The organism is Nocardioides sp. GCM10023255 (assembly GCF_042653125.1).
Taxonomy (GTDB): domain Bacteria; phylum Actinomycetota; class Actinomycetes; order Propionibacteriales; family Nocardioidaceae; genus Nocardioides.
This window is the reverse complement of the sequence record NZ_JBHSHU010000010.1, coordinates 55,549-111,717: the sequence shown is the minus strand read 5'-3', so window position 1 is coordinate 111,717 and position 56,169 is coordinate 55,549. Positions and strand designations below refer to the sequence as shown.

At 71.8% G+C, this 56,169-nt stretch carries 55 protein-coding genes (2 of these 55 cut by a window edge); 50 read left to right on the top strand and 5 right to left on the bottom strand.

Features of this window, described 5'->3' with window-relative positions; translation table 11 throughout:
* The 14 genes from ACFO9I_RS17130 to ACFO9I_RS17065 form a co-directional block, all read left to right on the top strand.
* Nucleotides 1-526 carry the 3' portion of a hypothetical protein gene (locus ACFO9I_RS17130; RefSeq protein ID WP_379183020.1) on the top strand. 89 nt of this gene lie to the left of the window's left edge, so 526 of the gene's 615 nt are visible here — the last part of the coding sequence; the start codon falls outside the window, past its left edge; it ends in the stop codon at nt 524-526.
* Nucleotides 527-543: 17 nt separating this feature from the next.
* Nucleotides 544-1,164 (top strand): hypothetical protein, encoded by a 621-nt coding sequence (locus tag ACFO9I_RS17125; RefSeq protein WP_379183018.1) that lies wholly within the window; start codon nt 544-546, stop codon nt 1,162-1,164.
* A 56-nt stretch (nt 1,165-1,220) separates the two neighbouring features.
* Nucleotides 1,221-1,859 carry a phosphatidylinositol phosphate synthase gene (gene pgsA, locus ACFO9I_RS17120; protein WP_379183016.1) on the top strand — a complete coding sequence of 213 codons (639 nt, stop codon included), beginning with the start codon at nt 1,221-1,223 and terminating at the stop codon, nt 1,857-1,859.
* 47 nt (nt 1,860-1,906) lie between these two features.
* Nucleotides 1,907-2,827, top strand: coding sequence for a pyridoxal 5'-phosphate synthase lyase subunit PdxS (pdxS, locus tag ACFO9I_RS17115; protein ID WP_379183014.1), 921 nt, complete (start codon nt 1,907-1,909; stop codon nt 2,825-2,827).
* Nucleotides 2,824-3,435, top strand: a complete 612-nt coding sequence (gene pdxT / locus ACFO9I_RS17110) for a pyridoxal 5'-phosphate synthase glutaminase subunit PdxT (RefSeq protein ID WP_379183012.1) — start codon at nt 2,824-2,826, stop codon at nt 3,433-3,435. Before pdxS ends, pdxT begins: the two co-directional genes overlap by 4 nt.
* A 52-nt stretch (nt 3,436-3,487) precedes the next feature.
* Complete coding sequence (locus ACFO9I_RS17105) at nt 3,488-4,267, top strand: YebC/PmpR family DNA-binding transcriptional regulator (RefSeq protein WP_379183010.1); 780 nt, start codon at nt 3,488-3,490, stop codon at nt 4,265-4,267.
* Nucleotides 4,268-4,343: 76 nt separating this feature from the next.
* A complete protein-coding gene (gene ruvC / locus ACFO9I_RS17100) occupies nt 4,344-4,865 on the top strand; it encodes a crossover junction endodeoxyribonuclease RuvC (protein ID WP_379183008.1) in 522 nt (173 codons plus the stop codon).
* The gene (ruvA, locus tag ACFO9I_RS17095; protein ID WP_379183006.1) at nt 4,862-5,461 is read left to right on the top strand and encodes a Holliday junction branch migration protein RuvA; all 600 of its coding nucleotides are present in this window, start codon (nt 4,862-4,864) and stop codon (nt 5,459-5,461) included. Before ruvC ends, ruvA begins: the two co-directional genes overlap by 4 nt.
* Nucleotides 5,462-5,505: 44 nt before the next feature.
* Entirely contained in the window at nt 5,506-6,549 is a 1,044-nt protein-coding gene (gene ruvB / locus ACFO9I_RS17090; RefSeq protein ID WP_379183655.1) for a Holliday junction branch migration DNA helicase RuvB, read from the top strand.
* Nucleotides 6,550-6,701: 152 nt separating this feature from the next.
* A complete protein-coding gene (yajC, locus tag ACFO9I_RS17085) occupies nt 6,702-6,992 on the top strand; it encodes a preprotein translocase subunit YajC (protein WP_379183004.1) in 291 nt (96 codons plus the stop codon).
* A gap of 1 nt (nt 6,993) precedes the next feature.
* Complete coding sequence (gene secD, locus ACFO9I_RS17080; protein ID WP_379183002.1) at nt 6,994-8,715, top strand: protein translocase subunit SecD; 1,722 nt, start codon at nt 6,994-6,996, stop codon at nt 8,713-8,715.
* Nucleotides 8,715-9,959, top strand: coding sequence for a protein translocase subunit SecF (gene secF / locus ACFO9I_RS17075; protein WP_379183000.1), 1,245 nt, complete (start codon nt 8,715-8,717; stop codon nt 9,957-9,959). Before secD ends, secF begins: the two co-directional genes overlap by 1 nt.
* Entirely contained in the window at nt 9,956-10,507 is a 552-nt protein-coding gene (locus ACFO9I_RS17070; RefSeq protein ID WP_379182998.1) for an adenine phosphoribosyltransferase, read from the top strand. Before secF ends, ACFO9I_RS17070 begins: the two co-directional genes overlap by 4 nt.
* A 100-nt stretch (nt 10,508-10,607) precedes the next feature.
* A complete protein-coding gene (locus tag ACFO9I_RS17065) occupies nt 10,608-12,839 on the top strand; it encodes a RelA/SpoT family protein (RefSeq protein WP_379183653.1) in 2,232 nt (743 codons plus the stop codon).
* Nucleotides 12,840-13,047: 208 nt separating this feature from the next.
* On the opposite strand, the gene ACFO9I_RS17060 is transcribed toward ACFO9I_RS17065, so the two are convergent.
* A complete protein-coding gene (locus ACFO9I_RS17060; protein ID WP_379182996.1) occupies nt 13,048-14,277 on the bottom strand; it encodes a DUF349 domain-containing protein in 1,230 nt (409 codons plus the stop codon).
* Between the two features lie 137 nt (nt 14,278-14,414).
* Here ACFO9I_RS17060 and ACFO9I_RS17055 point away from each other — a divergent pair, with 137 nt between their 5' ends.
* From ACFO9I_RS17055 to ACFO9I_RS16920, 28 genes are all read left to right on the top strand, one after another.
* On the top strand, nt 14,415-15,125 hold the full coding sequence (locus ACFO9I_RS17055) for an MBL fold metallo-hydrolase (RefSeq protein ID WP_379182994.1): 711 nt from the start codon (nt 14,415-14,417) through the stop codon (nt 15,123-15,125).
* Nucleotides 15,126-15,130: 5 nt separating this feature from the next.
* Nucleotides 15,131-16,528 (top strand): histidine--tRNA ligase, encoded by a 1,398-nt coding sequence (hisS, locus tag ACFO9I_RS17050; RefSeq protein WP_379182992.1) that lies wholly within the window; start codon nt 15,131-15,133, stop codon nt 16,526-16,528.
* Complete coding sequence (gene aspS, locus ACFO9I_RS17045) at nt 16,525-18,297, top strand: aspartate--tRNA ligase (protein WP_379182990.1); 1,773 nt, start codon at nt 16,525-16,527, stop codon at nt 18,295-18,297. The genes hisS and aspS overlap by 4 nt, the downstream gene beginning before the upstream one ends.
* Nucleotides 18,298-18,471: 174 nt before the next feature.
* Nucleotides 18,472-19,488: an ABC transporter permease gene (locus tag ACFO9I_RS17040; RefSeq protein ID WP_379182988.1), complete on the top strand. Its 1,017-nt coding sequence runs from the start codon at nt 18,472-18,474 to the stop codon at nt 19,486-19,488.
* A 126-nt stretch (nt 19,489-19,614) separates the two neighbouring features.
* Nucleotides 19,615-21,303, top strand: coding sequence for an ABC transporter substrate-binding protein (locus ACFO9I_RS17035; protein WP_379182986.1), 1,689 nt, complete (start codon nt 19,615-19,617; stop codon nt 21,301-21,303).
* Between the two features lie 173 nt (nt 21,304-21,476).
* The gene (locus tag ACFO9I_RS17030) at nt 21,477-22,493 is read left to right on the top strand and encodes an ABC transporter permease (RefSeq protein WP_379182984.1); all 1,017 of its coding nucleotides are present in this window, start codon (nt 21,477-21,479) and stop codon (nt 22,491-22,493) included.
* Between the two features lie 10 nt (nt 22,494-22,503).
* A complete protein-coding gene (locus tag ACFO9I_RS17025; protein WP_379182982.1) occupies nt 22,504-23,547 on the top strand; it encodes an ABC transporter ATP-binding protein in 1,044 nt (347 codons plus the stop codon).
* Nucleotides 23,547-24,788, top strand: a complete 1,242-nt coding sequence (locus ACFO9I_RS17020; RefSeq protein ID WP_379182980.1) for an ABC transporter ATP-binding protein — start codon at nt 23,547-23,549, stop codon at nt 24,786-24,788. The genes ACFO9I_RS17025 and ACFO9I_RS17020 overlap by 1 nt, the downstream gene beginning before the upstream one ends.
* A 9-nt stretch (nt 24,789-24,797) precedes the next feature.
* Nucleotides 24,798-26,168: a replication-associated recombination protein A gene (locus tag ACFO9I_RS17015; protein WP_379182978.1), complete on the top strand. Its 1,371-nt coding sequence runs from the start codon at nt 24,798-24,800 to the stop codon at nt 26,166-26,168.
* Nucleotides 26,169-26,182: 14 nt separating this feature from the next.
* Nucleotides 26,183-26,689, top strand: coding sequence for a hypothetical protein (locus ACFO9I_RS17010; protein WP_379182976.1), 507 nt, complete (start codon nt 26,183-26,185; stop codon nt 26,687-26,689).
* Nucleotides 26,686-26,994 (top strand): DUF6167 family protein, encoded by a 309-nt coding sequence (locus tag ACFO9I_RS17005; protein ID WP_379182974.1) that lies wholly within the window; start codon nt 26,686-26,688, stop codon nt 26,992-26,994. The genes ACFO9I_RS17010 and ACFO9I_RS17005 overlap by 4 nt, the downstream gene beginning before the upstream one ends.
* Nucleotides 26,994-29,678, top strand: coding sequence for an alanine--tRNA ligase (gene alaS / locus ACFO9I_RS17000; protein WP_379182972.1), 2,685 nt, complete (start codon nt 26,994-26,996; stop codon nt 29,676-29,678). Before ACFO9I_RS17005 ends, alaS begins: the two co-directional genes overlap by 1 nt.
* Complete coding sequence (gene ruvX, locus ACFO9I_RS16995) at nt 29,675-30,136, top strand: Holliday junction resolvase RuvX (protein ID WP_379182970.1); 462 nt, start codon at nt 29,675-29,677, stop codon at nt 30,134-30,136. The genes alaS and ruvX overlap by 4 nt, the downstream gene beginning before the upstream one ends.
* Nucleotides 30,133-31,299, top strand: coding sequence for an endolytic transglycosylase MltG (gene mltG, locus ACFO9I_RS16990; protein ID WP_379182968.1), 1,167 nt, complete (start codon nt 30,133-30,135; stop codon nt 31,297-31,299). The genes ruvX and mltG overlap by 4 nt, the downstream gene beginning before the upstream one ends.
* Nucleotides 31,300-31,309: 10 nt before the next feature.
* The gene (locus ACFO9I_RS16985) at nt 31,310-32,125 is read left to right on the top strand and encodes a shikimate dehydrogenase (protein WP_379182966.1); all 816 of its coding nucleotides are present in this window, start codon (nt 31,310-31,312) and stop codon (nt 32,123-32,125) included.
* Nucleotides 32,122-32,844: a prepilin peptidase gene (locus ACFO9I_RS16980; protein WP_379182964.1), complete on the top strand. Its 723-nt coding sequence runs from the start codon at nt 32,122-32,124 to the stop codon at nt 32,842-32,844. The genes ACFO9I_RS16985 and ACFO9I_RS16980 overlap by 4 nt, the downstream gene beginning before the upstream one ends.
* Nucleotides 32,845-32,878: 34 nt before the next feature.
* The gene (gene aroC, locus ACFO9I_RS16975) at nt 32,879-34,057 is read left to right on the top strand and encodes a chorismate synthase (RefSeq protein ID WP_379182963.1); all 1,179 of its coding nucleotides are present in this window, start codon (nt 32,879-32,881) and stop codon (nt 34,055-34,057) included.
* Nucleotides 34,054-34,581, top strand: a complete 528-nt coding sequence (locus ACFO9I_RS16970) for a shikimate kinase (RefSeq protein ID WP_379182961.1) — start codon at nt 34,054-34,056, stop codon at nt 34,579-34,581. The genes aroC and ACFO9I_RS16970 overlap by 4 nt, the downstream gene beginning before the upstream one ends.
* Nucleotides 34,578-35,693, top strand: coding sequence for a 3-dehydroquinate synthase (gene aroB, locus ACFO9I_RS16965; protein ID WP_379182959.1), 1,116 nt, complete (start codon nt 34,578-34,580; stop codon nt 35,691-35,693). Before ACFO9I_RS16970 ends, aroB begins: the two co-directional genes overlap by 4 nt.
* Nucleotides 35,690-36,127, top strand: a complete 438-nt coding sequence (locus ACFO9I_RS16960; RefSeq protein ID WP_379182957.1) for a type II 3-dehydroquinate dehydratase — start codon at nt 35,690-35,692, stop codon at nt 36,125-36,127. Before aroB ends, ACFO9I_RS16960 begins: the two co-directional genes overlap by 4 nt.
* Before the next feature lie 87 nt (nt 36,128-36,214).
* Entirely contained in the window at nt 36,215-37,009 is a 795-nt protein-coding gene (locus ACFO9I_RS16955; RefSeq protein ID WP_379182955.1) for an SIMPL domain-containing protein, read from the top strand.
* 110 nt (nt 37,010-37,119) lie between these two features.
* Nucleotides 37,120-37,683, top strand: a complete 564-nt coding sequence (gene efp, locus ACFO9I_RS16950) for an elongation factor P (RefSeq protein WP_379182953.1) — start codon at nt 37,120-37,122, stop codon at nt 37,681-37,683.
* Complete coding sequence (gene nusB, locus ACFO9I_RS16945) at nt 37,683-38,090, top strand: transcription antitermination factor NusB (protein WP_379182951.1); 408 nt, start codon at nt 37,683-37,685, stop codon at nt 38,088-38,090. The genes efp and nusB overlap by 1 nt, the downstream gene beginning before the upstream one ends.
* A 35-nt stretch (nt 38,091-38,125) precedes the next feature.
* On the top strand, nt 38,126-39,508 hold the full coding sequence (locus tag ACFO9I_RS16940) for a dihydrolipoyl dehydrogenase family protein (RefSeq protein WP_379182949.1): 1,383 nt from the start codon (nt 38,126-38,128) through the stop codon (nt 39,506-39,508).
* A 33-nt stretch (nt 39,509-39,541) separates the two neighbouring features.
* Entirely contained in the window at nt 39,542-40,369 is an 828-nt protein-coding gene (locus ACFO9I_RS16935; protein WP_379182947.1) for a DUF1206 domain-containing protein, read from the top strand.
* A gap of 42 nt (nt 40,370-40,411) precedes the next feature.
* Complete coding sequence (locus ACFO9I_RS16930) at nt 40,412-41,779, top strand: dihydrolipoyl dehydrogenase family protein (protein ID WP_379182945.1); 1,368 nt, start codon at nt 40,412-40,414, stop codon at nt 41,777-41,779.
* Between the two features lie 43 nt (nt 41,780-41,822).
* A complete protein-coding gene (locus ACFO9I_RS16925) occupies nt 41,823-42,560 on the top strand; it encodes a hypothetical protein (protein WP_379182943.1) in 738 nt (245 codons plus the stop codon).
* 72 nt (nt 42,561-42,632) lie between these two features.
* Nucleotides 42,633-44,057: a hypothetical protein gene (locus ACFO9I_RS16920; RefSeq protein ID WP_379182941.1), complete on the top strand. Its 1,425-nt coding sequence runs from the start codon at nt 42,633-42,635 to the stop codon at nt 44,055-44,057.
* Between the two features lie 31 nt (nt 44,058-44,088).
* Here ACFO9I_RS16920 and ACFO9I_RS16915 read toward each other — a convergent pair whose 3' ends face one another.
* Nucleotides 44,089-44,496 (bottom strand): PPOX class F420-dependent oxidoreductase, encoded by a 408-nt coding sequence (locus ACFO9I_RS16915; protein WP_379182939.1) that lies wholly within the window; start codon nt 44,494-44,496, stop codon nt 44,089-44,091.
* 60 nt (nt 44,497-44,556) lie between these two features.
* Between ACFO9I_RS16915 and ACFO9I_RS16910 the strand changes: the two genes are divergently transcribed.
* Nucleotides 44,557-45,567 carry an NADPH:quinone reductase gene (locus tag ACFO9I_RS16910; protein WP_379182937.1) on the top strand — a complete coding sequence of 337 codons (1,011 nt, stop codon included), beginning with the start codon at nt 44,557-44,559 and terminating at the stop codon, nt 45,565-45,567.
* Between the two features lie 27 nt (nt 45,568-45,594).
* Here the strand turns inward: ACFO9I_RS16910 and ACFO9I_RS16905 are convergent, their stop codons facing one another.
* A complete protein-coding gene (locus tag ACFO9I_RS16905) occupies nt 45,595-46,191 on the bottom strand; it encodes a methyltransferase domain-containing protein (RefSeq protein WP_379182935.1) in 597 nt (198 codons plus the stop codon).
* A 170-nt stretch (nt 46,192-46,361) separates the two neighbouring features.
* Here ACFO9I_RS16905 and pyrR point away from each other — a divergent pair, with 170 nt between their 5' ends.
* The 4 genes from pyrR (at nt 46,362) to ACFO9I_RS16885 (ending at nt 49,867) form a co-directional block, all read left to right on the top strand.
* Nucleotides 46,362-46,955, top strand: coding sequence for a bifunctional pyr operon transcriptional regulator/uracil phosphoribosyltransferase PyrR (gene pyrR, locus ACFO9I_RS16900; protein ID WP_379182933.1), 594 nt, complete (start codon nt 46,362-46,364; stop codon nt 46,953-46,955).
* Entirely contained in the window at nt 46,952-47,893 is a 942-nt protein-coding gene (locus ACFO9I_RS16895) for an aspartate carbamoyltransferase catalytic subunit (RefSeq protein ID WP_379182931.1), read from the top strand. Before pyrR ends, ACFO9I_RS16895 begins: the two co-directional genes overlap by 4 nt.
* Nucleotides 47,894-47,969: 76 nt before the next feature.
* Complete coding sequence (locus ACFO9I_RS16890) at nt 47,970-49,256, top strand: dihydroorotase (RefSeq protein ID WP_379182929.1); 1,287 nt, start codon at nt 47,970-47,972, stop codon at nt 49,254-49,256.
* An 80-nt stretch (nt 49,257-49,336) separates the two neighbouring features.
* Nucleotides 49,337-49,867 (top strand): hypothetical protein, encoded by a 531-nt coding sequence (locus ACFO9I_RS16885; RefSeq protein WP_379182927.1) that lies wholly within the window; start codon nt 49,337-49,339, stop codon nt 49,865-49,867.
* Nucleotides 49,868-49,924: 57 nt separating this feature from the next.
* Here the strand turns inward: ACFO9I_RS16885 and ACFO9I_RS16880 are convergent, their stop codons facing one another.
* A complete protein-coding gene (locus ACFO9I_RS16880) occupies nt 49,925-50,770 on the bottom strand; it encodes a class I SAM-dependent methyltransferase (RefSeq protein ID WP_379182925.1) in 846 nt (281 codons plus the stop codon).
* 191 nt (nt 50,771-50,961) lie between these two features.
* Between ACFO9I_RS16880 and ACFO9I_RS16875 the strand changes: the two genes are divergently transcribed.
* A complete protein-coding gene (locus tag ACFO9I_RS16875) occupies nt 50,962-51,357 on the top strand; it encodes a VOC family protein (RefSeq protein ID WP_379182923.1) in 396 nt (131 codons plus the stop codon).
* 411 nt (nt 51,358-51,768) lie between these two features.
* The gene (locus ACFO9I_RS16870; RefSeq protein ID WP_379182921.1) at nt 51,769-52,623 is read left to right on the top strand and encodes a phosphotransferase family protein; all 855 of its coding nucleotides are present in this window, start codon (nt 51,769-51,771) and stop codon (nt 52,621-52,623) included.
* Between the two features lie 12 nt (nt 52,624-52,635).
* On the opposite strand, the gene ACFO9I_RS16865 is transcribed toward ACFO9I_RS16870, so the two are convergent.
* On the bottom strand, nt 52,636-55,218 hold the full coding sequence (locus ACFO9I_RS16865; RefSeq protein ID WP_379182919.1) for an ATP-binding protein: 2,583 nt from the start codon (nt 55,216-55,218) through the stop codon (nt 52,636-52,638).
* A gap of 92 nt (nt 55,219-55,310) precedes the next feature.
* Between ACFO9I_RS16865 and carA the strand changes: the two genes are divergently transcribed.
* Nucleotides 55,311-56,169, top strand: the 5' portion of a protein-coding gene (gene carA / locus ACFO9I_RS16860; protein WP_379182917.1) for a glutamine-hydrolyzing carbamoyl-phosphate synthase small subunit. 305 nt of this gene lie beyond the right edge of the window; 859 of the gene's 1,164 nt are visible here — the first part of the coding sequence; the start codon lies at nt 55,311-55,313; its stop codon lies off the right edge, out of view.

Below are 56,169 nucleotides of genomic sequence, written 5' to 3'. Positions count from 1 at the left end.
GACCGCCCTCGACGGCTGCCTGGGACTGTCCCTCGTCGTCGACCGCGAGACGGGGCTGTGCATCGCCACCACCTCCTGGGAGACCGAGGAGGCCATGGTCGCCAGCCGGGCCGGCATCGCGCCGATGCGTGAGCGCGGTGGCGAGGTGCTGGGTGGCAGCCCCCAGGTCGAGGAGTGGGAGGTCGGCGCCATGCACCGCGACCACACCAGCCACGACGGCTGCTGCTGCCGCATCACCTGGACCCACGCGAACGACCCGGAGACGGTCACCGACTCGTGGCGCGCGAACGTGCTGCCGCGGGTCGAGGCCATGGACGGCTTCTGCAGCGCCAGCTTCCTCCTCGACCGGGTGACCGGGCGCACCTGTGGCACGGTCACGTTCGACTCGCGGGCAGCGCTGGAGGCGAGCCGCGAGGCCGCAGCGGCGATCCGTGAGCGTGCCGTCCGCGAGATGGGCGTCGAGATCCTCGACGTGGCCGAGCTCGACCTGGAGATCGCGCACCTCCGTCTGCCCGAGCTGGTCTGAGCGGAGGAGGCCCTGCCATGCACGCACGCTCCAGCACGATCACGGGCGACCTCGAGCGCCTCGACGAGGGCATCGCCTACGTGCGCGACGTGGTGATGCCGACGGTGACCGGGCTCGAGGGCTGCGTCGGCCTCTCGATGCTCGTCGACCGGGAGACCGGCCAGTGCATCGTCACCAGCTCGTGGACCTCCGAGGACGAGATGCGGGCCAGCAACCTGCACCTGGCGCCGCTGCGGCAGCGCAGCGGGGAGATCATCGGCGGCCCGCCCGAGGTCGCGGAGTGGGAGGTCGCGGTGATGCACCGCGACCACCTGGCGCCGCCCGGGTCGTGCTGCCGGGTCACGTGGCTGCGGTTGAGCCACGGTGAGATCGAGCGCGGGATCGAGATCTACCGCCAGGCCCTGCTGCCCGAGATGACGGGGCTGACGGGCTTCTGCAGCGCCAGCCTGCTGGTCGACCGGGTGCGGGGGCGCGCCTGCAGCACCACGACGTACGACTCCCGCGAGGCCATGGACGCGAGCCGGGACCGGGCCTGGGCGATCCGGGACGCCGGCGCCCGTGATGCCGGGGTCGACGTCCTCGACGTGGCCGAGTGCGACCTCGTCCTCGCGCACCTGCGGGTGCCCGAGCTCGTCTGACCGCCGCGGGGCGGCGCCGCAGGCACCGGTCCCGGGACCGGTAGCCTGCGGCCACCATGCTGGATCGTTTCCGCGCCTTCTGGACGAAGGTCATCTCCCCGGTCGCCCACCTCCTCATCAGGCTCGGCGTCAGCGCCGACGTCGTGACGCTCGTCGGCACCCTCGGCGTGTGCGCCGGCGCGCTCGTGTTCTTCCCGCAGGGCAAGCTGCTCACCGGCGTGCTCGTGATCACCGCGTTCGTCTTCAGCGACCTGCTCGACGGCCACATGGCGCGCCTGACCGGGAAGTCGAGCCCGTTCGGCGCCTTCCTCGACTCCACGCTGGACCGGATCGGCGACGGTGCGATCTTCGCCGGCCTCGCGCTGTACTTCGCCGGCGACGGGGACAGTCGGCTCTATCTCGCGCTGAGCCTGGTCTGCCTGGTGATGGGCGGGGTGACCTCCTACGCCCGCGCCCGCGCCGAGGGACTCGGGTTCCAGGCCAAGGTCGGCATCGCCGAGCGCGCGGACCGCCTGGTGGCGATCCTGGTGATGACCGGCCTCGGCGCGATCTTCGACCTCCCGGTGCTGATGTACGTCGCCCTCTGGGCCCTGGCCGTCGCCAGCACCGTCACGGTCGTGCAGCGGGTGTGGGTGGTCCGGCAGCAGGCGCTCGCTCCCTCGCCGACGGAGCCACCGGTCGAGCCCGGCCACTGACCGGTCCCGGATGCGGGTTCCCGGGCGTGTCGCCGTACGATTGGGGCATGGTCGAGACCCCCGAGAACACCCCCTCCGCCCCCGTTGACGGCACCGGCACCTCGCGCGTGAAGCGTGGCATGGCCGAGATGCTCAAGGGCGGCGTGATCATGGACGTCGTCACTGCTGAGCAGGCGAAGATCGCCGAGGACGCCGGCGCGGTGGCCGTGATGGCGCTGGAGCGGGTGCCCGCCGACATCCGCGCCCAGGGTGGCGTGTCGCGGATGTCCGACCCGGACATGATCGACGGCATCATCGAGGCGGTCTCGATCCCGGTGATGGCCAAGGCCCGGATCGGTCACTTCGCCGAGGCCCAGGTGCTGCAGTCCCTCGGGGTGGACTACATCGACGAGTCCGAGGTGCTGACCCCGGCCGACTACGCCAACCACATCGACAAGTGGCAGTTCACCGTCCCCTTCGTGTGCGGTGCCACCAACCTCGGTGAGGCGCTGCGCCGGATCACCGAGGGTGCGGCGATGATCCGCTCCAAGGGCGAGGCCGGCACCGGTGACGTGTCGAACGCGGTGACCCACATGCGCACCATCCGCGCCGAGATCCGCCGCCTGGGGGCGATGGAGGCCGACGAGCTGTACGTCGCGGCCAAGGAGCTGCAGGCGCCCTACGAGCTGGTCAAGGAGGTCGCCGAGAAGGGCAAGCTCCCGGTGGTGCTGTTCACCGCGGGCGGGATCGCGACCCCGGCGGACGCGGCGATGATGATGCAGCTCGGCGCCGAGGGCGTCTTCGTGGGCTCGGGCATCTTCAAGTCCGGCAACCCCGCCCAGCGGGCCGAGGCGATCGTCAAGGCCACCACGTTCTTCGACGACCCCGACGTGGTCGCCAAGGTCTCCCGCGGCCTGGGCGAGGCGATGGTCGGGATCAACGTCGACGAGATCCCGCAGCCGCACCGGCTCGCCGAGCGCGGCTGGTGACCGGGGCGCACCCCCGCGTCGGAGTCTTCGCGCTCCAGGGCGACGTCCGCGAGCACCTGCGGATGCTCGGCGAGCTCGGCGTCGCGCCCCTCGCCGTACGCCGTCCGGCCGAGCTCGGGGCCTGCGACGGCCTCGTGATCCCGGGCGGTGAGTCGACGACGATGGCCAAGCTGGCCCGGACGTTCGAGCTCCTCGAGCCGCTGCGTGACCGGATCAAGCAGGGCATGCCGACCTTCGGCACGTGCGCGGGCATGATCATGCTCGCGGACCGGATCGAGGACGGCGCACCGGGCCAGGAGACCCTCGGCGGGCTGGACATCACGGTGCGGCGCAACGCGTTCGGGCGCCAGGTCGACTCCTTCGAGGGCGACCTCGCCTTCGCGGGGCTGGCAGGTCCGGTGCACGCGATCTTCATCCGCGCGCCCTGGGTCGAGTCCATCGGCGACGACGTCGAGGCCCTCGCCCGCGTCGAGCACGGCCCGGCCGCGGGTAGGATCGTGGCGGTCCGACAGGGCCCGCTGATGGCGACGTCGTTCCACCCCGAGGTGGGGGGCGACTCCCGCATCCACGAGCTGTTCGTGGACCTGGTGCGAGGCGCCGGGGCGTGACGGCACGACGTGGTCTCGACAGGCTCGACCACCGAACGACGAAGAGGGACTGATGTCTGGGCACTCCAAGTGGGCGACGACCAAGCACAAGAAGGCCGTCATCGACGCCAAGCGCGGCAAGCTGTTCGCCAAGCTGATCAAGAACATCGAGATCGCGGCGAAGATGGGTGGCCCCGACCCCGCCGGCAACCCGACGCTGTACGACGCCATCCAGAAGGCGAAGAAGCAGTCGGTCCCCAACAAGAACATCGACTCGGCGGTCAAGCGCGGTGGCGGCCTCGACGGCGGTGGCGTCGACTACGAGACGATCATGTACGAGGTGTACGGCCCCCAGGGCGTGGCGCTGCTGGTCGAGTGCCTCACCGACAACCGCAACCGCGCGGCGATGGAGGTCCGCACCGCGGTCACCCGCAACGGCGGCACCATGGCTGACCCCGGCTCGGTCTCGCGCCTCTTCACCCGCAAGGGCGTCGTGGTGGTCGGCAAGAGCCAGGAGCGTGGCGGCAAGCCGTGGGACCTCACCGAGGACGACATCCTCGAGGCCACCCTGGACGCCGGGGCCGAGGACGTCATCGACCTCGGGGACACCTTCGAGATCCAGTCCGACGCCTCCGACGTGGTCGCGGTGCGTACGGCGCTGCAGGCCGCCGGCATCGACTACGAGTCCGCCGAGGTGCAGTTCGTCGCGACGATGGACATCCCGGTCGGCGAGGCCGACGTGGCCGGCAAGGTGTTCCGCCTCGTCGACGCCGTCGACGACCTCGACGACGTGCAGAACGTCTTCAGCAACGCCGACATCTCCGACGAGGCGCTCGAGGCCATCGACGCCTGACCGCGTGTCGCCCCGGCGTACGTCGGGACGCCCGGTTAGCGTTGCTCCGAACAGGTGTTCGGACGAAAGGCTGCTCATGCGCGTGCTCGGGATCGACCCCGGCCTGACCCGGTGCGGCATGGGCGTGGTCGAGGGCCAGGTCGGCCGGCCGCTGAGCCTCGTGGACGTCAACGTCCTGCGGACCTCCTCGGACCTGCCGGTCGCGCAGCGGCTGGTGACCATCGAGAAGGGCATCGACGCCTGGCTCGACGAGTACGCCCCCGACGCGGTCGCGGTCGAGCGGGTGTTCGCCCGCTCGGACGTGTCCACGGTGATGGGGACCGCCCAGGCCAGCGGCATCGCCCTGGTCTGCGCCGCCCGTCGCGGCCTGCCGGTCGCGATGCACACGCCCAGCGAGGTCAAGGCCGCCGTGTCCGGGAGCGGGCGCGCCGCCAAGGCCCAGGTGGGTGCCATGGTGACCCGGATCCTCAGGCTCGACGCGCCCCCCAAGCCGGCCGACGCCGCCGACGCCCTGGCGCTGGCCATCACCCACATCTGGCGCGGCGGCGCCCAGGCCCGGATCGACGCGGCGCTGGCCGCGGCAAGGAGCAGAGCATGATCGCGTTCGTGCGCGGCCAGGTGGCCGCCGTGACCCTGTCCAGCGCGGTGCTGGAGGTCGGGGGAGTCGGGCTCGAGCTCATGTGCACCCCCGGAACCCTGTCCACGCTGCGCACCGGTCAGCAGGCGACGCTGCCCACCAGCATGGTGGTGCGCGAGGACTCCCTGACCCTCTTCGGCTTCCTCGACGAGGACGAGAAGGCGGTCTTCGAGCTCGTGCAGACCGCGTCCGGCGTCGGGCCGAAGCTCGCCCAGGCGATGATCGCGGTGCTCTCGCCCGACGACCTGCGTCGCGCCGTGGCCGCTGACGACGTCAAGACCCTCACCCGGGTGCCCGGCATCGGCCAGAAGGGCGCGCAGCGGATCATCCTCGAGCTCAAGGACCGGTTGGGTGCCCCGGTGGGCGGCCGGGTGGCGACCCCCGGCACGGCCGCGGCCGCACCGTGGCGCGACCAGGTGCACCAGGGGCTGGTGGGGCTCGGCTGGCCGGCCCGTGACGCCGAGAAGGCGGTCGAGGCGGTGGCCCCGGAGGCGGGGGACGCGCCTGACGTCGCCTCCCTGCTGCGCTCCGCCCTCCGCACGCTGAGCAAGGCCTGATCGGCGTGCACGAGCACCACCTGGAGGCCGCGGAGGAGCAGCACCTGCGCTCCCTGACCGCCGCCGAGGCCGAGGGCGACGAGCGCGCCGTCGAGGCGGCGCTGCGTCCCCGCACCCTCGACGAGGTCGTCGGCCAGTCCCGCGTACGCGACCAGCTCGGGCTCGTGCTCGAGGCGGCCCGCCGCCGGGGCCGCGCGCCCGACCACGTGCTGCTCTCCGGCCCGCCAGGTCTCGGCAAGACCACGCTCGCGATGATCATCGCCGCCGAGATGACGGCCCCGCTGCGCCTGACCAGCGGTCCGGCCATCACCCACGCCGGCGACCTCGCGGCCATCCTGTCCGGCATGAACGAGGGCGACGTCCTCTTCGTCGACGAGATCCACCGGATGTCCCGCCCCGCCGAGGAGATGCTCTACATGGCGATGGAGGACTTCCGGGTCGACGTCGTCATCGGCAAGGGCCCCGGGGCGACCGCGATCCCGCTGGAGATCCCGCCCTTCACCCTGGTGGGGGCCACGACCCGCGCCGGCCTGCTGCCCGGGCCGCTGCGCGACCGGTTCGGCTTCACCGCCCACCTGGAGTTCTACGAGCCCCACGAGCTGGACAGGATCGTGCACCGCTCGGCCGGGCTGCTGGGCGTCGAGCTGACCGGGGAGGGCGCGGCCGAGATCGCCTCGCGCTCCCGCGGCACGCCCCGCATCGCGAACCGGCTGCTGCGCCGGGTCCGCGACTACGCGCAGGTCCGCGCCGACGGTGTCGTCACGCGTCCGGTCTCGCAGGCGGCGCTGGACCTCTACGAGGTCGACGAGCTCGGCCTGGACCGCCTGGACCGGGCCGTCATCGACGTGCTCTGCCGCCGTTTCGGCGGGGGGCCCGTGGGCGTCTCGACGCTCGCCGTGGCCGTGGGGGAGGAGCGGGAGACGGTGGAGGAGGTCGCGGAGCCGTTCCTGGTCCGCAACGGCTTCCTCGCCCGGACCCCACGCGGTCGGGTGGCGACGCCGGCCGCCTGGCAGCACCTCGGCCTCGCGGTGCCACCCGCGCTGGCTCAGCAGGCCGGCGAGGCCATGCTCTTCGACGACCAGGAGTAGTCCCGGAGCCGCCGGGCCGGCGGTTTCGCAACGACTCGGCAACGGGTCCCCACCGATAGCGGCCGAGATCACAGTCGCGGCTATGCTTGCCCGTCGGTCGGCCCTGTCCCGGCCCACCACACCCATTTTCTGCACGCTCGAGAGGTTTTTTCGTGCCGGAGCTCGCCTCCCTGCTGCCACTGGTCGCCATCGCGTTGCTGTTCTGGCTCCTGCTGATCCGACCCGCCTCGAAGCGTCAGAAGGAACTCGCCCGCATGCAGGGCTCGTTGAACATCGGTGACGAGGTCATGCTGACCTCCGGCATCTTCGGCACCCTGCGGGAGACCGCCGACGACCACGTCCGTGTCGAGATCGCCGAGGGCGTCACCATCAAGGTCGCGCGCGGCGCCGTCGGCACCGTCGTACAGCCAGGGCTCGTGGACGACGAGCCGGAGGAGAACTGACATGGCACGCAAGACCGCTCGCCCGGGGCGCACCGTCGTGGTGTTCTTCCTCGGTCTGGCGATCGCCTACGGACTGGTTGCGCTCGGGGGAACCTGGAAGCCCGAGCTCGGCCTGGACCTGCAGGGCGGCACCCGGATCACGCTGACGGCGCAGGGGAGCCCGAGCAAGGAGAACCTCGACGAGGCCCGCGGCATCATCGACGCCCGTGTCAACGGCACCGGCGTCACCGAGGCCGAGGTGACCACCCAGGGCGGCAACCTCATCGTCGTCGAGATCCCCGGCAAGACCCGCAGCGACCTGGTCGACACCGTCAAGCGGCAGGCGCAGCTGCGCTTCCGCACCGTCGCGTGCAGTGAGGGCCCGAACGGCGTGACCGGCAGCTGCGCCTCGTCGGCCACCGCGCCGACAGCGCCCACGGCCCCGACCCAGCCCGACACCTCGACCGCGCCCTCCTCGAACCCCTCGGGCAAGGCCAGCAAGGGCGCCAAGAACCGTCCGCCGCTGCTGATGAAGGACAAGAAGGGGGACAAGAGCAAGCCGTCGGCCTCGCCGAGCGACACCGCCTCTCCCTCGGCGACCTCCTCGACGAGCCCGTCCGCGACGCCGTCCGAGCCCCCGGCCAAGAGCGGTGACGCCCAGTCGGCGCTCGCGTTCATCGACAACCCCGACCAGGCGTCGGTGGCCGAGTTCAACAAGTTCACCTGCCCCTCGAAGGGGACGGTCGTGGACGACCCGACCAAGCCGCTGGTCACCTGCGGCACCGGCGACGACGCCGCCACCAAGTACCTCCTCTCGCCTGCCGCGATCGAGGGCACCGACCTCAAGAGCGCCAGCGCCGGCGTGGCCCAGGGTCAGGTCCAGTGGCAGGTCAACCTCACCCTCGGCGGCGACGGCAAGCAGGTCTTCTCCGACCTGTCGCGGGCGATGGCCGGTTCGGAGAAGCAGTTCGCGGTCGTGCTCGACGGCAAGGTCATCTCCGCCCCGACGTTCGACGGCGTGATCCCCAACGGCAGCGCCCAGATCACCGGCAACTTCACCGAGGACAGCGCGAACAGCCTCGCCACCAGCCTGAAGTACGGCGCCCTGCCGCTCGCGTTCGAGAAGGGCGGCACCCAGGTCGAGACCGTCGGCCCCTCGCTCGCGGGCGACCAGCTGTCCGCCGGCATCACCGCCGGCATCATCGGCCTGCTGCTGGTGATGATCTACTGCCTCATCTACTACCGCGGCCTCGGCCTGGTCGTGATCGCGTCCTTGGTCGTGGCCGGTGCGGTGACCTACGCGATGGTGCTGCTGCTCTCGAAGGGCGCGGGCTTCACGCTCTCGCTCCCGGGCATCGCCGGCCTGATCGTGGCGGTCGGCATCACCGCCGACTCGTTCATCGTCTACTTCGAGCGCATCCGTGACGAGATGCGTGACGGCAAGTCGATGCGGGTCGCCGTGCAGTCCGGCTGGAAGCGCGCCCGGAACACCTGCCTGGCCGCCGACACCGTCTCGCTGCTCGCCGCCGTCGTCCTGTACATCTTCGCCGCCGGTGTGGTGAAGGGCTTCGCCTTCGCGCTGGGCCTCTCCACGCTCATCGACCTGGCGATCTTCTTCTGGTTCACCCACCCGATGGTTGTCTGGCTGTCCCGGTTCCGGTTCTTCAACCGCGGGCACAAGCTCTCCGGCCTCGACGCGGAGAGCCTCGGCATCGATCGCATCACCGTGGGAGGGAGGGCCTGATGGGCAAGTTCTCGCGTCTCGGCAACGACCTCTACTCCGGTCGCCGGTCCATCGACTTCGTCGGCCGCAAGTGGCTCTGGTACGCCATGTCCGGCGTCATCATCCTGCTGGCCGTCGCCGGGCTCTGGCTCAAGGGCCTGAACATGGGCATCGAGTTCACCGGCGGCGCGCAGTACCGCGTCTCCCTGGACTCCAGCCAGGTGACCCAGGACAACGCCGACGAGCTGCGCAACGCGGTCGCCGGCACCGGCATCGACGGTGCGGCGTCCCCGGTGGTGACGACCTCGGGTGACAAGGCGATCCTGATCCAGACCGAGCCGCTCTCCAGCGCGGAGAGCCAAAAGGTCCGCGACGCCATCGTGGAGACCACCGGCGTGAACGCCGACAAGGACATCTCCGAGGACTCGATCGGCGCGAGCTGGGGCCAGGAGGTCGCCAAGCGGTCCCTCATCGGCCTCGTGGTCTTCCTGGTCCTGGTCGTCCTCTTCATCTGGGCCTACTTCCGCGAGTGGAAGATGTCGGTCGCGGCGATCGTGGCGCTGGCCCACGACCTGGTGATCACCATCGGCGTCTACGCGCTGTCCGGCTTCGAGGTCACCCCGGCCACGGTCACAGGTGTGCTGACGATCCTGGGCTTCTCGCTCTACGACACCGTCGTCGTGTTCGACAAGGTGCGCGAGAACACCAAGGGCCTGCGCGACCGGCGTACGACCTACGCCATCGAGGCCAACCTCGCGGTCAACCAGACGCTGGTCCGCTCGATCAACACCTCGATCGTGGCGCTGATCCCGGTCGGCGCGATCCTCTACGTCGGCGCCGTCCAGCTGGGTGCCAGCTCGCTGAAGGACCTCGCGCTCGCGCTGTTCGTCGGCATGGCCGCCGGTGCGTACTCCTCCATCTTCATCGCCACCCCGCTGCTGGTGCAGATGAAGTCGAGCGAGTCGGACGTCCAGCTCGCCGAGAAGCGTGCCGCGGCCCGGGCCCGCCAGGCCGACCCGTACGCCGCCGTGCCGACGTTCAGCGAGGACATGCCGATCCAGGCCGAGCCCGGCACGGACGGCCCCGACCTCGGCGACGAGTCCGACGACGCGTCGGTCGCCGGCACCCCCGCCACCCGGCGCGCCCCCGAGGCCGCCGGTCGGGGCAGGGTGGCACCGCCGTCGCGCGGACCGGTCCGGCCGAGCAGCGCCTCGGGACGTCAGCAGCCCTCCCGGCAGACCCGCTCCAAGCGGGGCAAGAAGTGACGGACGGGGCGGCTGCGGCGCGCGCGGCGCTCGAGCGCCTGGTCGTCGACGTCCAGGACTTCCCGGAGCCGGGCGTCGTCTTCAAGGACATCACCCCGCTGCTGGCCGACCACACCGGCTTCGCGGCCGTGATCACCGCGCTAGCGGCGGTCGGCCGCGACGCTGACGGCAAGCCGGTCGTCGACAAGGTCGTGGGCATGGAGGCACGCGGGTTCATCCTCGCCGCCCCCGTCGCGCTGGCCCTCGGCACCGGCTTCGTGCCGGTCCGCAAGGCGGGCAAGCTGCCCCGGGGCACCCATGCCGTGTCCTACTCGCTGGAGTACGGCCAGGCGACGCTCGAGCTCCACCAGGACGCCATCGCCCCCGGTGACCGCGTGCTCCTGGTCGACGACGTGCTGGCCACCGGCGGCACCGCCCGGGCGACCCGTGAGCTCATCGAGAGCTGTGGCGGCACCGCCCACGGGCTGGCCGTGCTCATGGAGCTCGGCTTCCTGCCGGGGCGGGAGACCGTCGGCGACCTGCCGGTCTCGACCCTGATGACGGTCTGAGCCCTCGCTCCGCCACCCCTAGACTGGTGACGTGACCGAGGACCGCGCCGCCCAGCCGACGCGGGAACGCGCTCCGGAGAACCCGGGCTCGACCCGCAGCATGCGGGCGCGCCTGGCCCGGATGGGCCGGAGCAGCCAGACCGGCAACCCCGTCCTCGAGCCGCTGTTCCGCGCCGTGCGCGCCAACCACCCCAAGGCCGACCTGGCGCTGCTCGAGCGTGCCTACGTCACCGCGGAGCGGATGCACGGCACCCAGATGCGCAAGAGCGGCGACCCCTACATCACCCACCCGCTCGCGGTGACCACCATCCTGGCCGGCATCGGCATGACCGAGCCGACCCTGGTCGCCTCGCTGCTGCACGACACGGTCGAGGACACGCCGTACACCCTCGACCAGCTGCGCGGTGACTTCGGCGACGAGGTCGCCCAGCTCGTCGACGGCGTGACCAAGCTCGACAAGGTCAAGTACGGCGACTCGGCGCAGGCCGAGACCATCCGCAAGATGATCGTCGCGATGTCGCGGGACATCCGGGTGCTGGTCATCAAGCTCGCGGACCGGCTGCACAACATGCGGACGCTGCGCTACGTGCCGCAGGCCAGCCAGGAGCGCACCGCGCGCGAGACCCTGGACATCTACGCCCCTCTGGCCCACCGGCTGGGCATGAACACCCTGAAGTGGGAGCTCGAGGACCTCGCCTTCGCCACGCTGCACCCCAAGATCTACGACGAGATCGTGCGGATGGTCGCCGAGCGGGCTCCCTCGCGCGACCAGTTCCTGGCCGAGGTGATCGCCCAGGTCGAGAACGACCTGCGTGAGGCGAAGATCAAGGCGACGGTCACCGGGCGCCCGAAGCACTACTACTCGATCTACCAGAAGATGATCGTCGGGGGCCGGGACTTCTCCGACATCTACGACCTGGTCGGCATCCGCATCCTCGTCGAGGACGATCGCGACTGCTACTCCGTCCTCGGCGTGCTGCACTCGCGCTGGAACCCCGTGCTCGGGCGGTTCAAGGACTACGTCGCGATGCCGAAGTTCAACATGTACCAGTCGCTGCACACCACGGTGATCGGCCCCCAGGGCAAGCCGGTGGAGCTGCAGATCCGGACCTTCGCCATGCACCGCCGCGCCGAGTACGGCGTCGCGGCGCACTGGAAGTACAAGGAGGACGGCCGCAACGGTCTCGACACCGAGCGCCGTGCCGACCTCGACGACATGACCTGGGTGCGCCAGCTGCTGGACTGGCAGAGCGAGGTGGAGGACCCGGGGGAGTTCCTGGAGTCGTTGCGCTTCGAGATCAACCGGGCCGAGGTCTACGTCTTCACCCCCCGCGGCGACGTGATCGCGCTGCCGACCGGCGCGACGCCGGTCGACTTCGCCTACGCCGTGCACACCGAGGTCGGCCACCACACCATCGGTGCCCGGGTCAACGGCCGGCTGGTGCCGCTGGAGTCGACGCTCGAGAACGGCGACGTCGTCGAGGTGTTCACCTCCAAGGCGCCGACGGCCGGCCCCTCCCGCGACTGGTTGACGTTCGTGAAGTCGCCGCGGGCCCGCTCCAAGATCCGCCAGTGGTTCACGAAGGAGCGCCGCGAGGAGGCCATCGAGCGCGGCAAGGACCAGATCGCCCGGCTGATGCGCAAGGAGGGTCTGCCCCTCAAGCGGCTGCTCTCCCACGAGTCGCTGATGCTCGCCGCGGTCCACTTCAAGCTCGCCGACGTCTCCGCGTTGTACGCCTCCGTCGGCGAGGGCAACCTGAGCGCGCAGGCTGTCGTGCGGCGTGTGATCGACCTGCACGGCGGCGACGAGGGGGCCCAGGAGGACCTCGCCGAGGGTGTCACCATCACCGGCCGTCGAGGCAAGCCCAAGATGCCGGTGGGTGGCGACGCGGGCGTGGTCGTCAAGGGTGCGCCCGACGTCTGGGTCAAGCTCGCCAAGTGCTGCACGCCGGTGCCGCCAGACGCGATCCTGGGATTCGTGACCAAGGGTGGGGGAGTGTCGGTCCACCGTCAGGACTGCACCAACGCCGCCAGCCTCCAGTCCCAGCCCGAGCGACTGCTCGACGTCGAGTGGGCGCCCACCGGGCAGTCGACGTTCCTGGTGAACATCCAGGTCGAGGCCCTCGACCGGGCCCGGCTGCTCTCCGACATCACGATGGTCCTCTCGGACGCCCACGTGAACATCCTGAGCGCCAACCTCTCGACCACCCGCGACCGGGTCGCCAAGAGCCGGTTCACCTTCGAGATGGCCGAGGCCAAGCACCTCGACACGGTCCTCAAGGCGGTCCGCGGCGTCCCGGGCGTCTTCGACGCCTACCGCGTCACGCAGTGAAGCACGTGCAGCGTGCGCACGGAGTGACGCGGTAGATCGCCGAGTCGGCGGCCCGAAGTCGGCCGCCAGCCGAGAAACCGCGTCGACGAACGACGGCTCGACACCCAGCCGGGTCTCGACACGCCCGTTGCGGCCTCGCAGGCTCGACCGCGGGGCTCGCTCGACCTCCTCCATGACGCCGCCGGGCGCGTTCCTCGCCCGGCGGCGGTCACCCGGAGAAGTCGGCCGAGGCCTTCTTCGCCATCTCGAGGAAGGACTGGCGCGACACCAGGTTCTCCTCGAGCTCCTTGACCTTCTTCTCGTTGCCCGCAGCCCGCGCCTTCTCGAGGTCGGCCTCGACATCGGCGATCGCGGCCTCGAGCTTGCTGACCATGTCGTCGGCGCGGGCCGACTTCTCCGGGTCGGAGCGACGCCACTGCTCGTCCTCGACCCCGCGGATGGCCTGCTCGACCTTGCGGATCCGGCCCTCGAGCTCCTTCATCCGGTCCCGCGGGACCTTGCCGGCCGCGTCCCACCGGTCGGCGATGTCGCGGAAGGCCCGCTTGGCCGCCTCGACGTCGGTGACCGGCAGCAGCGCCTCCGCCTCGACCAGGAGCTTCTCCTTGACCTCGGCGTTGGCGGCGAACTCCTTGTCCAGCTCGGCGTTGGCGGCGTCGCGGGCACCGAAGAACGCGTCCTGCGCGCCGCGGAAACGGCGCCAGAGCGCCTCGTCCACGTCGCGGGGGGCGGGCCCGGCGGCCTTCCACTGCTGCATCAGGTCGCGGTAGCGGCCCGCGGTCGGTCCCCAGTCGGTGGAGTCGGCGAGCGCCTCGGCCTCGGTGGCGAGCCGCTCCTTGACGACCCGGGCGGCGTCGCGCTTCTCGTGCTGCTCGGCGAAGTGCGCCTTGCGGCGGCGGGTGTACGCCGTCCGCGCGGTCGAGAACCGTCGCCACAGGGCGTCGTCGGAGGAGCGGTCGATGCGAGGCAGCGCCTTCCACTGGTCGAGGAGCTCGCGGAGCCGGTTGGCGCCGTTGCGCCAGTCGTTGCCCTCGGCCAGCTTCTCGGCCTCGGCGACGATCTTCTCCTTCTCGGCGCGCGACACGGCGGCGCGCTGCGCCTTCTCGACCTTGCGGGCCTCGCGCTGGCCCTCGATCACGGGGCTCAGCGCGTCGAGGCGCGCCAGGAGCCCGGCGAGGTCGCCGACGGCGTTCGCGTCGGTCACCTGGGTGCGGACGGTGTCCACGGACCCGGCGGCCTCCTCGGGGGAGAGGACGCCCGACTTGATCCGCTGCTCGAGCAGCTCGACCTCGAACGCCAGGGCGTCGAAGCGCTCGGTGAAGAAGCGGAGGGCCTCCTCGGGGGTGCCCTCGGGGTACTGGCCCACGGAGCGCTCGCCGTCGGCGGTCGTCACGTAGACGGTCCCGTCGTCGTCGACTCGACCCCACTGATGACTCGTCACTGCATCTACCCCGATCGATCTGTTCGCGTGGCGGCGGGTGCCTCAGGGTCCCATGCTAGTCACGACGCCGGCGGGCGCCGCCCCGGCGGGCCAGCACCGGTGAGACGCCGCCCACTGGGGCTCGATAGTGTGCGGGGGTGTTGATCGCCGGTTTCCCCGCGGGTCCCTGGGGGACGAACTGCTACGTCGCCGCCACGGCCGCGGGCAGCGAGTGCGTCGTCATCGACCCCGGCAAGGACTCGGCCGCGGGCGTGGCCGAGGTCGTCCGGGAGCACCGGCTCAAGCCGGTCGCCGTCCTGGTCACCCACGGTCACGTCGACCACATGTGGTGCGTCGCCCCCGTCGCCGGGACGTACGACGCCACCGCGTGGATCCACCCCAGCGACCGGCACCTGCTGACCGACCCGATGGCCGGCATGTCGCGGGAGACCACCCAGATGCTGCTCGGCGGCAGCTACGAGTGGGCCGAGCCCGACGACGTCCAGGAGCTCTCCGACCACCAGGTGCTCGAGCTGGCCGGGCTGCGCTTCGTGGTCGACCACACCCCGGGCCATACCGAGGGGTCGGTCACCTTCCGCACGCCCTACGACGCGGCCGACGTCTCCGAGGTCATGTTCTCGGGAGACCTGCTGTTCGCCGGGTCCATCGGTCGCACGGACCTGCCGGGCGGTGACCACGCCACGATGCTGCGCAGCCTCACCGACAAGGTGCTGCCGCTCGCCGACGACATCGTGGTCCTCCCCGGCCACGGCGAGCAGACGTCCATCGGTCGTGAGCGCGCGACCAACCCCTTCCTGCTCGACCTCCAGTCCGAGGGGCGAGCGGGGCGAGTCACCCGAGGTCTCTGAGGAACATGAGCAACAAGCCCACCCCGCTGAGCGGGTTCCCCGAGCTGCTCCCGGAGCAGCGCTTCGTCGAGCAGCAGGTCATCGACACCCTGCGGCGCACGTTCGAGCTCCACGGCTTCGCCGGGATCGAGACGCGCGCCGTGGAGCCGATGGACCAGCTGCTGCGCAAGGGGGAGACCTCCAAGGAGGTCTACGTCCTGCGCCGCCTCCAGGCCGATCCTGGTGACTCGGCTGGCGCGGACAGTCCTGGACTGGGTCTCCACTTCGACCTCACCGTCCCGTTCGCGCGCTACGTGCTCGAGAACGCCGGCAAGCTGGAGTTCCCGTTCCGCCGTTACCAGATCCAGAAGGCCTGGCGCGGCGAGCGCCCCCAGGAGGGGCGCTACCGCGAGTTCACCCAGGCCGACATCGACGTCGTGGGCAAGGACGTGCTGCCGACCCACTTCGACGTCGAGGTGGCCCGGGTGATGGCCGAGGCGCTGTCCGCGCTGCCCCTGCCGCCGCTGCGGCTGCGGGTCAACAACCGCAAGCTCATCGAGGGGTTCTACCGCGGCATCGGCGCCGAGGACCCCGCAGCGGTCATCACGATCATCGACAAGCTGGACAAGCTCCCCGCCGAGCAGGTCGCCGCGCTCCTGGTCAGCGACGCCGGGCTCTCCGAGGCGCAGGCCGCGCAGTGCCTCGAGCTCGCGACCATCAGCAGCACCGACACCGGCTTCGTGGAGCAGGTCCGCGCGCTCGGGGTCAAGCACGAGCTGCTCGACACCGGCCTGGAGGAGCTGGCCGCCGTCATCGACGGCTGCGCCACGGTCCGGACCGACCGCTTCGAGGTCGAGGCGAGCCTGAGCCTGGCTCGCGGGCTGGACTACTACACCGGCACGGTCTTCGAGATCTACATGGTGGGCTTCGAGTTCCTGAAGTCGGTCGGCGGTGGTGGCCGCTACGACGCGCTCGCCTCCGACGGACGCAGCACCTACCCCGGTGTCGGCATCTCGTTCGGGATCTCCCGTTCGCTGGTGCCGCTGATGAGCCGCGGCCTCCTCAGCAGCGACCGCAAGGTCCCCAGCGCGGTGCTGGTCGCCCTGGCCGACGAGGACAGCCGTCCGGCCAGCGACGCGGTGGCCCAGGCCCTGCGCGCCCACGGCGTGCCCTGCGAGGTCGCCGCCAGCCCCCAGAAGTTCGGCAAGCAGATCCGGTACGCCGAGCGCCGCGGCATCCCCTACGTGTGGTTCGTCGGTGACGACGGCCACGAGGTCAAGGACATCAGGACGGGGGAGCAGGTGTCGGCCGACCCGGCCACCTGGTCGCCCCCCGTCGAGGACCTCAGGCCCCACGTGGTCTCCACGGGCTCGACCGGGCCCAGCAAGAGCAACAGTGCCAGCAACGAGGAGAAGAAGCAGTGATCCGCACCCATGACGCCGGCGCCCTCCGCGCCGACCACGTCGGCCAGACCGTCACCCTCGCCGGGTGGGTGGGCCGCCGTCGCGATCACGGCGGGGTCGCCTTCCTCGACCTGCGCGAGGCCAGCGGCGTGGTCCAGGTCGTCGTCCGCGACGAGGAGGTCGCCCACCACCTGCGCAGCGAGTACTGCATCCTCGTCTCCGGCGAGGTGAGCCTGCGCCCCGAGGGCAACGCCAACCCGAACCTCCCCAGCGGCGAGATCGAGGTGATCGCCAAGGACGTCGAGGTGCTCAGCGCGTCGGCGCCGCTGCCGTTCCCCATTGACGAGCACGTCGAGGTGGGGGAGGAGGCCCGCCTCAAGCACCGCTACCTCGACCTGCGCCGGCCCGGGCCGAACCAGGCGCTGCGTCTGCGCAGCAAGGTCAACAAGGCCGCGCGCGACGTGCTCGACGAGCACGGGTTCGTCGAGATCGAGACGCCGACGCTGACCCGGTCCACGCCGGAGGGCGCTCGCGACTTCCTGGTGCCGGCCCGCCTGCAGCCGGGCAGCTGGTACGCCCTGCCGCAGAGCCCGCAGCTGTTCAAGCAGCTGCTGATGGTCGCCGGCATGGAGCGCTACTACCAGATCGCGCGCTGCTACCGCGACGAGGACTTCCGCGCCGACCGGCAGCCGGAGTTCACCCAGCTCGACATCGAGATGAGCTTCGTCGAGCAGGACGACGTCCTCGCGGTGGCCGAGGAGATCCTGGTCGCCCTCTGGAAGCTGATCGGGTACGACGTGCCCACGCCGCTGCCGCGGATGACCTACGCCGAGTCGATGGCCCGCTACGGCAGCGACAAGCCCGACCTGCGGATGGGCCAGGAGCTCGTCGACTGCACGGCGTACTTCAAGGACACCCCGTTCCGCGTCTTCCAGGCGCCGTACGTCGGCGCCGTCGTGATGCCCGGCGGGGCCGGTCAGCCCCGCAAGCAGCTCGACGCCTGGCAGGAGTGGGCCAAGCAACGCGGCGCCAAGGGGCTGGCCTACGTGCTGGTCCAGGAGGACGGCGAGCTCACCGGGCCGGTCTCCAAGAACATCACCGACGAGGAGAAGGCCGGCCTGGCCGCCCACACGGGCGCCCAGCCGGGCGACTGCATCTTCTTCGCCGCCGGTCCGGTGAAGTCCAGCCGCGCCCTGCTCGGCGCCGCACGCCTCGAGATCGGGCGTCGCTGCGGCCTCATCGACGAGGACGCCTGGAGCTTCCTGTGGGTGCTCGACGCCCCGCTGTTCGAGCCGACGGCGGACGCGACGGAGTCCGGCGACGTGGCGCTTGGCTACAGCGCCTGGACGGCGGTGCACCACGCGTTCACCTCGCCCCAGGACCTCGAGTCGTTCGACCAGGACCCGGGCAACGCGCTGGCCTGGGCCTACGACATCGTCTGCAACGGCAACGAGATCGGCGGCGGCTCGATCCGAATCCACCGCGAGGACGTGCAGAAGCGGGTCTTCGAGGTCATGGGCATCGGCGAGGCCGAGGCCGAGGAGAAGTTCGGCTTCCTGCTCGAGGCGTTCAAGTACGGCGCGCCCCCGCACGGCGGCATCGCCTTCGGCTGGGACCGGATCGTGGCCCTGCTCTCGGGCAGCGACTCGATCCGCGACGTCATCGCGTTCCCCAAGTCCGGTGGCGGTTTCGACCCGCTCACGGCCGCGCCTGCGCCGATCACCCCGGAGCAGCGCAAGGAGGCCGGCGTCGACGCCAAGCCGCCGAAGGACGTCCCGTCCGCGGGTTGATTTCGCGCAGGATCACCGGCGGGGGGTCGAGACCAGATCGTTACGCGTCGGTGATCCCGGGTGAGGGCCGCATCACATAGAGTCACTGCGGCTGCCAGCCCCCCAGGGGGCCGTCCACGAGCCCGGGTCGACCGGGTTTCAGACCAGCATCAGTTCCGAGAAGACAGAGGTACCATGACGGTTCAGGCCTCCAACCTGGAGAGCGAGCACCTCCCCGACGCCGGCTCGGCGCCCGAGGGTGATCTCGCAAAGATCGCCGGCAAGTCCCCGACGAAGCTCGCGATCGGTCGTTTCCGTCGCGACAAGCTGTCGATGATCTCGTTCGTCGTCGTCGTCCTCTACATCGGAGCGGCGATCATCGCCCCCTTCCTCGTGAAGTTCGGTGTGCTGGACCCGACGAGCTACCACCAGAACCTGACGGACCCGTCCACGGGCGGCATCCCCTACGGCAAGATGGGCGGCGTCAGCTGGGACCACCCGCTGGGTGTCGAGCCCGCCACGGGCCGTGACGTGCTGTCCCGCCTCTGGTACGGCATCACGTTCTCGCTGGCCATCGCCCTCACCGCGACGCTGATCGCGATCGTGATCGGCGCCGTGCTCGGCATCATCTCCGGCTTCAGCGGCGGCTGGGTCGACTCGATCATCGGTCGCGCGATCGACCTGACGCTGTCGTTCCCGTCGACCCTGATGCTCCTGGCGCTCTCGAGCATCGGCATCCAGCTCGCTGCGGACGCGCTCCCCGGCAAGTTCTCCGACCCCCTGCCCAACGGCGCCTACGTGGTGTTCGTGCTGGCACTGTTCGGCTGGCCGGGCGTCGCGCGCATCATCCGGGGCCAGGTGCTCTCGGTGCGCGAGCGCGAGTTCGTCGACGCCGCGGTGCTGCTGGGCGCGTCGCGCTACCGGATCTACTTCAAGGAGATCCTGCCCAACCTGTGGGCCCCGCTGCTGGTCACCTTCACGCTGACCATGCCGGCCTACATCTCCGCCGAGGCAGCGCTCAGCTACCTGGGTGTCGGCATCAAGCCCCCGACGCCCACGCTCGGCAACATCCTGCGCGGATCGATCAACTACTCGTCGGCCGACTTCTTCTTCTTCTTCGTCCCGGCCTTCCTGATCATGATCATCGTCGTGAGCTTCAACCTGCTCGGCGACGGCATCCGCGACGCGCTCGACCCCAAGACGGCCCGCTAAGGCCCTCACGAATTTCGGTGACACACAGTCACCGTTGGTGCCGCCGCTTCCGGCGCGACACACACACAAGGAGAACGAATGGTCAACTATCGAAAGCGGTTGCTTGCTGGCACCGCTGCGGTGGCAATGGCTGCTGGCCTCGCCGCCTGTGGCGGCGGCTCGGACAGCAACGGTGGGGACAACTCCTCGGAGCCCGGCAAGGCCGGCGGTACCCTGCAGTACTACATCTACGCGCCTTACGAGCACGTGGACCCGCAGCGCACCTACCTCGGCGTCGAGATCACGAACTTCGCCCGCACCGTCTACCGCCAGCTGGTGTCGTTCCCGATCTCGAACGACCCGGAGAAGGCCAACACCCCGGTTCCCGACCTCGCCACCGACACCGGCACCTCCTCGGAGGGCGGCAAGGTCTGGTCCTTCACCGTCAAGGACGGCGTGAAGTGGGAGGACGGCAAGCCGATCACCTGTGAGGACTTCAAGTACGGCGCCTCCCGCGTGTTCGCGACCGACGTCATCACCGGTGGCCCGAACTACCTGCTGAGCTACCTCGACATCCCGACGGACTCGAAGACCGGCCTGCCGGCCTACAACGGTCCCTACAAGGGTGACGGCCAGGAGCTGTTCGACAAGGCGATCACCTGCGACGGCAACACCATCACCTACCGCTTCAAGCAGCCGTGGCCGGACTTCCCGCTGGCCATCGCCGGTCTGCACATGATGGACCCGTACCGTCAGGACAAGGACCAGGGTCCGAAGTCCAACTACATGATCTTCTCCAACGGTCCTTACAAGATCGAGGGGAACATGTGGAACAAGAACAAGGGCGCGACCTTTGTTCGCAACGACAACTACGACCCGTCGACCGACACGACCGACCTGCGCATGGCGCTGCCGGACCAGATCAACTTCGACGTGGGCCAGACCTCCGAGACGATCTACGACCGCCTCATCGCCGACAACGGTGACGACCAGTACGCCGTGACGCCGCAGCGCGTTCCTCCGGCCTACTACACCCAGATCGAGGGCGCCGTCGCGGACCGCTCGACCCTGGTGAAGTCGCCCTACGTCGACTACCTGGTGCCGAACTTCCGTCGCATGACCGACCCGAAGGTCCGCGAGGCCCTCAAGGTCGCGACCAACGCCCAGGCGTGGATCGACGCCGGTGGTGGCGAGAAGGCCTACGGCCCCGCCGAGTCGATCGTGAACCCGGCTGTTGTCGGCTACCAGCCGAACCCGGCCTTCGACGGCCCGCAGGAGGGCGACCCCGAGGCCGCCAAGGCGATGCTCGAGGACGCCGGCGTCAAGATGCCGTACCCGATCACCTTCACCTACCCGAGCACCGAGACCGCTGACAAGCAGGCCGCGGCGCTGAAGGAGACCTGGGACCAGGCTGGCTTCGACGTGACCCTCGACGGCCTGGGTGACACCTACTACGACGTCATCCAGAAGCCCACCAAGGACAGCGACGTCATCTGGGGCGGTTGGGGTGCTGACTGGCCCTCCGCCATCACCGTCACCGCGCCGCTGTTCGACAGCCGTATCAACCTGACCGCGAACTCCGACGGCCAGGACTACGGTGCCTACAAGAGCGACAAGTTCAACGCGCTCGTCGACCAGGCCCAGCAGGCCTCGTCGCTGGACGACCAGACCGCCGCGCTGCAGGAGGCCGACAAGGTCCTCGGCGAGGACGTCGCCTACATCCCGCTGGAGGTTGCGAACTTCTACTTCCTGCACGGGTCGAAGGTGACCGGTTACACCAACACGCCGTCCTCCAACGGGTACCCGGACCTGGGCCCCATCGGCGTGGAGAACTGACGCACCTGTAGTTCCCGCAACACTCAAAGGTCGGGCGGCCGCTTCGGCGGCCGTCCGACTCCGGGGGGTGAGGGCCTCGTACCGAGGTCCTCACCCTCACCTCCGTCCGGCTGTCGCCGCCACGAGCTGAGACAGCGCAGACCCCGATCAGTACCCCCGAGGTGGTCCCACCCATGTTCGCCTACGTCGTCCGACGCGTGTTCGTCGGCGTGATCATGCTCATCGTGATGAGCCTGGTGACGTTCCTGCTGTTCTTCGCGTCGCCCGTCGACCCGGCGCGTTACGCGTGCGGCAAGAACTGCTCGCCCGAGCTGAGAGAGCAGACCCGCAAGGCGCTCGGATACGACAAGCCGACCGTCGTTCAGTGGACCGACTTCCTCCAGGGTGTCGTCAAGGGCCGCGAGTACCCCGACGACCCCGAGCTGAAGGCGAAGGCGCCCGAGCTCATCGCGGAGTGCCCGGCCCCGTGCTTCGGCTACTCGGTCGTGAACACGACCACCGTGAACGCGGAGATCAAGGAAGCGTTCCCCGTCTCCCTCTCCATCTCGATCGCGGCCCTGATCATGTGGCTGCTCGGCGGCGTCTTCTTCGGCGTCATAGCCGCGGTCCGCAAGGGCACCCTGACCGACCGCGGGATCGTGGCGCTGTCGCTGGTCTTCTACGCGTTCCCCGCCTTCTTCATCGGCATCTTCCTGCTCAAGTTCCTGGCCATCAAGTGGCAGTTCGTGCCCATCCCCGAGTACGTCTCCATCGCCGACGGGGGACTGGGGACCTGGCTGCAGGGGCTGTTCCTGCCCGGTCTCACCCTGGCCCTGCTCTACATGGCCGGCTACGTCCGCATGACGCGAGCCTTCGTGCTGGAGTCCATGAGCGAGGACTACGTCCGCACCGCGCGGGCCAAGGGGCTGAAGGGGCGCCGCGTGCTGGTCAAGCACAGCATGCGTGCTGCACTCACCCCGCTGGTCACGCTGGTCGGTCTGGACTTCGCCGCCCTGATGGGTGGCGCGATCATCACCGAGACCGTGTTCAACTACAATGGCTTGGGCAAGCTCGCCCTCGACGCAAACCTCACCTACGACCTCCCGACGATCATCGGGCTGGTGCTCCTCCTGGGAACGTTCGTGATCGTCGCCAACATCATCGTCGACGTGCTGTACGCCGTCATTGACCCGCGCGTGCGCGTGGGCTGAGGGGAGAACCGTGTCTTTTCTTTCGGTCCGTGACCTGAAGGTCCACTTCCCGACCGTCGACGGCGTCGTGATGGCGACCGACGGTCTCTCCTTCGACCTCGAGAAGGGCAAGACCCTCGGCATCGTGGGTGAGTCCGGCTCGGGCAAGTCCGTGTCGAGCTCGGCGATCCTCGGCCTGCACCGCAAGACCAGCGCCAGGGTGTCGGGCGAGATCATCCTCGACGGCGTCGACCTGCTGCAGATCAGCGACGAGGACATGCGCAAGAAGCGGGGCAAGGAGGTCTCCATGATCTTCCAGGACCCGCTCTCCGCGATGCACCCGTACTACACGGTCGGCAACCAGATCGGTGAGGCCTACCGCGTCCACCACAACGTCAGCAAGAAGGCCGCCCGCAAGCGCGCCATCGAGATGCTCGACCGCGTCGGGATCCCGCAGCCGGACCGTCGGGTGGACGACTACCCGCACCAGTTCTCCGGCGGCATGCGGCAGCGCGCGATGATCGCGATGGGGCTGATCAACAACCCCAGCCTGCTCATCGCCGACGAGCCCACGACCGCGCTCGACGTGACCGTCCAGGCGCAGATCCTCGACCTGCTGCAGGACCTCCAGCGTGAGTTCGACTCCGCCGTCATCATCATCACCCACGACCTCGGCGTCGTGGCGGAGATGGCCGACGACGTGCTCGTGATGTACGCCGGCCGCGCGGTCGAGTACGGCGCCTGCAAGGAGATCCTGACCCACCCCGAGATGCCCTACACCTGGGGTCTGCTCTCGAGCGTCCCGGATGTGTCCGGCGACGTGAACGCGCAGCTCATCCCGATCCCGGGCAACCCGCCCAGCCTGCTGAACCCGCCGCCCGGCTGCGCCTTCCACCCGCGGTGCACGCACAAGGACAAGGTCCCCGGCGACCTGTGCCGGACCGAGCTCCCCGAGCTGCTCCCCGGCGTGCGCGGCGGCCTGCACACCAAGCGTTGCCACCTGGCCAACCCCGATGAGATCTACGCGACGGAGGTCCTCCCTGAGATCGCTCCCGAGCTGGTCGAGGAGAAGTGATGGACCACACCCCCAAGTCCGACGAGGTGCGTGAGGGCGACACGACCACCGCTGCGGGTGCCACGACGCTGGCGCAGCCGGTCGAGACGACCTCGCAGAACACCAAGGCGGTCCTCGACGTCGAGAACCTCAAGATGTACTTCCCGGTGAAGTCGTCGGGGATCATCCGGCGCACCGTGGGTCACGTCCAGGCGGTCGACGGCGTCTCGTTCCAGCTGCCCGCGGGCGGGTCCCTCGGCCTGGTGGGCGAGTCCGGCTGTGGCAAGTCCACCACCGGGCGCCTCGTCACCCGGCTCTACGAGCCCACCGGCGGCACGATCAACTTCGACGGCCGGGACATCTCGAAGATCTCCTCGCGCAGCCTCAAGCCGCTGCGCCGCGAGATCCAGATGATCTTCCAGGACCCCTACACCTCGCTGAACCCCCGGCACAGCGTCGGCGCGATCATCGGGGCACCGCTGGCGATCCACAACATCCTGCCGAAGAACAAGATCCTGCCGCGCGTGCAGGAGCTGCTCGAGATCGTGGGCCTCAACCCCGAGCACTACAACCGCTACCCCCACGAGTTCTCCGGCGGCCAGCGCCAGCGCATCGGCATCGCCCGGGCGCTGACGCTCCAGCCGAAGGTCCTCGTGGCCGACGAGCCGGTCTCCGCGCTCGACGTGTCGATCCAGGCGCAGGTCATCAACCTGCTCAAGGACCTGCAGCACGAGTTCAACATCGCGTTCCTCTTCATCGCCCACGACCTCGCGGTGGTGCGCCACTTCTGCCCCGAGGTCGCGGTGATGTACCTCGGCAAGATCGTGGAGATCGCGGATCGCGAGACGCTCTACTCCCGTCCGCACCACCCGTACACCCAGGCACTGCTGTCCGCGGTGCCCGACGTGAAGCAGGCCGCCATCGGCGGCCGTCGCGAGCGGATCCGCCTGCAGGGCGACGTGCCGAGCCCGATCAACCCGCCGTCCGGCTGCCGGTTCCGCACCCGCTGCCCCATGGCGCAGGAGATCTGTGCCCGGGTGGAGCCGCCGCTCCTGCAGATCGGCAAGAGCCACAAGGTCGCCTGCCACTTCCCGGGCGAGCTCGGGCACGCACCGGAGAAGCCGATCACCGCGAGCCTGCTCGGTGTCGACGACACCGGCGCCCCGGACCCGGGCGCGAGCCCGGCCGAAGAGCTGCCCACGGGCTCCGGGTTCTCGGACACCTGGTTCGACCTCGAGCGCAGGACGATGGCGAAGGGCTGACCCCGGTCCGTGGACGGACTGTTCGACATCGGCGGAGCCCCCGCCCCCGCGACGCGGGGCGGGGGCTCGCTGGCGGTCAACACCCATTCCTCCGCGCCACTGGCGGTGCGGATGCGGCCGCGCACCCTCGACGAGCTCGTGGGCCAGGAGCAGCTGCGCGCACCCGGTGCGCCGCTGCGCCGCCTGATCGAGGGTGACCAGTCGATGTCGCTGCTCCTGTGGGGGCCGCCCGGGACTGGCAAGACCACGATCGCCTCGATCGTCAGCCAGCAGACCGACCGCCGCTTCGTGGAGGTGTCCGCGGTCTCCGCCGGCGTCAAGGAGGTCCGGGCCGCGATCGACGCCGCCCGCGCCGAGCTGGTCGGGGGCGGCCGCGAGACGGTGCTCTTCGTCGACGAGGTGCACCGGTTCAGCAAGGCCCAGCAGGACGCCCTGCTCCCCGGTGTCGAGAACCGCTGGGTGACGCTCGTGGCGGCGACCACCGAGAACCCGTTCTTCTCGGTCATCTCGCCGCTGCTGTCGCGCAGCCTGCTGCTGCGCCTCGAGTCGCTGACCGACGACGACGTGCGTGCCGTGCTGGCCCAGGCCATCTCCGACGAGCGTGGCCTCGCCGGGAAGATGAGCGTCGACGACGACGCGCTCGACCACCTCGTCCGGCTGGCCGGTGGAGACGCACGCAGGTCCCTGACCTACCTCGAGGCCGCCGCGGGCGCCGCGACCTCCCAGGGGCTCGACGTGGTCGACCTGGCGACCGCGGAGACGGCCGTCGACCAGGCGGCGGTGCGCTACGACCGGCAGGGCGACCAGCACTACGACGTCACCAGCGCCTTCATCAAGTCCGTGCGCGGTTCCGACGCGGACGCGGCCCTGCACTACCTGGCCAGGATGATGGAGGCGGGGGAGGACCCGCGGTTCATCGCCCGTCGCCTGCTGATCCTCGCCAGCGAGGACATCGGCCTCGCGGACCCCACCGCGCTCACCACCGCGGTGGCGGCGGCCCAGACCGTCCAGCTGATCGGGATGCCCGAGGCGAAGCTGACCCTCGCGCACGCCACCATCGCCCTGGCGGTGGCCCCGAAGTCGAACGCCGTCACGACGGCGATCGGCGCGGCGATCGCGGACGTCAAGGCCGGCAAGATCGGGCCGGTGCCGGCCCACCTGCGCGACGCGCACTACTCCGGCGCCAAGAAGATCGGCCACGGCGCGACGTACAAGTACAGCCACGACGAGCCGTACGGCGTCGCCGAGCAGCAGTACGCCCCCGACGTGGTCGCCGACGCGGAGTACTACCAGCCCACCGCGCTGGGGGCGGAGGCTGCGATCAAGGAGCGCTGGGAGCGCATCCGACGGCTGGTCCGGGGCTCCGACGGCCCGCGATAGGGTCGGGCACTGTGATGCTGCAGTGGATCGAGCCCGTCGTCACGGGCGTGCTGGCCCTGCTCGCGCTCGCTCTCACCCTCACGTTGCTCCGGGTGCGCTCGCGCACCGACCGGGAGCTGGCCGCCGCTCGCGCTGAGGCCTCCTCCCTGCGCGCGCGGGTCGAGGAGATCGAGCACCGTCTCGCCGCCGACGCGCAGGCTCCACGCCGTGAGCTCGAGGGCCACGAGGCCCGCGAGTACGTCATCACCCACCTCGGCGACCCGGAGCCCGACGCCGGTCGCGACCTGACGCCGCCCGAGATCGACCGGGCGCTCTTCGCCGACCTGGTGCTGCGGGAGACGGTCGTCAAGGCGGCGTCGCTCACCCACGGCGTACGTCGCGCCCTGGCCCCCGAGACGCGCAACCGGATCCGCTTCGAGGTGCGCCGCGAGGTCAAGCGGGCGCGCAAGCAGCGGCGCGCCGACACCCGCGAGGCCCGGCGTGACTGGGCAGCCCGGCAGCGGGCCGAGGGCACGGCATGAGGCGCGGCTTCTGGTTCCTCGCCGGCGCCGGCGCGGGCGTGTACGCCGTGGTGCGCGGCCGGCGCGCCGCCGAGGTGTTCACCGCCGACGGCCTGCGGGACCGGCTCAGCGGGCTCGAGGTCGGGGCCCGGATGTTCCGCGAGGAGGTCGCGGCGGGCCAGCACGAGAAGGAAACCGAGTTGCGGGAGCGCTTCGGCCTGGTGCCTCATGGGAGGCCCCAGCTCGAGGGCGGCCGCCACCGGGCGCAGACCCCCACACTCACCACCACCACCGACAGCGACAACGACGAGGAAGGCAGCAACTGATGGACACCGCGGAGATTCGCCGGAGGTTCGTCGCTCACTTCGAGCGCAACGGACACCAGGCGGTGCCGTCAGCCTCGCTGCTGCTCGACGACCCGAACCTGCTGTTCGTCAATGCCGGCATGGTCCCGTTCAAGCCCTACTTCCTGGGCCAGGAGACGCCGCCGTACCGCCGCGCGACCAGCGTGCAGAAGTGCGTGCGCACGCCCGACATCGAGGACGTCGGGAAGACCACCCGGCACGGCACGTTCTTCGAGATGTGCGGCAACTTCTCCTTCGGTGACTACTTCAAGGACGGCGCCATCGAGCTCGCCTGGGAGCTGGTCACCCGCCCGGTCGCCGACGGCGGCTTCGGCCTCCCCGAGGACAAGCTCTACCCGAGCGTCTACGACGACGACCCCGAGGCGGTCGACCTCTGGCGCAAGATCACGGGTCTGCCCGACGACCGGATCATCCGGCTGGGCAGACGCGAGAACTACTGGTCCATGGGTGTCCCCGGCCCCGGTGGACCCTGCTCGGAGATCCTGATCGACCGCGGCCCGGCCTACGGCGCCGACGGGGACTTCGGGGCGGAGGACCGCTACCTCGAGTTCTGGAACCTCGTCTTCATGCAGGACGAGCTCAGCGCGGTGCGGTCCAAGGAGGACTTCGACATCGCGGGCTCCCTGCCGAAGAAGAACATCGACACCGGCATGGGCCTCGAGCGGGTCGCGTTCCTCCTCCAGGGCAAGGAGAACATGTACGAGATCGACGTCATGTTCCCGGTGATCGAGAAGGCCCAGGAGCTCACCGGCCGTCGCTACGGTGCCAGTCCCGAGGACGACGTGCGCTTCCGCGTGGTCGCCGACCACATCCGCTCCTCGATGATGCTCATCGGCGACGGCGTCACGCCCGGCAACGACGGGCGCGGGTACGTCCTGCGCCGGCTGCTGCGCCGCGCCGTGCGCTCGATGCGCCTGCTCGGCTTCGAGGACCGGGCGCTGCCCGAGCTGATGCCGGTCAGCCGCGACAAGATGGGGGAGACCTACACCGAGCTGCACCGCGACTGGGAGCGGATCTCCAGCGTCGCCTTCGCCGAGGAGGACGCGTTCCGCCAGACGCTGCGCGCGGGCACCGCGATCTTCGACCTCGCCACCGGCGAGCTGAAGCGGTCGGGCGGCACCCAGGTCTCGGGTGACAAGGCGTTCGCCCTGCACGACACCTACGGCTTCCCGATCGACCTGACCCTCGAGATGGCTGCCGAGCAGGGGCTCAGCGTCGACGAGGAGGGCTTCCGCCGCCTGATGACCGAGCAGCGGGAGCGGGCCAAGGCCGACGCGAAGGCCAAGAAGGGCCAGCACCGCGACGCCCGCGCCTACCGCGAGGTCGCCGACTCCCTCGGTCGCGCGGTCGAGTTCACCGGCTACTCCGACATCGTGAGCGAGGGCTCCGTCCGCGGCATCGTCGCCGCCGGCGGGGTCGTGCCCTCAGCGCGCGAGGGTGACGAGATCGAGCTGGTCCTGGACCGGACCCCGTTCTACGCCGAGGGCGGCGGCCAGCTCGCCGACCAGGGCGTCATCGAGCTCGACAACGGCGCGCTGCTCCAGGTCCGCGACGTCCAGTCGCCGGTGACCGGCCTGATCGTGCACCAGGCGCTCGTCCTCTCCGGCGAGGTCACGCCCGGGCTCGCTGCCCAGGCGAAGGTCGACGTCGAGCGCCGGCGCTCGATCTCGCGCTCCCACACCGCGACCCACATGGTCCACAAGGCGTTCCGTGAGGCGCTCGGCGAGACGGCCACCCAGGCCGGCTCGGAGAACTCGCCGGGACGTTTCCGCTTCGACTTCTCCGCCACCGGCGCGGTGCCCACCTCGGTCATGCGCGACGTCGAGGAGCGGGTCAACGACCTGGTGCTCGCCGACCTCGCGGTGCACGCCGAGGTGATGACCCAGGAGGAGGCCGTCAAGAGCGGTGCGATGGCGCTCTTCGGCGAGAAGTACGGCAACGAGGTCCGGGTGATCTCCGTGGGTGACTGGGCGCGCGAGCTGTGCGGCGGCACCCACGCGCACCGGTCCGGACAGCTCGGTGTCGTCAAGCTGCTGGGCGAGTCCTCGATCGGCTCCGGCGTACGCCGCGTCGAGGCGCTGGTGGGCGGCGACGCCTACCGCTTCCTGGCCCGCGAGCACGTGCTGGTCGCGCAGCTGTCCGAGGCGCTCAAGGTGCGACCCGAGCAGCTGCCCGAGCGCGTGCACGACATCGTCGAGAAGCTGCGGACCGCCGAGAAGGAGATCGAGAAGGTCCGCCTCGGCCAGCTGCTGGCGGCCGGCGGCGAGCTCGCCGCGTCCGCGACCGACGTCGGGGGCGTCAAGGTGGTCGCCCACCGCGCCGACGGTGCGGGGGGCGGCGACGTGCGCACGCTCGCCCTCGACGTACGGGGCCGGCTGCCGCAGGGCCAGCCCGGCGCGGTGGTCATCATCGGCGCCGGCACAGACGGCAAGGTCTCGGTCGTCGCCGCGGTCAACGACGAGGCCCGCAGCCGCGGTGTCAGCGCCAACGAGCTGGTCCGTGCGGTCGGCCCGTTCGTGGGCGGCCGGGGTGGCGGCAAGGACGACGTGGCCCAGGGTGGCGGCACCGACGCCTCCCGCATCGACGAGGCGCTCGACCAGGTCCACGCCGAGGTGGCGCGGGCGACCGGTCAGGCGAACGGTTGAGGTTCGGCGTCCGTCTCGGCATCGACCCCGGCGACGCCCGCATCGGCGTCGCCCGCAGCGACCCGACCGGCTTCCTCGCCACGCCCGTGGAGACGGTGCGCCGCGGGAAGGGCGACCTGCGACGGATCGCCCAGCTCGTGGCCGAGGAGGAGGCCGTCGAGGTCGTGGTCGGCCTCCCACGCTCGCTGTCGGGGGGTGAGGGTCCGGCCGCGGTCAAGACCCGCGAGTTCGCGGCGCGCCTCGCCGCGCGGGTCGCACCCGTTCCGGTGCGCCTCGTCGACGAGCGGCTGACCACGGTGTCGGCGGAGGCTATGCTGCGCGACCGTGGCCGCAAGGGAGCCAAGCGGCGGGAGGTCGTCGACCAGGCGGCCGCCGTCCTGATCCTGCAGCACGCACTGGACACCGAACGCGCGACGGGGGCCGCGCCCGGCGAGACCGTCGAGGAGACGCACGAGTGACGACCAACGAGGCAGCGCCCGAGCACGAACCCGAGGAGCACCACGACGAGGTCGTGCCCATGCAGGGAGGCCGACGCCGCAAGCGCGGGCACGGCCTCAAGGGCTGCCTGGCCGTGCTCGTCGCCCTCCTCGTCGTGGTCGGCGGCGCCGCCTTCCTGGGCAACAAGGCGCTCACCGCGCTCAAGGACCAGTTCGCCGACCCGGAGGACTACGCGGGTCCCGGCCGCGGCAACGTCAGCTTCGAGGTGCACGAGGGCGACAGTGTCGCCGCGATCGGCCGCAACCTGAAGACCGCCGGCGTGGTCGCCTCGGTCGAGGCCTTCACCGATGCCGCCTCGGCGAACCCGGACTCGACCGGCATCCAGGTCGGCTTCTACGCGCTGAAGAAGCAGATGAAGGCCTCCGACGCCCTCGACGTCCTCGTGGACCCCGCCAACCTCGTCAAGGACGCGGTCACGATCCCCGAGGGACTGACCGTCGACGAGATCGTGGACACGTTGGCCAAGAACACCGACTTCAAGGCGGCCCAGTTCCAGAAGGTGCTCGACGCGCCGGGCCAGCTCGGGCTGCCGGACTACGCCGACGGGAACGCCGAGGGCTACCTCTTCCCGGCGACCTACGACTTCGGACCCAACGCGACCCCGAAGACGATCCTGCAGGCGATGGTCGACCGCTGGCAGCAGGCCGCCGACGACGCCGACCTCGAGGGTGCGGCCGAGCAGCTGGGATACACCCCGGCGCAGCTGATGACGATCGCGAGCCTGGTCCAGGCCGAGGGGCGCGGCGACGACATGCCCAAGATCGCGCGGGTGATCTACAACCGGCTCGAGGGCGACGAGACCGACGGGTTGCTCCAGATCGACGCGACGGTCAACTACGCCGCCGGGAACGACCTGCGGGCGGTCCCGTCGACCGAGGACACCCGGCTCGACTCGCCGTACAACACCTACCAGAACCCGGGCCTGCCGCCGACCCCCATCGAGGCCCCTGGCGACGACGCGCTGCGTGCGGCCACCCACCCCGCCGACGGCGACTGGTACTACTACGTCACGGTCAACCTCAAGACCGGCGAGACCAAGTTCGCCGAGACCTACGACGAGTTCCTGACCTACAAGGACGAGCTCCGCGAGTACTGCGCGACCGAGTCCGCGGGCGCCTGCTGAGCAGCCGTCGATGAGGTGTGCCGTCCTGGGGGACCCGATCGCCCATTCGCTCTCCCCGGTGCTGCACCGGGCGGGGTACGCCGCGCTCGGCCTGGACTGGTCCTACGACCCGGTGCGGGTGGGCGAGGACGGCCTCCCGGACTTCGTGGCCGGGCTCGACGCGACCTGGCGCGGGCTGTCGCTGACGATGCCGCTCAAGCGGGTGGCGCTCACCCTGGCCCGCGAGACGACGGACCGGGCCCGGATGGCCGGAGCCGCCAACACGCTGGTCCTCGAGGGCGGGGTGGCGGTGCTGGCCGACAACACGGACCTGCCGGGGGCGGTCTCCGCCGTGCGCGAGCGGTACGACGGCCCGGTGACGGCCGGCACCGTGCTGGGCGGGGGAGCCACGGCGGCCTCGACGGGGCTGGCGCTGTGCGAGCTGGGAGCCCGTGTGGTCACCTTGCTGGTCCGCTCGCCCCAGCGCGCCGCGGAGGCGGCTGAGGCGGTCCGGCGACACCCCTCCGCCCCGCAGGTAGAGGTCGGGTCGCTCGCGGACGACCCCGTGACCGGCGAGGTGGTCGTCTCCACCGTGCCCGCCGCGGCCCAGGACGCGTCGGTCGTCCGACGGTGCGCCGACGCGCCGGTGCTCTTCGAGGTCCTCTACGACCCGTGGCCGACTCCGTTGGCGGCGGCCACGCGCCCCGGCGTGCTGGTGGGCGGCCTGGACCTGCTCGTGCACCAGGCGGCCTTGCAGTTCGCGATGTTCACCGGTCGGCCGGCCCCGCTCGAGGCGATGCGTTCGGCCGGGCTCGAGGCGCTCGGCGCGCCCCGGACCACCGGATGAGCACCCTGGTCGCGGCAGGTGGGGCCGCCGCGTTCGCCGCCGTCGCCTGCGGGCTGGCCGGCGTCCTCGTGCCCTCGTTGATCGCGCGGCTGCCCGAGCCCGAGCCCACCGACGAGCCCAAGCGGCCGTACGCCGAGATCGCCGCGCGGCGCGGGCTGGCGCGGGTCACGGCCGGCGTGGCCGCGGTGTCCGGGGGCGTGGTCGGGGGAGTGCTCGGCTGGTCCTGGCCGTTGCTGTTCTGGCTGCCGCTCGTCCCGGTCGGGGTCCTGCTCGGCTACGTCGACCTGCGCACCAAGCTGCTGCCCAGCGTGGTCGTCCGCCCGGCGACCCTGCTGGTGGTCGCACTGGGCGGGGTGAGCGCCGCGCTCTCCGGCGACGGGGACGCGCTCGTGCGCGGACTGGTCGGGCTGGTGGTGGTGCGATCGGTGTTCTGGGTCCTGTGGTGGATCCGCTCGGCGGGCATGGGGTTCGGCGACGTACGCCTCTCCGCGCTGCTCGGCTTCGCGCTGGCCTACCTCGGGTGGGCCGAGGTGCTGCTCGGCACCTACGCGTCGTTCCTCGTCTTCGGTCTCCCGGGCCTGCTGGTCGCCCTCGTGCGCCGCGACCGCAGCATGATGCGCACCGCCTACCCGTTCGGTCCCGCCATGCTCGCCGGGGCCGTGATCGGCGTGGTCCTGGCGCCGCTGCTCGGGGGCCATCTCGGCGACTGGGGAGCCTGAATCCGGAGCGGATCGGTCGTGAAAGACTGGCCGCATGCTGCGTTGGCTCACCGCGGGCGAGTCCCACGGACCGTCCCTGGTCGCGATCCTCGAAGGGCTCCCGGCCCACGTGGAGGTCACGACCTCCGACATCCAGGACTCCCTGGCCCGACGACGTCTCGGGCACGGCCGTGGCGCCCGGATGAAGTTCGAGCAGGACGAGGTCACCATCGTGGGCGGGGTCCGGCACGGCCGGAGCCTCGGCGGCCCGGTGGCGATCGAGGTCGGCAACACCGAGTGGCCCAAGTGGGAGAAGGTCATGTCGGCCGACCCGGTGGACCCGGTCGAGCTCGAGGCGCTGGCCCGCAACGCTCCTCTGACCCGGCCGCGGCCCGGCCACGCGGACCTGGCCGGCATGCAGAAGTACGACTTCGACGAGGCCCGGCCGATCCTCGAGCGGGCCTCGGCCCGCGAGACCGCCGCGCGGGTCGCGCTCGGCCGGGTGGCCTCGAACTTCCTCGAGCAGTCGGTCGGCGCGCAGATCGTGTCCCACGTCGTCGAGCTGGGCGGCGAGCGGGCGCCGGGTGGCCTGTGGCCGCAGCCGGACGACGTGGCCCGGCTGGACGAGGACCCGGTCCGTTGCCTGGACCCCGAGGCCAGCGGCCGGATGGTCGCCGCGATCGACCAGGCGCACCAGGACGGTGACACGCTCGGCGGCGTGGTCGAGGTCGTCGTCCACGGCCTGCCGCCCGGGCTCGGCTCGCACGTGCACTGGGACCGGCGCCTCGACTCGCGGCTGGCCGGCGCCCTGATGGGCATCCAGGCGATCAAGGGCGTCGAGGTCGGTGACGGCTTCGAGCTGGCCGCCACCCCCGGCTCCCGCGCGCACGACGAGATCGTCCCGACCGCCGACGGCATCCGGCGCACGAGCGGCCGCTCCGGCGGCACCGAGGGCGGTATGACGACAGGCGAGGTCCTGCGCGTCCGGGCCGCGATGAAGCCGATCGCCACGGTGCCCCGGGCGCTGCGGACCGTCGACGTCGCCACCGGCGAGGAGGCGGTGGCCCACCACCAGCGCTCGGACGTCTGCGCGGTGCCGGCCGCCGGCATCGTCGCCGAGGCGATGGTCGCGCTGGTCCTCGCCGACGCGGTGCTGGAGAAGTTCGGTGGCGACTCGGTGCAGGAGACGCGGCGCAACGCCGAGAGCTACCTGGACACCCTGAGGTTCACGTGACGGCCGGGGCGCGACCCCGCGTCGTGCTCGTCGGTCCCATGGGGGCCGGCAAGACCACGGTGGCCGGTCTGCTCGCCGACGCCTGGGGGGTCGAGGCCCGCGACACCGACGCCGACGTGGAGGCCGCCGAGGGCCGCACCGTCGCCGACATCTTCGTGGAGTCCGGTGAGCCTGAGTTCCGGCGCCTCGAGCGAGGGGCCGTCTCCGAGGCGCTCGCCTCGCACGACGGGGTGCTGGCGCTGGGCGGCGGAGCCGTGCTGGACCCCGAGACCCGCGAGCAGCTCGCGGGGCACACCGTTGTCTTCCTGAAGGTGGGGCTCAGCGACGCCGTCAAGCGGGTCGGGCTGGGCAGCTCGCGCCCGCTGCTGCTCGGCAACGTCCGCGGCCGGATCAAGACGCTCCTCGACGAGCGGACCCCGGTCTACGAGTCCGTCGCCTCCCTCGTCGTGGACACCGACGGTCGCACCGCCGAGGACGTGGCCGCCGAGATCCGCGAGGCCCTCGACGCGAAGGCACCGGCATGAACGACACCGTGCTGCCGGTGACCGGCGCGGCGCCGTACGACGTGGTCGTCGGCAACGGGCTGGCACACCGCCTCCCCGCCATGCTGGGGGAGTCCGTCCAGCGCGTCGGCGTCGTGCACCCCGAGTCCCTGCGCCACCTGGTCCGACCGCTGCTGGACGAGCTGGCGGCCACCCACGAGGTGACGCCGCTGCCGGTGCCGGACGGGGAGCGGGCCAAGACCGCGGCCGTCGCGGCGTCCTGCTGGGACGCCCTGGGAACGGCCGGGTTCACCCGCTCCGACGCGATCGTGACCTTCGGTGGCGGCGCCACGACCGACCTCGGCGGCTTCGTCGCGGCGACCTGGCTGCGCGGCGTGCGGGTCGTCCACGTCCCGACCACGCTGCTGGCGATGGTCGACGCGGCGGTGGGCGGCAAGACGGGCATCAACACCGCCGCCGGTAAGAACCTCGTCGGGTCCTTCCACGAGCCTGCCGGCGTGCTGTGCGACCTCGCCACGCTCGAGTCGCTGCCCCGCGCGGACCTCGTCGCCGGGCTGGGCGAGGTCGTCAAGTGCGGCTTCATCGCCGACCCCGAGATCCTCGCCGTGGTGGAGGGCACCGCACCTTCGCAGCTCACGCCACGCTCGCCGGTGCTCCGCGAGCTGGTCGAGCGCGCCATCCGCGTCAAGATCGACGTGGTCGTCGCCGACCTGAAGGAGACCGGTGGCGTGGGCGGGCACCCCGGTCGGGAGGCGCTGAACTACGGACACACCATGGGCCACGCCATCGAGCGCGCGGAGGGCTACTCCGTCCGGCACGGCGAGGCCGTCGCGATGGGATGCGTGTACGTCGCCGAGCTGGCGCGACGCGCGGGCACCCTGTCCGGGGAGGTCGCCGACCGGCACCACACCGCCTTCGCGCACGTCGGTCTGCCCACGACGTACTCCGGTGCCAGCTTCGAGGAGCTGCACGCCGCGATGAAGGTCGACAAGAAGTCCCGGGGTTCCCAGCTGCGGTTCGTCGTGCTGAGCGACCTCGCACGACCGACGGTCCTCGCCGGCCCCTCGGAGACGGCCCTGCGCGGGGCCTACGACGTGCTCGCGCGTGGTCGCGGGCAGGAGGTGGATGCATGAAGGTCCTGGTCCTCAACGGTCCCAACCTCGGCCGGCTCGGGCGCCGCCAGCCCGAGATCTACGGCACCACCACCCATGCCGAGCTGGCCGACCGCTGCGTCGCCTGGGGACGCGACCTCGGGCTGGAGGTGGAGGTCCGGCAGACCAACCACGAGGGCGTGATGGTCGACTGGCTCAACGCCGCCGCCGACGAGGCGACCCCGGTCGTGCTGAACGCCGCCGCGTGGACCCACTACTCCTACGCCGTCTACGACGCCTGCGCGCAGCTGGTCGCACCCCTCGTCGAGGTGCACATCTCCGACCCGTTCCAGCGCCCCGAGGAGTTCCGGCACACCTCGGTCGTCTCGCCGCACGCCGCCTCGGTGGTCGCCGGTCACGGCATCGACGGCTACCGGATTGCCCTCGAGCACCTGGCCGGCCCTGCCCGTTCCTGATCACCGGACGCCGGGTCGGCGGAACCTCGAGGTCACGGACCCCGTCCAAGCACCCGACACGCGGCGGCTGGCGGAAGGTGCGCGGACATGGGCGAGAAGACGGTGACGATGAGCGTGCGTGGGCTCCTGCTCACGGCGGTGGTGCTGCTGGGCCTGCTGAGCGCCTACCTGGTCGGGGGCGCCGGTGGCGGCGGAGGCCCCGCGGTGGCCGCGGCTCCGGCCGCGGACCCGCAGGGCAGGCAGCGCGTGATGACGATGGCGGGCACCGGCGAGGCCAGCGTGGTGCCGGACCAGCTGTCCTTCGACCTCGCCGTGGGGCTGCTCCGCCCCGACCTCGACACCGCGCTGGACGACTCCAGCCGCGTCATGGACCGCGTGCTCGCCCGACTCGCCGACCTGGGCATCGCCCGCGGCGACGTGCAGACCACCGAGCTCTCGATGTACCCCGTCTACGACTACCACCAGTACTCCCCGCCGACGATCCGCGGCTACCGGGTCTCCCAGCGCGCGACCGTCCTGGTCAAGCAGCTGCGCCAGGGCGGGCGGGCCGTGAGCACCGCCGTCGCGGCCGGCGGCGACGACGTCCGGGTCAGCAACATCCGGCTCCGCGTCGGTGACCCCGACCGCGCGATGGAGGAGGCCCGCGACGCCGCGGTCGAGCAGGCCCGCACCAAGGCCGAGCAGTACGCCGCGGCGGCCGGCCAGACCCTCGGTGACGTGGTCACGCTGCGCGAGGTCGGGGCGCCGCAGCGCCGCAGCATCGACCGCGGCTACGTCCTGCACGGGCTGAGGGCGACGGCGGACATGGCCGCGGTCCTCCCGGTCCGGGCGGGCAAGGACAGGATGAAGGTGACGGTGCAGGTCGTCTGGGAGCTCGGCTGACGCGGGGTTCGGTGCCGGGAGCGCCGGGCCTATAGACTCGGACGCTGCTGCCGGGCTCAGAGGCAGCCCGGCACCCGGATCCCACGACGCAGTAAGGCTGACACGCGCGCATGGCAACGACGAACGACCTCAAGAACGGCATGGTTCTCAACCTGGACGGCCAGCTCTGGCAGGTCATCTGGTTCCAGCACCACAAGCCCGGCAAGGGGGGCGCGGTGGTCCGCACCAAGCTGAAGAACGTCGAGTCCGGCAAGACCGTCGACAAGACCTTCAACGCCGACGTCAAGGTCGACGTGGCCAACGTCGACAAGCGGTCCATGCAGTACCTCTACAACGACGGCACGTCGTACGTCTTCATGGACGTGCAGAGCTACGACCAGATCGAGGTCGCTCCCGAGATCGTCGGCGACGCCGCGAACTTCCTGCTCGAGAACCAGGAGGCGATCGTCGCCACCAACGACGGGCGCGTCCTCTACATCGAGCTCCCGGCCTCGGTCGAGCTCGAGGTCACCTACACCGAGCCCGGCCTGCAGGGCGACCGCTCGACCGGCGGCACCAAGCCGGCCACCGTCGAGACCGGCGCCACCGTGCAGGTGCCGCTGTTCATCACCACGGGCGAGAAGATCAAGGTCGACACCCGCGACTCCTCCTACCTCGGGCGCGTCACCAGCTGATGGCTGCCCGTTCCAAGGCCCGCAAGCGGGCCCTCGACGTCCTCTTCGCCTCCGACGTGCGGGGCGAGTCGGCCAACGACGCCCTCGACCGGGCCATCGCCGAGGGCGACGCTCCCACCAACGCCTACACCGTCACGCTGGTGCGCGGCGTCGTCGAGAACCAGTCCCGCATCGACGAGATCCTGTCCGACTACGCCGAGGGGTGGACCCTCGAGCGGATGCCGGCGGTCGACCGCAACGTGCTGCGGCTCGGCGTCTTCGAGCTGCTGTACGCCGACGACGTCCCCGACGCGGTCGCCGTCTCCGAGGCGATGGCGCTGGTCCGCGACCTGTCCACCGACGAGTCGCCGGCGTTCGTCAACGGGATCCTCGGCAACATCGTGCGGAACCGTTCCTCGCTGGCCTGAGCGACCGGTTGACCCGGACCGCCATGCTGTGAGGCATGAGCAATGACCTCGAGCGCACTGTCGACCTCGTCGTGATCGGCGCCGGCCCCGGAGGCGAGTCCCTCGCCACCGGGGCCGCGCGGGCCGGTCTTGACGTGGTCGTCGTGGACAGGCACCTCGTCGGAGGGGAGTGCCCCTACTACGGCTGCATCCCCTCGAAGATGATGATCCGCGCGGCCGACGCGCTCGCCGAGGCCGGACGGGTCTCCGCCCTGGCCGGCGACGCCGTGGTGACCCCGTCCTGGGCGCCGGTGGCGCGACGTCTCGACGAGGAGGCCACCTCCGGCTGGGACGACACGATCGCGGTGGAGCGGCTCGAGGACGCAGGTGCCACGGTGCACCACGGCGTGGCTCGCCTCGACGGGCCGGGGCGCGTCCGGGTGGAGCTGGCCGGAGGGGGCGACGTCACCTACGAGGCGCGCCGCGGGGTGGTGCTCAACCCCGGCACCCGCCCGGCCGAGCTGCCGATCGACGGGCTCGCCGGCACGCCGTACTGGACGAACCGGGACGCCGTCCGGGTCACCGAGCTGCCCTCGTCCCTGGCCGTCATCGGGGGCGGTCCCATCGGGTGCGAGATGGCGCAGGTGTTCTCGCGGTTCGGGGTGCGGGTGACCGTGCTCGAAGGTGGGCCACGGCTCCTCGGACCGGACGAGCCCGAGGCCGCGGCGATCCTCCAGGACGTGTTCGTGGGCGAGGGCATCCGGGTGCTGACCGGCGTGCGGATCGAGTCGGTGGCGTACGCGGACGGTGCCTTCACCGTCGCCCTCGGTGACGACACCGTGGTGGCGGACAAGCTGCTCGTCGCCGCCGGCCGGACCCCCAACCTCGACGACCTGGGGCTGGAGACGGTCGGCCTGGACCCCGCTGCGCGCAGCCTCGAGGTCGACGAGCGGATGCGGGCCGGAGATCGGCTCTGGGCGATCGGGGACGTCACCGGGAAGGGGGCGTTCACCCACGTCTCGATGTACCAGTCGGCGATCGCGCTGCGTGACGTCACCGGCGTCGAGGGGCCGCCGGCGCGCTACCACGCGGTGCCGCACACCACCTTCACCGATCCGGAGGTGGGTGGGGTCGGCCTGACCGAGCAGGCGGCCCGGGACGCCGGACTGCGGGTGCGCACCGGCAGCGCACCGCTCGAGCAGTCCTCCCGCGGCTTCGTGCACGGCCCGGGTGCCCGGGGGCTGGTCAAGGTCGTCGAGGACGCCGACCGCGGCGTGCTGGTCGGGGCCACCGCGATGGGGCCGGCGGGCGGCGAGATCCTGGGGTTCCTCGCGGTGGCGGTGCACGCCGAGGTGACGACCGACACGCTGCGCTCGATGATCTACGCCTACCCGACCTTCCACCGCACGATCGAGACCGCGATCGGCGACCTTTCCTGATTCGATATCTCATGGAATGGGTAAAGAAAGCCCATGGGAGACATGAAGCAGGCAGCGGAGTCCGTGGGGAGACGGGCCGACAACGACCCGTGGGTCGAACGGGGCATCCGCTTCGGAATGTTCGTCTACGGGGTCGTGTACCTCGTGATCGCCTGGCTGGCGCTGCAGCTGGCCCTGGGTGACTCGTCGGGATCGGCCAGCAGCACGGGGGCGCTGCACAAGCTGGCGCAGAACTCGTTCGGGGCGGTGCTGATCTGGCTGGTCGCCTTCGGCATGGTCATGCTGGTGCTCTGGCGGCTGCTCGAGGCGGCGGTCGGCCACCAGGACGAGGAGGGCACCGACCGGGTCCGCAAGCAGGCCACCTCGGTCTTCAAGGCCGTGATGTACGGCTTCATCGCCTACAGCGCCCTCAAGATCGCCCTCGGTGCCGGGTCCGGCTCCAAGAAGAGCAGCACCGACGACACCACCGCGACCGTCATGGGCTGGCCGGCCGGGCAGTGGATCGTGGGCCTGGTCGGGCTCGCGATCATCGCGTACGGCGCCAACCAGGTCCGGCGCGCCTGGACCGAGAAGTTCCGCGAGCACCTCACCGCCGAGGGCAAGAGCGGCGAGACCGGCCGCGCCTACATCATGTTCGGCAAGGTCGGCTACGTCGCCAAGGGTGTCTCGATCGCGCTGGTGGGCGGGCTGTTCGTCTACGCCGCGGTCACCCACGACCCGCAGAAGTCCGGCGGCCTGGACCAGGCCCTGCACAAGCTGCTGCAGCAGCCGTTCGGGCCGATCCTGCTCGGCCTCATCGCCGTCGGGCTCGCCTGCTACGGGCTCTTCTGCTTCGCCCGGGCGCGCCACCTGTCGCGCTGACGGCCGCCCGCTGCTCCCCACGCGTCTGTCAGGGTGGTGGTCGTGAGCAGCGGGGGCGTGGACGTCGTGGTGGTCGGGCTCGGCGCGGGCGGTGAGCTCGCGGCGGCCCGGCTGGCGCAGGCCGGTCTCGACGTCGTGGCGGTCGAGCGGGACCTGGTCGGGGGCGAGTGCCCGTTCGCGGGCTGCACCCCCTCGAAGCTGGCCATCCGCGCCGCCGGGACCCTCGCCGAGGCGCGGCGGGTCGACGGTCTCGCCGGCCGGGCCGACGTACGTCCCGACTGGGCACCCGTGGCGGCCCGGATCCGCGAGGCCAACCACGACTGGGACGACCACTCCCACGTCCGGCCGCTGCGGGAGGCCGGGGTCACCGTGGTCCGCGGCCACGGCCGGCTCGCCGGCCCCGGTCGGGTCGTGGTGGACACGGCGGAGGGCCGGACGGAGTACGCCGCAGCGCGCGGCGTCGTCCTGGACACCGGCACCGAGCCCGCCGTGCCCCCGATCGACGGCCTGGAGCACACGCCGTACTGGACGAACCGCGAGGCCGTCCGGCTCACGGAGCTCCCGGAGAGCCTCGTGGTGCTCGGCGCCGGCCCGATCGGCTGCGAGCTCGCGCAGGTGTTCGCGCGCTACGGAGTGCGGGTCGCCCTCGTCGAGGCCGCGGACCGGATCCTCGCCGCGGAGGAGCCCGAGACCAGCCGGGTCCTGGCCCAGGCGCTCCGCGCCGACGGGGTCGACGTGCGGGCCGACACCCGGGTCGACCGGGTCGACCACGACGGCACCTTCCGGCTGCACACCGACGCCGGCGAGCTGAGCGCCGCGGCGCTGCTCGTCGCCACCGGCCGTCGCCCGAACCTCGGGGACGTCGGCCTGGAGACGGTCGGGCTCGACCCGGAGGTCGAGCGTCTCGACACCGACGAGCGGATGCGCGCGGGGGAGCGGCTGTGGGCCGTTGGCGACATCACCGGCCGGGGGGAGTACACCCACGTCTCGCTCTACCAGGCCGGCGTGGCCGTCCGCGACGTCCTCGGTGAGGACGGCCCCTGGGCCGACTACCGGGCCGTCAGCCGGGTCACCTTCACCGATCCGGAGGTGGGGTCCGTCGGCCTGACCGAGCAGCAGGCGCGGGACGCGGGGCTGCGGGTCCGCGTCGGCCGCGCCGACGTGGCGGAGTCGAGCCGGGGGTGGATCCACGGACCGGGTGGCGACGGCCACGTGAAGCTCGTCGCCGACGCGGACCGGGAGGTCCTCGTGGGCGCCTCGGCGGTGGGGCCCGCCGGCGGGGAGGTGCTCGGCCTGCTGGCTGCGGCGGTGCACGCCGAGATCCCGCTCGCCACGCTGTGCCGGATGCACTTCGCCTACCCGACCTTCCACCGCGTGGTGCTGGCGGCGCTCGTCGACCTCGACACCTGAGGGGCGCGGTTTCGCTGTGACGCGTGTGGGGCATGGTGCGCCCATGCCGTCCCGCCCCGCGCTCGCCCACCCCGTGCCGGGCCTGCTGCCCGGCCGGTTGCCGGGCCTGTTCCTGGGCCTGCTCCTGGGCCCGTTCCTGGTGTCCGGCTGCTCCTCCGGCGGCGTTGACTCCGCCGCGGCGCGGGCGGCCAGCTCGTCGACCTCCCCTTCGGACGAGTCGTCGCACGAGCCGTCACCCGCCTCGGCCCCGGCCGCTAGCTGCGCCGTCCGGGGCTTCCACCCCTCGACGAGGATCACCGCGCGCGATGCGGAGCCAGCGGTCGTCTACGCCTCGAAGCACACCCTGCCCCCGACCAGCACCATGCGGAGCCCCGACGACGTGGGCTACCGGCTCGACTACCTGCCCCTCAGGGTCAGGGTCACCTCAGACGGCCCCGCCCGTCCCACCGCCGCCGACCGACAGTCGATCCTGGCGTCGGCGGGCGGGCCGGTCGACGGCGGTCGGATCGCGGACCACGTGCCGCTGCCCTACCGGCTGAGCAACAAGACGTCGGACGAGAACCGCGGGTACCTCGTCTACCGAGGGGCCCTGGCCTGGTCGGGCAGCTGGCGGATGAGGGTCTGCGGCGCGCCGTACAACGACGGCACCACCGTGGCCACGATCTCCGGCACCTACCGGACCATCGGAGAGCTGCTGCCATCCCGGACCGCGGTGTGCGGGGTGCTGCCACCCCACCCGGGCCCGATCGCCCGGCACGCGGAGGACCGCGCCTGCGAGTGAAACATCGCCCTGCTGGGTAGGACTACCGCGGGACCCCGGTCCCACCGCTCACCCGTCGTACGGAGGAACCCCATGAGCCAGTCACCGCAGGACCCGTCGCACCACGCCCCCGCTGGTCAGCGCGCCGACGACCTGGCGGACACCAGCGACCGGCTCTACACCCCCGAGGAGCTCGGCGCGTACGCCGCCGACCAGCAGCCGCGCTCGCCGCAGCCGCCGGCCGCGCCGCCCTCGGTGTACGGCGACCCGCTCACCGACCCGTTGCCGGGACAGGCGCCCGAGCACTCCCACCACCACACCAACCCCGGCGCCGCGCCGGCTCGCCGTCCGGCCCCGCCGTCCTCCCCGCCGTCCGCACCGCCCTCGGCCCCGCCGCAGGGTCCTCCGGCCCACGCGTGGGGTGCTGCCCCGCAGCCCGCCCCGGCGCCGTGGTCACCCGAGCGCCAGCCGCAGGCCACGCAGCCGCAGCAGCCGCAGCCGGCGGCGACCGCCACGGTCGTCGAGCCTGCACCCACCGACGCAGGGGCGCACGAGGACGAGCAGGCCGCCGACCCACGCCGGTTCATGACCGCGACCGACTTCCTCGACCGCCGGGCCGACTCCAAGGAGAACGGCCCCGCGACGTGGGGGTGGCGCGGCACCGTCCGCCGCTGGAGCGGTGGCCTGATCAGCCCCCGGATGGGGCCGGCCGAGGTGGCCTACGAGCAGGACCGCGCGATGATCCAGAAGGACTTCGACGGCCCCCGCACGATCGCGTTCATCAACCCCAAGGGCGGCGCCGCGAAGACCACCGGTGTGCTCGCGGCCGGCTACACCTTCGGCACCGTCCGCGGTGGGGGCGTGGTGGCGTGGGACAACAACGAGACCCGGGGCACCCTCGGCATCCGCGGGACGCGCAGCACCCACCGCAACACCACCCGCGAGCTGCTCGAGGACCTCGAGCGCTTCAGCGACGTCTACCAGTCACGCATCGGTGACCTCGGTGCGTTCGTCCGCTCCCAGGGCGACGCGCACTTCGACGTGCTGGCCTCCGACGAGCGGCCCGACGTGACCGGGATGATCAAGGCCCAGGACTTCGACGCGGTGCACAAGCTGCTCGAGCGCTTCTACCGGATCATCCTCGTGGACACCGGTAACAACATGCGCGCGGAGAACTGGCTGGCCGCCGCCGACGCGGCGGATCTGCTGGTCGTGACCAGCACGGTCCGCGAGGACACCGGCTACAGCGGGCTGTGGATGCTCGACGCGCTCCAGGACGCGGGGTACCAGAACCTGAAGTACAAGACGGTGACCGTCCTGTCCGACCCGTCCGCCCAGGTCGACACCAAGCTCGCGAACGACCTCGTCGACGTCTACCAGCAGCGCACCCGCGGGGTCTACCGGGTGCCGTACGACCCGGCGCTCGTGGCCGGCTCGGTGGTGCCCTACGCCCAGCTGTCGGCCAACACCCGGATGCAGTGGCTCAAGGCGTGCGCCGGGATGGCTGCCGCTCTCTGACCCACCGGGCCGGCGACGGCCGCCGGGGCGCTCACTCCTTGGTGGCGCCCCAGCCGTGCCACTTGTCGATCTCCATCCAGGCGCTCACGCGTGGGCTCTCCCGGTTGGGGTAGGGCCGGTCGGCATAGTGCGTGCTCAGCCGGTCGATGTCGACGAGGCCCTCGTCGTCGGTCATCTCGACCACGCGCCCGATGAGGGAGACGTGGGTGTACCAGTCGAAGTCGTCCAGCACGGTGAGGGTCAGCCGCGGGTCCCGGCGCAGGTGCTTCAGACGCACCCGCGTGTGGTCCATGTTCAGCAGCACGCGGTCGTCCTTCTCGAGGAGGTACCACGTGGCGACCGACACCGGCTGCCCGTCGGACCGCAGCGTGCTCACCACGGCCGGGTTCGGTCGGGTCAGCAGCTCGCGCACGTGGTCGGGGAAGGGCAGCTCGGGCATGGATCCTCCTGGAAGTGGGTTACTCCCAACCTAGGGACTCGACACGAAGGAGTGAAACGCATGCGCGCAGTGGTGTACCGCGAGACCGGCCCGTCGTCGGTGCTGGAGGTCGTCGACCGGGAGGTCCCGGAGCCCGGCCCCGGTGAGGTCCGGGTGCGGGTCGTGCGTGCCGGCGTGAACCCGACGGACTGGAAGTTCCGCGCAGGGATGATGTCCGGCCACGACGAGGTGACGCCCGGTCAGGACGGTGCCGGCGTGGTCGACGCCGTCGGGGAGGGCGTCGAGGGGCTCGCGGCTGGCGACCGGGTGTGGCTGGTGCTGGCCCAGCACGGGCGCCCCCACGGCTCGGCCGCCGAGCACACCGTCCAGCCCGCGGAGCGGGTCAAGCGGCTGCCCGAGGGGGCGTCGTACGACCTCGGAGCCAGCCTGGGGGTCCCCGCCGTGACGGCACACCGTGCGCTGACGGCCTCCGAGGGCGGCCCCAGCCGCCTCGGGCCCGGCGCCCTGGCGGGTCGTACGGTCCTCGTGGCCGGCGGGGCCGGTGCGGTGGGGAACGCGGCGATCCAGCTGGCCCGGTGGTCCGGCGCCACCGTCATCACCACCATCAGCAGCGACGAGAAGGCCGCGCTGGCGAGGGCTGCAGGCGCGCACCACACCGTCAACTACCGCGACCAGGACGCCGAGAGGGAGATCCTGGCCCTCGCCCCGGACGGCGTCGACATCGTCGTCGAGGTGGCGCCCGCGCAGAACAACGCGCTCGACCTGGCCGTGACGCGGGTCCGCGGCACCATCGCGATCTACGCCAACAACGGGGGCGACGAGGTGACCCTGCCGGTGCGGGCGACGTTCTCCAAGAACCTGCGCTACCAGTTCGTGCTGCTCTACTCGCTGGGCCGCGACCTCGTCGACGCCGCCGCGGAGGACATCAACGCCGCGGTGGCCGCCGGGGCGCTGGACGTGGGGGAGCAGGTCGGCGTGCCGCTGCACCACTACGCGCTCGAGGACCTCGCGCAGGCGCACGACGCCGTCGAGGGTGGCGCGGTGGGCAAGGTGCTGGTGGACGTCGGCTGAGCCCTGGCCCGCCCCGCGCCGGGCGGGTCAGCCGAGGGTCAGCCGGAACCAGGTGGGCGAGCTGTGGCGCAGGGTGGCCGGCAGCCCGGCCACGTCGGCCGGCTCCTCGGAGACGAGGTGCCACCCGGGCAGGGCCCGCTCGAGCGCCTCGCGGTCCCCGCCGTGCTTCCTGGGCCAGCCTCGGGGCTCGGTGCAGAGCACCAGCATCGTCGCGCCCGGGCTCGCGAGCTTCGTGACGCCCTCGCCCCAGGGGAGGCGCTGGGCGTCGCCCAGGCTGTTGAAGCACCCGACGTCGAGGAAGAGGGCGAAGCTCGTGCCGACGCCGCAGCCCTGGATCGAGGTGACGTCGCCGATCACGTAGAGGGTGTCGGAGCTGCCGTGGCTGATCGCGGTGTCCACCGCGCGGCGCACGTTGTCCACGCCCACGGCGTCCCAGCCGCGCTCCTGCAGCTCACGGGTGTACTCACCCGTGCCGCAGCCGAGGTCGAGGACGCGGCCGAACGGCTTGCTGAGTCCCTCCTCCTCGCGCTCCATGAGGCGCTGGAACTGGCCGGTGAGGGCGGCGCCGCTCTTGTCCCACGGGGTGATGCCGAATCGATAGGCGAGGGCGAACCTGGTGGTCATCTGCTGGACCCGCTCACGGGAGTGTCGGTGGTGCCGGACGGTGTCCTCCCACCGTCCTCCTGACTTCGTCGGCTGTCTACGGCCGGAAGGCCCGACGCTGATAGGGTCGGTGCCGATCGACATCCTTTAACGAGCCGTCCCGTGAGGCGGAGAAGGAGGTCCGGCACTCGATGCCTGCGCCCAATGCTGTTCCCGAGACGACGACCGACGATGGTCGCACCGTCCTCGACGCCCGCGACATCGGACGGGCTCTGACCCGCATCTCCCACGAGATCCTCGAGCGCAACAAGGGCGCCTCGGACCTCGTCCTCCTCGGCATCCCCAGCCGGGGAGTCCCGCTGGCCCAGCGGATCGCGGAGCGCATCGCCTCCGTGGAGGGGTACGACGTGCCCGTCGGCTCGCTCGACGTCACGATGTACCGCGACGACCTGCGGATGAAGCCGGCCCGCGCCCTGCTGCCGACGCAGATCCCGCCCGGCGGCATCGACGGCCGCACGGTCGTCCTGGTCGACGACGTGCTGTTCTCCGGCCGCACCATCCGCGCCGCGCTCGACGCCCTCAACGACATCGGCCGCCCGCGGGCGGTGCGGCTCGCGGTGCTGGTCGACCGCGGCCACCGCGAGCTCCCGATCCGCGCCGACTTCGTCGGCAAGAACCTCCCCACCTCGCTCGTCGAGCGGGTGCGGGTCCGCCTGCAGGGCGTGGACGACGTGGACGCGGTGACGATCCAGGGCACCGGCACGGGTGAGGGGGAGGACGCATGAAGCGCCACCTGCTGAGCGCGGCCGACCTGAGCCGCGACGACGCCGAGCTGGTCCTCAAGACCGCCGAGGAGCTGCGCTCGCTCGCGGACCGTCCGATCAAGAAGCTGCCCGCGCTGCGCGGCCGCACCGTGGTCAACCTGTTCTTCGAGGACTCCACGCGGACCCGCATCTCCTTCGAGGCGGCTGCCAAGCGGCTCTCGGCCGACGTCATCAACTTCGCGGCCAAGGGCTCCTCGCTGTCCAAGGGTGAGAGCCTCAAGGACACCGCGCTGACGCTCGAGGCAATGGGGGCCGACGCGGTCGTCGTGCGCCACTCCGCCAGCGGCGCCCCGCACCGGCTGGCCAACTCCGGCTGGGTCCGCTCGAGCGTCGTCAACGCCGGCGACGGCACCCACGAGCACCCCACGCAGGCGCTGCTGGACGCCTTCACGATGTGGCGGCACCTCGGCGCGCTGGACGGGCGCCGGATCGCCATCGTCGGCGACGTGCTGCACAGCCGCGTCGCCCGCTCCAACGCGCTGCTGCTGCGCACGCTGGGCGCCGAGGTGACCCTGGTGTCCCCGCCGACGCTGCTGCCGGTCGGCATCGAGAGCTGGCCGGTCGAGACGTCCTACGACCTCGACGCCGTGCTCCCCAAGGCCGACGTGGTGATGATGCTGCGCGTCCAGCGGGAGCGGATGCACGGTGGCTTCTTCCCGACCGCGCGGGAGTACTCCCGCCGCTACGGCCTGGACGGTCGCCGGATGGCGACCCTGCAGGACCACACGATCGTCATGCACCCCGGGCCGATGGTGCGCGGCATGGAGATCACCGCCGACGTCGCCGACTCCGACCGCTCCGTGATCGTCGAGCAGGTCACCAACGGCGTCGCGGTCCGGATGGCCGTCCTGTACCTGCTGCTGGGTGGCAGCGAACCCGCAGTCGGAGGAGAAGAGTGAGCGAGCGAAGCGAGCTCACCAGTCCATACAGCGCGCCATGTGCCTCATGCGCGCACGGAGCGAAGCGAGTACGCGCATGAGCACCTACCTGATCAAGAACGCCTCGATCCTGGGAGGCGAGCCCACGGACCTGCTGCTCGCCGACGGGGTCGTCAAGGAGATCGGCGCAGGACTGTCGGCCGACGGCGCCGAGGTCGTCGACGCGAGCGGGCTGGTCGCGCTGCCCGGGCTCGTCGACCTGCACACGCACCTGCGCGAGCCGGGCCGCGAGGACGCCGAGACCGTCGAGTCCGGCACCCTGGCGGCGGCGCTGGGCGGCTTCACCGCCGTGCACGCGATGGCCAACACCGAGCCGGTCGCCGACACCGCCGGAGTCGTCGAGCAGGTCTGGCGTCTCGGGCGCGAGGCCGGCCACTGCGACGTCTACCCGGTCGGTGCCGTGACCGTGGGCCTGCAGGGGGAGCAGCTCGCCGAGCTCGGCGCGATGGCCGACTCCGCGGCGCGGGTCCGGGTGTTCTCCGACGACGGCAAGTGCGTGAGCGACGCGGTGCTGATGCGCCGCGCGCTGGAGTACGTCAAGGCGTTCGACGGCGTCGTCGCCCAGCACGCGCAGGAGCCCCGGCTCACCGAGGGTGCGCAGATGAACGAGGGCGAGCTCTCCGGACGGCTCGGCCTGGCCGGTTGGCCTGCCGTCGCCGAGGAGGCGATCATCGCGCGCGACTGCCTGCTCGCCGCCCACGTCGGCTCGCGCCTGCACGTCTGTCACGTCTCGACCGCGGGCTCCGTCGAGATCGTGCGCTGGGCCAAGTCGAAGGGCTGGGACGTCACGGCCGAGGCCTGCCCGCACCACCTGCTGCTGACCGACGAGCTGGCCGCGACGTACGACCCGATCTACAAGGTCAACCCGCCGCTGCGCTCCGCGGCCGACGTCGAGGCGCTGCGGGCCGGCCTGGCTGACGGCACGATCGACATCGTCGCCACCGACCACGCGCCGCACCCGCACGAGGACAAGGACTGCGAGTGGGCGGCCGCCGCGTTCGGGATGCTCGGCCTCGAGACCGCGCTCTCGATCGTCCAGCAGACGATGGTCGACGCCGGGCTGCTCGACTGGGCCGGCGTCGCCGAGCGGATGTCGTACGCGCCCGCGCGGATCGGCCGGGTCGCCGACCACGGCCGTCCGATCGAGGTCGGGGAGCCCGCCAACGTGGTGCTCTACGACCCCTCGGTGCGCCGCACCGTCGACGCCTCGGAGACCGCGTCGCTGTCGCGGAACACGCCGTACGCCGGGATGGAGCTGCCGGGCCGGGTCGTGGCGACGTTCCTGCGTGGCCGGGCCACCGTGCTCGACGGCAAGCCGGCCTGACCCCGCGAGCCGTCGCCGACCGCTCGCGGATACCTCGCCTCGGGGATGTCGGGGTGTGGGGGATGCGCCAGCATGAGCGCATGCAGGGGCTGTTCAGGACCGCTGCGGTGGCGACCGCGCTGGTCGTCCTGCAGCTCGGAACGGTCGTCGTCGCCAGCGCCGACACCGTCGTCCGCCACGACCCGGTCGGCGACTCGACCTCGGCCAAGCAGGACATCGTCTCGGTCCGCGTGACCTACGACCGTCGGATCCGGGTCGCGACGAGGTTCGTGAGGCTGCGGCACGGTTCGGTCTTCTTCGCGACCCTCGACCCCGGCAGGCGCCACGCCGGTGGCCTGTTCGAGCTGAAGGCGCGGCAGCGCGCCGACGGGACGACCGCCGGCCTCCTCGCCTTCGCCGAGGGCGAAGCGGCCGGGTTCACCCGGGTCCGGTGCGCCGGGCTGCGGACCTCGTCGGACCCCGCCACCGAGGTCCTGCGGGTCTCGGCGCCGCAGCGGTGCCTGCGCCGGCACGCCCCGCTCCGCGGGGGCGCCTGGGTGCAGGTCGAGGCCGGTGCCAGCCGGGACTTCCTGCCCGAGCCGCCGCACGCCTTCCGGGTTTCCCGCGGTTGACCGGTCAGGCCGGCCCGCCGTGCCCGACGGCAAGGCCGACGCGACCCCGCAGACGCGTCAGACGCGCTTGCGGGCGGTGAGCAGGAGGTACTCCCACTCCATCGTGCCGTCCGCACTCAGTGCGTCGTCGCCGAGCGCGGCCAGCTCGCGGTCGAGCGCGGCCACCCGCTCCGGGTCGTCGGCGATGCCCTTGTACGCCACGATGGTGGGGCCGTAGCAGTTCTTGAAGTAGTCGCGGAACTCCTCGCCGCTCGCGAACGCGTCGACGCTGAGGGTGCGGCGCTCGACGCCCGCCAGCTCGACGCGGTCGCCGAACAGGTCGCGCACGTGCTCCTCGCGTCCCCACAGCGGCGGCGGCTGGACCCCGGCCGGCGGCGCGGGGACGTACGGCTTCATGGTCGCGAACATCCGGCCGATGAAGCCCTCCGGCGTCCAGCTGATCAGCCCGATCGTGCCGCCCGGCCGGCACGTGCGCACGAGCTCGTCGGCGGCGGCCTGGTGATGGGGAGCGAACATCACGCCCACGCAGGACAGCACCTTGTCGAAGGTGTGGTCGGCGAACGGCAGCGCCTCCGCGTCCGCCTCGCGCCACTCGACCTCGACGCCCTCGGCGGCGGCGTACGCGCGCCCGGCCTCGAACAGCTCCGGGGTCAGGTCGGAGGCGATCACGTGACCACCGGCGCGGGCGGCCGGGACGGCAACGTTCCCCGAGCCTGCTGCGACGTCGAGGACCCGGTCGCCCTGGCGGACGTCCGCCGCCATCACGAGGACCGGTCCCAGCGACGGGATCACCTCGGACGCGACGGCCGGGTAGTCGCCGAGCGCCCACATGGTGCGGTGCCTGGCCTTGAGTGCCCGGTCGGCCTCCAGCTCTGCGGCGCTCGGGTGCGTGGTCTGGGTCATGCGTTGCTCCTCGGGTCGGCGGCTCCCTCCTGAGCCGCACTGCTCCCTTCCTATGCCTGACCCGCGGTGCGACGGATCCGCAGCCGTTGCCCATGTCGGCGCCCCTGGTTGCCCAGATCTGGTCGCGCGTCCTGCCGATGGTCGCCGCCCGGTGTGAGACTGGGTCGGTATCCCGACGGAGGAGGACGGACATGTCCCGTGTGGTGCACTTCGAGATCCAGGCCGACGACGTGGAGCGCGCGAAGTCGTTCTACGCCGCGGTCTTCGACTGGACCTTCCAGGACTACGGCGAAGTCACCGGCTCGACGTACTGGGGGATCGTGACCGGCCCCGAGGACCAGCTGGGCATCAACGGCGGCCTGCTCCAGCGCCCGGCCCCCGCCCCCGCACCCCAGCAGGGGACCAACGCCTTCGTGTGCACCGTGGGCGTCGGCGACTACGACGAGACCGAGCGACGCATCCTCGCCGCCGGCGGCCAGGTCGCGCTGCCCAAGATGGCGCTCACCGGCATGGCGTGGCAGGGGTACTACCTCGACACCGAGGGCAACACCTTCGGCATCCACCAGCCCGATCCCGAGGCGCGGTAGGTCCCCCTCTCCCGGCGGCACCTCCCGGCTTCAGGCGGGTGCGGGTGGGGGTCTGGGCAGCTACGGCGGAGGTGGGGCTTCGGTCGAGGTCGGTTGCCGGGTGTGCGTGCGCGGTTTGGTCACCAACCGCATGGATTCGGCCCAGATCGATGGGGTCTGTGCCCAATCAGTGTCGCCGAGCGCGGTCAGGAACCGACAACCAAGAAGCAGAGACGCGCGATCCGCGGCGGAGGGGCCCGCAGAGCCAGCACCGAGCCACAGCCCGAGAGATGCCCGGCAACCGTCGGAAGGCCCAGAACGAAGACGGCCGGTACGTGACATCCTCCCGAGGTGACCTCGGGCATCTCCACGACCTGGATCGACCGACTGCGCCGAGCCGGCCTCACCCCGGGCGACGTCCTAGGATCCGGCATGGAGGGAACGGTCGTCGAGCTGGACGGCGACCGCGTCGCCAAGATTTGGCAGCGGCGCTCCCGGGCCGAGCTCGAGACGCTCACGACGTTCTACGACGCGGTCGCGGCCGCCGGGCTCGGTCTCCAGACGCCGCGGATCCTCGAGGTCCTCGACCTCGACGGCACGGTGGCCTCGGTCGAGGTGCGCCTGACCGGCAGGCCGCTGTGGGTGGCCGACGGCAGCTCGCCGGACCTGACCGACGGCCAGGTCGCCGCCGTCACGGACGTGCTCGCCGCGCTGGCAGCCGTGCGGCCGACTCCCGCGATGGGGGTCCTGCCGGTGCTCGAGGACGAGGCTGCGTTCGACACGACGGGTACGCCGTTCAGCCACGACCTGGCAGCGCTCGTGGAGCGACGTGTCGAGCGGTTCCGCGAGCCCCTGCAGGCGCAACTGCCCGATGTCGACCGGGTCACGACGGTCGTCGTCGACCGGCTGCGCGCGCTGGATCCCGAAGCCAGCAGCCTCGTCCACGGCGACCTCATCCCGGCCAACATCCTCGTCGACGGGCACGGCCGCCCCTGCGCCGTCGTCGACTTCGGGTTCCTGTCCACGGTCGGCGACCCGGCGTTCGACGCGGCCGTCGCCGCGAGCACCTACGACATGTACGGCCCTCGTGCCGCCGAGACCGAGGCCGTCCTGGACCGGGCAGTCCGCGACCGGCTCGGTCACGCACCCGAGCGGCTCGCGGCCCACCGGGCGGCGTACGCCCTGGTCACGAGCTGCTGCTTCAGCGTCTCGGGGAGCGACGGCCACTTCGCATGGTGCGTGCGGATGCTCGGCCGGCCGGACGTCCGCACGGCTCTGGGCCTCTGAGACGTACGCCGCTCAGCCGCTGACCCAGCCCAGCTCCCCGGCCCTGACCACCGCGTCGGTCCGGGTGGCGGCTCCGAGCTTGGCCAGGATGGCGGCGACGTGGTGGTCGACGGTCCGCACCGACAGCACGAGCCGGTCGGCGATCTCGGCGTTCGACAGGCCCTCGGCGACGAGGGCGAGGACATCGACCTGGCGCGGGGTGAGGCCGCCGACGTTCGCGCGGGTGGCGGCGGAGGGACCCCGGGGGGCGCGGACGCCGCGGTGACGCAGCCCCTCGCGGACGCGGGCCGCCAGAACGACGCCTCCCAGCGCGTCCAGTCTGCCGAGGCCCTCGAGGACGGTGTCCACGTCGTCGGCACGGGTCAGCGCCATCGCCTCCTCGTAGGGGTAGCCCGCCCGCGCCCACGCGTCGGCCGCGGCCCGCCAGTCCCCGCGGGCGAGCACGGCGTACGGGTGGTCGAGCCCCTCGAGGTCGACCGTGGCCCCGGCGAGCGTGAGCCAGTGCCCGAGCTCGGCGCGCCACTCCCGCGAGCCGAACCGCTCCGCGTCGGCGTGCACGGGCGCGACGACCTGGTGGACGCGATCGAGGTCGCCCGCCAGCCAGGCGAGCTCGGCGACCAGCGCGGCCGCCGGTGCCGTGCGCTGCAGCTCCTCGAGCTGCTGGGCCATCTCCCACGCCTCCGCGACGAACGCGTCCGCATCACCCCCGGTGCGCACCGCGACACGGCCCAGCACCTGGAGCGCCGCGCAGCGGATCGGTGGCGTGGCGTCGAGCCCGTGGCGGGCGTCGCGCAGTGCGTCGTCCCACCGGGCCTGGGCCAGGGCGACCATGCCCTTCTCGACGTGGAGGTACTTCCAGAACACCACCTGCTCGGCCTGCTCGGCGTGGCTGATGCCGGCGGCGACGTGCCGGGCCGCCTCGGTGGGGGAGAGGTCGAGGAGGAGCTGCCAGACCATGTTGCAGTAGGCCCGGCTGGCGTCCTCGCTGAGTCCCTCGCGCAGCGCGACGCTCAGGGCCTCCTCGAGGATCGGCCGCCCGGTGGCGGGGTCGGACTTCCAGCGCGCCGCGCCGAGGTTGTTCAGGGCGTGCGAGAGGACCGAGGGGTCGCCCACCTCCCGGGCCAGCACGATCGCGCTCTCGGCGGCGCTGGCGGCCTCGTCGAGGCGCTCGCCGAGCATGGCCAGCTGGGAGATGTTGCTGAGGGCCAGGGCCAGCTCGCGCCGGTCGCCGGCGTGCTCGAGCACCCGCACCGCCTCGTCCGCGGCCCGCTCGGCGCCGGCGCGGTCACCGCACCACCAGCTGATCCGGGAGAGCCAGCGCAGGCTGCTGCCGAGGGCGAGCGCGTCGCCGGTCCCGCGGCGCAGCTCGACCGCCTCGCACTGGTCGGCCAGGGCGCTGCGTCCCTGGTCGCCGACCGTGTAGCACTCGATGGCGGAGGCCTCGAGAAGGTCCGCGAGGTCGGCCGGCCGGAACTGCTCACGGTGGCCGAGCACCAGCCGCAGGTGCGCGGCTGCCTCCCGGTGCGCACCGGCGGCGGAGGCGGCGCGCGCGGCGGCCGGGCCGTAGCGCACCAGCGCGGCGACGTCGCCGGCCTCGGCCGCGTGGTGGACGAGCTGGGCCGGGTCGGCGTCGATCTCCTCGAAGACCGCGAGCGCCGCGGCGTTCAGCGCCGTACGCCGGGCCGTGGGGAGCGCGTCCACGACCGCCCGCCGGGTCAATTCGTGCCGGAAGGACACCTGGCGTGGCTCGACGACCAGCAGACCGTGCTCCTCGGCGGCCGCGAGCGCGCCCAGCCCTCCGGGGACCAGGGCGTCGACCAGCGGGCGGTCCAGCGTGGAGGTGACCACGCAGAGCCGCTCGACCCCGTCCCTCGAGGCATCGTCTAGGCGGTGCAGCCGCGAGAGCACCAGGTCGACCACGCTGGAGGGCACCCCCTCGGGCGAGGCGAGCACCTCGTGGACGAGGAAGGGGTTGCCGCCGGTGAGGGAGTGGACCAGCCCCGGGTCGACGCCGCTGCCGGCGCTCAGGTCCCGCACCGCGGTCCGGGACAGCGCGCGCAGCGGCAGCCGCTGCACCGACGGCGCCGTGGCCGTCCCGGCCAGCAGCCGGCGCAGGGGGTGGGCGCCGTCGACCTCGTCGTCGCGGTAGGTGAGCAGGAGGACGGCCGGCAGCTCCGCGACCCGGCGCACCAGGTAGCGCAGCACGTCGAGGGTCGCCTCGTCCGCCCAGTGCGCGTCCTCCACGACCAGCACCGTCGGATGCCCCGACCAGTCCAGCTCGTCGAGCAGGGCGGCGAAGAGCGCGTCCCGGTCGCCGATCTCGCGCAGCGCCCGGGACAGGTCGGCGCCCACGCTGCCGGCGAGGTCTCGGATCGGGCCGAGCACCCGCGGCGTGGCCAGGTCGTCGCAGTGCCCCACCAGGACGCGGCCGTCGGGCGGGAGCACACGCCGCAGCTCGCGGACCAGGCTGGACTTGCCGATGCCGGCCTCGCCGGACACGAGGACCACCGACCCGGATCCCGCCGCGGCCCTGCGGGCGGCGTCGGCCAACGTCGCCATCTCGGTCTCACGCTCGAGCACCCGGCCCTCGGACACGCCTCGATCGTACGGCCGCCCGCGCTGGTAGGGTCGGTCCAGCTCTGCATCCTTTAACGATCCGTCCCGTGAGGCGGAGAAGGAGGTACGGCGTGCCACCGCATGCCCCCGCACACCCCGCGTCCACCCGGCCCACGCGCCGCTCCGCGGTCCTCGTCCTCGAGGACGGACGCAGCTTCCACGGCGATGCCTACGGCGCCGAGGGCGAGACCTTCGGCGAGGCGGTCTTCAACACCGGCATGACCGGCTACCAGGAGACGCTGACCGACCCGTCCTACCACCGCCAGGTCGTGGTGATGACCGCGCCGCACGTCGGCAACACCGGCATCAACGACGAGGACCCCGAGTCCCGGCGCATCTGGGTCGCCGGCTACGTCGTCCGGGACCCTGCGCGGGTGCCGTCGAGCTGGCGCTCCCGGCGCAGCCTCGACGACGAGCTGCGCGAGCAGGGGGTGGTCGGCATCTCCGGCATCGACACCCGCGCCCTGACCCGGCACCTGCGCGAGCGGGGCGCGATGCGCGTCGGCATCTCCTCGACCGGCACCGACCCCTCGGTGCTGCTGGAGCGGGTGCGGGGCTCGGCCGCGATGGCCGGCGCCGAGCTCGCGGGCGAGGTGTCCACCGAGACGGCGTACGTCGTCCCGGCGGTCGGGGAGAAGCGCTTCACCGTCGCGGCCCTCGACCTCGGCATCAAGGGGATGACCCCGGCTCTGATGGCCGTGCGGGGGATCGAGGTGCACGTGCTGCCCGCGACCTCGACGCTCGAGGACGTGCTCGCCGTGCAGCCCGACGCGCTCTTCTTCTCCAACGGCCCGGGCGACCCGGCAGCCACGACCGGCCAGGTCGAGCTGCTGCGCGGTGCGCTCGAGCGCGACCTGCCCTACTTCGGGATCTGCTTCGGGAACCAGCTGTTCGGTCGCGCGCTCGGCTTCGGCACCTACAAGCTGAAGT

What these genes read in the sequence shown, in the direction of transcription:
- ACFO9I_RS16960 (WP_379182957.1), top strand. Translation starts at nt 35,690, where the DNA reads ATGAAGGTCCTGGTCCTCAACGGTCCCAACCTCGGCCGGCTCGGGCGC.
- secD (WP_379183002.1), top strand. Translation starts at nt 6,994, where the DNA reads ATGGCACGCAAGACCGCTCGCCCGGGGCGCACCGTCGTGGTGTTCTTC.
- pdxS (WP_379183014.1), top strand. Translation starts at nt 1,907, where the DNA reads ATGGTCGAGACCCCCGAGAACACCCCCTCCGCCCCCGTTGACGGCACC.
- pyrR (WP_379182933.1), top strand. Translation starts at nt 46,362, where the DNA reads ATGCCTGCGCCCAATGCTGTTCCCGAGACGACGACCGACGATGGTCGC.
- aroB (WP_379182959.1), top strand. Translation starts at nt 34,578, where the DNA reads ATGAACGACACCGTGCTGCCGGTGACCGGCGCGGCGCCGTACGACGTG.
- ACFO9I_RS17020 (WP_379182980.1), top strand. Translation starts at nt 23,547, where the DNA reads ATGGACCACACCCCCAAGTCCGACGAGGTGCGTGAGGGCGACACGACC.
- ACFO9I_RS16905 (WP_379182935.1), bottom strand. Translation starts at nt 46,191, where the DNA reads ATGACCACCAGGTTCGCCCTCGCCTATCGATTCGGCATCACCCCGTGG.
- hisS (WP_379182992.1), top strand. Translation starts at nt 15,131, where the DNA reads ATGAGCAACAAGCCCACCCCGCTGAGCGGGTTCCCCGAGCTGCTCCCG.
- ACFO9I_RS17005 (WP_379182974.1), top strand. Translation starts at nt 26,686, where the DNA reads ATGAGGCGCGGCTTCTGGTTCCTCGCCGGCGCCGGCGCGGGCGTGTAC.
- ACFO9I_RS16920 (WP_379182941.1), top strand. Translation starts at nt 42,633, where the DNA reads ATGAGCCAGTCACCGCAGGACCCGTCGCACCACGCCCCCGCTGGTCAG.
- ACFO9I_RS17040 (WP_379182988.1), top strand. Translation starts at nt 18,472, where the DNA reads ATGACGGTTCAGGCCTCCAACCTGGAGAGCGAGCACCTCCCCGACGCC.
- efp (WP_379182953.1), top strand. Translation starts at nt 37,120, where the DNA reads ATGGCAACGACGAACGACCTCAAGAACGGCATGGTTCTCAACCTGGAC.
- ACFO9I_RS17065 (WP_379183653.1), top strand. Translation starts at nt 10,608, where the DNA reads ATGCGGGCGCGCCTGGCCCGGATGGGCCGGAGCAGCCAGACCGGCAAC.
- ACFO9I_RS16985 (WP_379182966.1), top strand. Translation starts at nt 31,310, where the DNA reads ATGAGGTGTGCCGTCCTGGGGGACCCGATCGCCCATTCGCTCTCCCCG.
- ruvC (WP_379183008.1), top strand. Translation starts at nt 4,344, where the DNA reads ATGCGCGTGCTCGGGATCGACCCCGGCCTGACCCGGTGCGGCATGGGC.
- alaS (WP_379182972.1), top strand. Translation starts at nt 26,994, where the DNA reads ATGGACACCGCGGAGATTCGCCGGAGGTTCGTCGCTCACTTCGAGCGC.
- ACFO9I_RS16935 (WP_379182947.1), top strand. Translation starts at nt 39,542, where the DNA reads ATGGGAGACATGAAGCAGGCAGCGGAGTCCGTGGGGAGACGGGCCGAC.
- ACFO9I_RS16890 (WP_379182929.1), top strand. Translation starts at nt 47,970, where the DNA reads ATGAGCACCTACCTGATCAAGAACGCCTCGATCCTGGGAGGCGAGCCC.
- nusB (WP_379182951.1), top strand. Translation starts at nt 37,683, where the DNA reads ATGGCTGCCCGTTCCAAGGCCCGCAAGCGGGCCCTCGACGTCCTCTTC.
- ACFO9I_RS16940 (WP_379182949.1), top strand. Translation starts at nt 38,126, where the DNA reads ATGAGCAATGACCTCGAGCGCACTGTCGACCTCGTCGTGATCGGCGCC.
- ACFO9I_RS17030 (WP_379182984.1), top strand. Translation starts at nt 21,477, where the DNA reads ATGTTCGCCTACGTCGTCCGACGCGTGTTCGTCGGCGTGATCATGCTC.
- ACFO9I_RS16915 (WP_379182939.1), bottom strand. Translation starts at nt 44,496, where the DNA reads ATGCCCGAGCTGCCCTTCCCCGACCACGTGCGCGAGCTGCTGACCCGA.
- ACFO9I_RS16925 (WP_379182943.1), top strand. Translation starts at nt 41,823, where the DNA reads ATGCCGTCCCGCCCCGCGCTCGCCCACCCCGTGCCGGGCCTGCTGCCC.
- ACFO9I_RS16955 (WP_379182955.1), top strand. Translation starts at nt 36,215, where the DNA reads ATGGGCGAGAAGACGGTGACGATGAGCGTGCGTGGGCTCCTGCTCACG.
- aroC (WP_379182963.1), top strand. Translation starts at nt 32,879, where the DNA reads ATGCTGCGTTGGCTCACCGCGGGCGAGTCCCACGGACCGTCCCTGGTC.
- ACFO9I_RS17010 (WP_379182976.1), top strand. Translation starts at nt 26,183, where the DNA reads ATGCTGCAGTGGATCGAGCCCGTCGTCACGGGCGTGCTGGCCCTGCTC.
- ACFO9I_RS16885 (WP_379182927.1), top strand. Translation starts at nt 49,337, where the DNA reads ATGCAGGGGCTGTTCAGGACCGCTGCGGTGGCGACCGCGCTGGTCGTC.
- secF (WP_379183000.1), top strand. Translation starts at nt 8,715, where the DNA reads ATGGGCAAGTTCTCGCGTCTCGGCAACGACCTCTACTCCGGTCGCCGG.
- ACFO9I_RS17125 (WP_379183018.1), top strand. Translation starts at nt 544, where the DNA reads ATGCACGCACGCTCCAGCACGATCACGGGCGACCTCGAGCGCCTCGAC.
- ACFO9I_RS16870 (WP_379182921.1), top strand. Translation starts at nt 51,769, where the DNA reads ATGGAGGGAACGGTCGTCGAGCTGGACGGCGACCGCGTCGCCAAGATT.
- ACFO9I_RS16875 (WP_379182923.1), top strand. Translation starts at nt 50,962, where the DNA reads ATGTCCCGTGTGGTGCACTTCGAGATCCAGGCCGACGACGTGGAGCGC.
- ruvA (WP_379183006.1), top strand. Translation starts at nt 4,862, where the DNA reads ATGATCGCGTTCGTGCGCGGCCAGGTGGCCGCCGTGACCCTGTCCAGC.
- ACFO9I_RS17105 (WP_379183010.1), top strand. Translation starts at nt 3,488, where the DNA reads ATGTCTGGGCACTCCAAGTGGGCGACGACCAAGCACAAGAAGGCCGTC.
- ACFO9I_RS16895 (WP_379182931.1), top strand. Translation starts at nt 46,952, where the DNA reads ATGAAGCGCCACCTGCTGAGCGCGGCCGACCTGAGCCGCGACGACGCC.
- ACFO9I_RS16880 (WP_379182925.1), bottom strand. Translation starts at nt 50,770, where the DNA reads ATGACCCAGACCACGCACCCGAGCGCCGCAGAGCTGGAGGCCGACCGG.
- ACFO9I_RS17035 (WP_379182986.1), top strand. Translation starts at nt 19,615, where the DNA reads ATGGCTGCTGGCCTCGCCGCCTGTGGCGGCGGCTCGGACAGCAACGGT.
- pgsA (WP_379183016.1), top strand. Translation starts at nt 1,221, where the DNA reads ATGCTGGATCGTTTCCGCGCCTTCTGGACGAAGGTCATCTCCCCGGTC.
- ACFO9I_RS16980 (WP_379182964.1), top strand. Translation starts at nt 32,122, where the DNA reads ATGAGCACCCTGGTCGCGGCAGGTGGGGCCGCCGCGTTCGCCGCCGTC.
- ACFO9I_RS16910 (WP_379182937.1), top strand. Translation starts at nt 44,557, where the DNA reads ATGCGCGCAGTGGTGTACCGCGAGACCGGCCCGTCGTCGGTGCTGGAG.